Annotated in this window: 53 protein-coding genes and 1 tRNA gene (2 of these 54 running past the window's edge); 20 read left to right on the forward strand and 34 right to left on the reverse strand. The window is 71.5% G+C overall.

The window, feature by feature from the left end:
• Positions 1 to 719, forward strand: partial view of a DUF1501 domain-containing protein gene (locus ACIBD9_RS08475; protein ID WP_396715765.1) — the 3' portion only. The gene continues 523 nt to the left of window position 1, outside the view; the window shows 719 of its 1,242 coding nt (coding positions 524–1,242); its start codon lies beyond the left edge, outside the window; it ends in the stop codon at positions 717 to 719.
• Here the strand turns inward: ACIBD9_RS08475 and ACIBD9_RS08480 are convergent.
• Positions 716 to 1,339: a hypothetical protein gene (locus ACIBD9_RS08480; RefSeq protein WP_396715767.1), complete on the reverse strand. Its 624-nt coding sequence runs from the start codon at positions 1,337 to 1,339 to the stop codon at positions 716 to 718. The two genes, ACIBD9_RS08475 and ACIBD9_RS08480, sit on opposite strands and share 4 nt — an antisense overlap.
• Before the next feature lie 13 nt (positions 1,340 to 1,352).
• Positions 1,353 to 1,934 (reverse strand): DNA-3-methyladenine glycosylase I, encoded by a 582-nt coding sequence (locus tag ACIBD9_RS08485; protein ID WP_396715769.1) that lies wholly within the window; start codon positions 1,932 to 1,934, stop codon positions 1,353 to 1,355.
• A gap of 113 nt (positions 1,935 to 2,047) precedes the next feature.
• On the opposite strand from ACIBD9_RS08485, the gene ACIBD9_RS08490 reads away from it, so the two are divergent.
• Complete coding sequence (locus tag ACIBD9_RS08490) at positions 2,048 to 2,968, forward strand: sterol desaturase family protein (protein ID WP_396715771.1); 921 nt, start codon at positions 2,048 to 2,050, stop codon at positions 2,966 to 2,968.
• Here the strand turns inward: ACIBD9_RS08490 and ACIBD9_RS08495 are convergent.
• Together ACIBD9_RS08495 and ACIBD9_RS08500 are read right to left on the reverse strand one after the other, a co-directional pair.
• Positions 2,913 to 3,410 carry an SRPBCC family protein gene (locus tag ACIBD9_RS08495; RefSeq protein ID WP_396715773.1) on the reverse strand — a complete coding sequence of 166 codons (498 nt, stop codon included), beginning with the start codon at positions 3,408 to 3,410 and terminating at the stop codon, positions 2,913 to 2,915. The two genes, ACIBD9_RS08490 and ACIBD9_RS08495, sit on opposite strands and share 56 nt — an antisense overlap.
• The gene (locus tag ACIBD9_RS08500; RefSeq protein ID WP_396715775.1) at positions 3,407 to 4,036 is read right to left on the reverse strand and encodes a DivIVA domain-containing protein; all 630 of its coding nucleotides are present in this window, start codon (positions 4,034 to 4,036) and stop codon (positions 3,407 to 3,409) included. Before ACIBD9_RS08500 ends, ACIBD9_RS08495 begins: the two co-directional genes overlap by 4 nt.
• 156 nt (positions 4,037 to 4,192) lie before the next feature.
• Here ACIBD9_RS08500 and folP point away from each other — a divergent pair, with 156 nt between their 5' ends.
• Positions 4,193 to 5,062 carry a dihydropteroate synthase gene (gene folP / locus ACIBD9_RS08505; protein WP_396715777.1) on the forward strand — a complete coding sequence of 290 codons (870 nt, stop codon included), beginning with the start codon at positions 4,193 to 4,195 and terminating at the stop codon, positions 5,060 to 5,062.
• Positions 5,063 to 5,129: 67 nt separating this feature from the next.
• Here the strand turns inward: folP and ndhC are convergent, their stop codons facing one another.
• The gene (gene ndhC / locus ACIBD9_RS08510) at positions 5,130 to 5,507 is read right to left on the reverse strand and encodes an NADH-quinone oxidoreductase subunit A (RefSeq protein ID WP_396715779.1); all 378 of its coding nucleotides are present in this window, start codon (positions 5,505 to 5,507) and stop codon (positions 5,130 to 5,132) included.
• A gap of 129 nt (positions 5,508 to 5,636) precedes the next feature.
• Between ndhC and ACIBD9_RS08515 the strand changes: the two genes are divergently transcribed.
• The 3 genes from ACIBD9_RS08515 (at position 5,637) to ACIBD9_RS08525 (ending at position 10,270) form a co-directional block, all read left to right on the forward strand.
• On the forward strand, positions 5,637 to 7,115 hold the full coding sequence (locus tag ACIBD9_RS08515; RefSeq protein ID WP_396715781.1) for a hypothetical protein: 1,479 nt from the start codon (positions 5,637 to 5,639) through the stop codon (positions 7,113 to 7,115).
• A gap of 280 nt (positions 7,116 to 7,395) precedes the next feature.
• Positions 7,396 to 9,243: a 2-oxoacid:acceptor oxidoreductase subunit alpha gene (locus tag ACIBD9_RS08520; protein WP_396715783.1), complete on the forward strand. Its 1,848-nt coding sequence runs from the start codon at positions 7,396 to 7,398 to the stop codon at positions 9,241 to 9,243.
• Positions 9,236 to 10,270, forward strand: a complete 1,035-nt coding sequence (locus tag ACIBD9_RS08525; RefSeq protein WP_387172517.1) for a 2-oxoacid:ferredoxin oxidoreductase subunit beta — start codon at positions 9,236 to 9,238, stop codon at positions 10,268 to 10,270. Before ACIBD9_RS08520 ends, ACIBD9_RS08525 begins: the two co-directional genes overlap by 8 nt.
• 70 nt (positions 10,271 to 10,340) lie before the next feature.
• Here ACIBD9_RS08525 and ACIBD9_RS08530 read toward each other — a convergent pair whose 3' ends face one another.
• The gene (locus ACIBD9_RS08530; protein ID WP_396715785.1) at positions 10,341 to 10,985 is read right to left on the reverse strand and encodes an FMN-dependent NADH-azoreductase; all 645 of its coding nucleotides are present in this window, start codon (positions 10,983 to 10,985) and stop codon (positions 10,341 to 10,343) included.
• Positions 10,986 to 11,067: 82 nt separating this feature from the next.
• Here ACIBD9_RS08530 and ACIBD9_RS08535 point away from each other — a divergent pair, with 82 nt between their 5' ends.
• Complete coding sequence (locus tag ACIBD9_RS08535) at positions 11,068 to 11,547, forward strand: MarR family winged helix-turn-helix transcriptional regulator (RefSeq protein WP_396715787.1); 480 nt, start codon at positions 11,068 to 11,070, stop codon at positions 11,545 to 11,547.
• A 77-nt stretch (positions 11,548 to 11,624) separates the two neighbouring features.
• Here ACIBD9_RS08535 and ACIBD9_RS08540 read toward each other — a convergent pair whose 3' ends face one another.
• Complete coding sequence (locus ACIBD9_RS08540; RefSeq protein ID WP_396715791.1) at positions 11,625 to 12,638, reverse strand: potassium channel family protein; 1,014 nt, start codon at positions 12,636 to 12,638, stop codon at positions 11,625 to 11,627.
• 166 nt (positions 12,639 to 12,804) lie between these two features.
• Here ACIBD9_RS08540 and ACIBD9_RS08545 point away from each other — a divergent pair, with 166 nt between their 5' ends.
• The 5 genes from ACIBD9_RS08545 (at position 12,805) to ACIBD9_RS08565 (ending at position 16,615) form a co-directional block, all read left to right on the forward strand.
• Entirely contained in the window at positions 12,805 to 13,317 is a 513-nt protein-coding gene (locus tag ACIBD9_RS08545) for a SigE family RNA polymerase sigma factor (protein ID WP_396715792.1), read from the forward strand.
• Positions 13,318 to 13,328: 11 nt separating this feature from the next.
• Entirely contained in the window at positions 13,329 to 14,447 is a 1,119-nt protein-coding gene (locus ACIBD9_RS08550; RefSeq protein ID WP_396715794.1) for a hypothetical protein, read from the forward strand.
• A 113-nt stretch (positions 14,448 to 14,560) separates the two neighbouring features.
• On the forward strand, positions 14,561 to 15,058 hold the full coding sequence (locus tag ACIBD9_RS08555; RefSeq protein ID WP_396715796.1) for a helix-turn-helix domain-containing protein: 498 nt from the start codon (positions 14,561 to 14,563) through the stop codon (positions 15,056 to 15,058).
• Between the two features lie 137 nt (positions 15,059 to 15,195).
• The gene (locus tag ACIBD9_RS08560) at positions 15,196 to 15,795 is read left to right on the forward strand and encodes a ClpP family protease (protein ID WP_396715798.1); all 600 of its coding nucleotides are present in this window, start codon (positions 15,196 to 15,198) and stop codon (positions 15,793 to 15,795) included.
• Between the two features lie 61 nt (positions 15,796 to 15,856).
• Positions 15,857 to 16,615, forward strand: coding sequence for a hypothetical protein (locus ACIBD9_RS08565; protein WP_396715800.1), 759 nt, complete (start codon positions 15,857 to 15,859; stop codon positions 16,613 to 16,615).
• A gap of 354 nt (positions 16,616 to 16,969) precedes the next feature.
• Here the strand turns inward: ACIBD9_RS08565 and ACIBD9_RS08570 are convergent.
• Positions 16,970 to 17,042, reverse strand: a tRNA-Arg gene (locus ACIBD9_RS08570).
• 115 nt (positions 17,043 to 17,157) lie between these two features.
• Complete coding sequence (locus ACIBD9_RS08575) at positions 17,158 to 17,808, reverse strand: CGNR zinc finger domain-containing protein (protein ID WP_396715802.1); 651 nt, start codon at positions 17,806 to 17,808, stop codon at positions 17,158 to 17,160.
• Between the two features lie 198 nt (positions 17,809 to 18,006).
• Between ACIBD9_RS08575 and ACIBD9_RS08580 the strand changes: the two genes are divergently transcribed.
• Positions 18,007 to 19,251 (forward strand): MFS transporter, encoded by a 1,245-nt coding sequence (locus ACIBD9_RS08580; RefSeq protein WP_396715804.1) that lies wholly within the window; start codon positions 18,007 to 18,009, stop codon positions 19,249 to 19,251.
• A gap of 121 nt (positions 19,252 to 19,372) precedes the next feature.
• Here the strand turns inward: ACIBD9_RS08580 and ACIBD9_RS08585 are convergent, their stop codons facing one another.
• Positions 19,373 to 20,761: a glycoside hydrolase family 6 protein gene (locus ACIBD9_RS08585; protein ID WP_396715806.1), complete on the reverse strand. Its 1,389-nt coding sequence runs from the start codon at positions 20,759 to 20,761 to the stop codon at positions 19,373 to 19,375.
• A gap of 53 nt (positions 20,762 to 20,814) precedes the next feature.
• Between ACIBD9_RS08585 and ACIBD9_RS08590 the strand changes: the two genes are divergently transcribed.
• Entirely contained in the window at positions 20,815 to 21,102 is a 288-nt protein-coding gene (locus tag ACIBD9_RS08590; RefSeq protein ID WP_396715808.1) for a hypothetical protein, read from the forward strand.
• 537 nt (positions 21,103 to 21,639) lie between these two features.
• Positions 21,640 to 21,978, forward strand: a complete 339-nt coding sequence (locus tag ACIBD9_RS08595) for a MerR family transcriptional regulator (protein WP_387172534.1) — start codon at positions 21,640 to 21,642, stop codon at positions 21,976 to 21,978.
• Between the two features lie 49 nt (positions 21,979 to 22,027).
• Here ACIBD9_RS08595 and ACIBD9_RS08600 read toward each other — a convergent pair whose 3' ends face one another.
• From ACIBD9_RS08600 to ACIBD9_RS08660, 13 genes are all read right to left on the reverse strand, one after another.
• Complete coding sequence (locus tag ACIBD9_RS08600; RefSeq protein ID WP_396715810.1) at positions 22,028 to 23,005, reverse strand: carbohydrate kinase family protein; 978 nt, start codon at positions 23,003 to 23,005, stop codon at positions 22,028 to 22,030.
• Between the two features lie 15 nt (positions 23,006 to 23,020).
• Positions 23,021 to 24,466: an adenosylhomocysteinase gene (ahcY, locus tag ACIBD9_RS08605; protein ID WP_396715812.1), complete on the reverse strand. Its 1,446-nt coding sequence runs from the start codon at positions 24,464 to 24,466 to the stop codon at positions 23,021 to 23,023.
• Positions 24,467 to 24,661: 195 nt separating this feature from the next.
• Complete coding sequence (locus ACIBD9_RS08610; protein ID WP_396715814.1) at positions 24,662 to 26,737, reverse strand: multicopper oxidase family protein; 2,076 nt, start codon at positions 26,735 to 26,737, stop codon at positions 24,662 to 24,664.
• 109 nt (positions 26,738 to 26,846) lie between these two features.
• Positions 26,847 to 27,506 carry a response regulator gene (locus tag ACIBD9_RS08615; RefSeq protein WP_396715816.1) on the reverse strand — a complete coding sequence of 220 codons (660 nt, stop codon included), beginning with the start codon at positions 27,504 to 27,506 and terminating at the stop codon, positions 26,847 to 26,849.
• Complete coding sequence (locus ACIBD9_RS08620) at positions 27,503 to 28,621, reverse strand: sensor histidine kinase (protein ID WP_396715818.1); 1,119 nt, start codon at positions 28,619 to 28,621, stop codon at positions 27,503 to 27,505. The genes ACIBD9_RS08615 and ACIBD9_RS08620 overlap by 4 nt, the downstream gene beginning before the upstream one ends.
• Positions 28,622 to 28,732: 111 nt before the next feature.
• Entirely contained in the window at positions 28,733 to 30,007 is a 1,275-nt protein-coding gene (locus ACIBD9_RS08625) for a cellulose binding domain-containing protein (protein ID WP_396715820.1), read from the reverse strand.
• A gap of 211 nt (positions 30,008 to 30,218) precedes the next feature.
• Positions 30,219 to 31,364 carry an alanine racemase gene (locus ACIBD9_RS08630; protein ID WP_396715822.1) on the reverse strand — a complete coding sequence of 382 codons (1,146 nt, stop codon included), beginning with the start codon at positions 31,362 to 31,364 and terminating at the stop codon, positions 30,219 to 30,221.
• Positions 31,361 to 32,959, reverse strand: coding sequence for an IucA/IucC family protein (locus tag ACIBD9_RS08635; protein WP_396715824.1), 1,599 nt, complete (start codon positions 32,957 to 32,959; stop codon positions 31,361 to 31,363). Before ACIBD9_RS08635 ends, ACIBD9_RS08630 begins: the two co-directional genes overlap by 4 nt.
• Positions 32,956 to 34,584: an IucA/IucC family protein gene (locus tag ACIBD9_RS08640; protein WP_396715826.1), complete on the reverse strand. Its 1,629-nt coding sequence runs from the start codon at positions 34,582 to 34,584 to the stop codon at positions 32,956 to 32,958. Before ACIBD9_RS08640 ends, ACIBD9_RS08635 begins: the two co-directional genes overlap by 4 nt.
• Positions 34,581 to 35,750, reverse strand: coding sequence for an acetyl-CoA carboxylase biotin carboxylase subunit family protein (locus ACIBD9_RS08645; protein ID WP_396716179.1), 1,170 nt, complete (start codon positions 35,748 to 35,750; stop codon positions 34,581 to 34,583). Before ACIBD9_RS08645 ends, ACIBD9_RS08640 begins: the two co-directional genes overlap by 4 nt.
• 50 nt (positions 35,751 to 35,800) lie before the next feature.
• Positions 35,801 to 37,300, reverse strand: a complete 1,500-nt coding sequence (locus tag ACIBD9_RS08650; protein WP_396715828.1) for an MFS transporter — start codon at positions 37,298 to 37,300, stop codon at positions 35,801 to 35,803.
• On the reverse strand, positions 37,297 to 38,583 hold the full coding sequence (locus ACIBD9_RS08655) for an MFS transporter (protein WP_396715830.1): 1,287 nt from the start codon (positions 38,581 to 38,583) through the stop codon (positions 37,297 to 37,299). Before ACIBD9_RS08655 ends, ACIBD9_RS08650 begins: the two co-directional genes overlap by 4 nt.
• On the reverse strand, positions 38,580 to 39,290 hold the full coding sequence (locus ACIBD9_RS08660) for a siderophore-interacting protein (protein WP_396715832.1): 711 nt from the start codon (positions 39,288 to 39,290) through the stop codon (positions 38,580 to 38,582). Before ACIBD9_RS08660 ends, ACIBD9_RS08655 begins: the two co-directional genes overlap by 4 nt.
• 81 nt (positions 39,291 to 39,371) lie before the next feature.
• On the opposite strand from ACIBD9_RS08660, the gene ACIBD9_RS08665 reads away from it, so the two are divergent.
• Positions 39,372 to 39,932 (forward strand): GNAT family N-acetyltransferase, encoded by a 561-nt coding sequence (locus ACIBD9_RS08665; RefSeq protein ID WP_396715834.1) that lies wholly within the window; start codon positions 39,372 to 39,374, stop codon positions 39,930 to 39,932.
• 22 nt (positions 39,933 to 39,954) lie between these two features.
• On the opposite strand, the gene ACIBD9_RS08670 is transcribed toward ACIBD9_RS08665, so the two are convergent.
• Genes ACIBD9_RS08670 through ACIBD9_RS08680 form a run of 3 tightly spaced genes read right to left on the reverse strand, consistent with a single transcriptional unit; the run spans position 39,955 to position 43,244 of the window.
• Entirely contained in the window at positions 39,955 to 40,653 is a 699-nt protein-coding gene (locus ACIBD9_RS08670; RefSeq protein WP_396715836.1) for a hypothetical protein, read from the reverse strand.
• Between the two features lie 24 nt (positions 40,654 to 40,677).
• On the reverse strand, positions 40,678 to 41,361 hold the full coding sequence (locus ACIBD9_RS08675) for a DUF305 domain-containing protein (protein ID WP_396715838.1): 684 nt from the start codon (positions 41,359 to 41,361) through the stop codon (positions 40,678 to 40,680).
• The gene (locus ACIBD9_RS08680) at positions 41,358 to 43,244 is read right to left on the reverse strand and encodes a sigma-70 family RNA polymerase sigma factor (protein ID WP_396715840.1); all 1,887 of its coding nucleotides are present in this window, start codon (positions 43,242 to 43,244) and stop codon (positions 41,358 to 41,360) included. Before ACIBD9_RS08680 ends, ACIBD9_RS08675 begins: the two co-directional genes overlap by 4 nt.
• Positions 43,245 to 43,565: 321 nt before the next feature.
• Here ACIBD9_RS08680 and ACIBD9_RS08685 point away from each other — a divergent pair, with 321 nt between their 5' ends.
• On the forward strand, positions 43,566 to 43,751 hold the full coding sequence (locus tag ACIBD9_RS08685; protein WP_396715842.1) for a hypothetical protein: 186 nt from the start codon (positions 43,566 to 43,568) through the stop codon (positions 43,749 to 43,751).
• Between the two features lie 317 nt (positions 43,752 to 44,068).
• Complete coding sequence (locus ACIBD9_RS08690; protein WP_396716181.1) at positions 44,069 to 44,791, forward strand: SigB/SigF/SigG family RNA polymerase sigma factor; 723 nt, start codon at positions 44,069 to 44,071, stop codon at positions 44,789 to 44,791.
• Between the two features lie 6 nt (positions 44,792 to 44,797).
• Here the strand turns inward: ACIBD9_RS08690 and ACIBD9_RS08695 are convergent, their stop codons facing one another.
• Together ACIBD9_RS08695 and ACIBD9_RS08700 are read right to left on the reverse strand one after the other, a co-directional pair.
• The gene (locus ACIBD9_RS08695; RefSeq protein WP_396715844.1) at positions 44,798 to 45,865 is read right to left on the reverse strand and encodes a DUF2855 family protein; all 1,068 of its coding nucleotides are present in this window, start codon (positions 45,863 to 45,865) and stop codon (positions 44,798 to 44,800) included.
• A gap of 95 nt (positions 45,866 to 45,960) precedes the next feature.
• Positions 45,961 to 47,178 (reverse strand): PP2C family protein-serine/threonine phosphatase, encoded by a 1,218-nt coding sequence (locus ACIBD9_RS08700; RefSeq protein WP_396715846.1) that lies wholly within the window; start codon positions 47,176 to 47,178, stop codon positions 45,961 to 45,963.
• Positions 47,179 to 47,486: 308 nt separating this feature from the next.
• On the opposite strand from ACIBD9_RS08700, the gene ACIBD9_RS08705 reads away from it, so the two are divergent.
• Positions 47,487 to 48,479, forward strand: a complete 993-nt coding sequence (locus tag ACIBD9_RS08705; protein WP_396715848.1) for an ice-binding family protein — start codon at positions 47,487 to 47,489, stop codon at positions 48,477 to 48,479.
• A 56-nt stretch (positions 48,480 to 48,535) separates the two neighbouring features.
• On the opposite strand, the gene ACIBD9_RS08710 is transcribed toward ACIBD9_RS08705, so the two are convergent.
• The 5 genes from ACIBD9_RS08710 to ACIBD9_RS08730 form a co-directional block, all read right to left on the reverse strand.
• Positions 48,536 to 50,026 (reverse strand): glycoside hydrolase family 130 protein, encoded by a 1,491-nt coding sequence (locus tag ACIBD9_RS08710; protein ID WP_396715850.1) that lies wholly within the window; start codon positions 50,024 to 50,026, stop codon positions 48,536 to 48,538.
• Positions 50,023 to 51,075 carry a glycosyltransferase gene (locus ACIBD9_RS08715; RefSeq protein ID WP_396715852.1) on the reverse strand — a complete coding sequence of 351 codons (1,053 nt, stop codon included), beginning with the start codon at positions 51,073 to 51,075 and terminating at the stop codon, positions 50,023 to 50,025. The genes ACIBD9_RS08710 and ACIBD9_RS08715 overlap by 4 nt, the downstream gene beginning before the upstream one ends.
• Complete coding sequence (locus ACIBD9_RS08720; protein WP_396716183.1) at positions 51,072 to 52,208, reverse strand: glycosyltransferase; 1,137 nt, start codon at positions 52,206 to 52,208, stop codon at positions 51,072 to 51,074. The genes ACIBD9_RS08715 and ACIBD9_RS08720 overlap by 4 nt, the downstream gene beginning before the upstream one ends.
• A gap of 116 nt (positions 52,209 to 52,324) precedes the next feature.
• Positions 52,325 to 53,329: a glycosyltransferase family 4 protein gene (locus tag ACIBD9_RS08725; protein ID WP_396715854.1), complete on the reverse strand. Its 1,005-nt coding sequence runs from the start codon at positions 53,327 to 53,329 to the stop codon at positions 52,325 to 52,327.
• Entirely contained in the window at positions 53,326 to 53,499 is a 174-nt protein-coding gene (locus ACIBD9_RS08730) for a hypothetical protein (RefSeq protein ID WP_238661919.1), read from the reverse strand. The genes ACIBD9_RS08725 and ACIBD9_RS08730 overlap by 4 nt, the downstream gene beginning before the upstream one ends.
• Positions 53,500 to 53,919: 420 nt before the next feature.
• Here ACIBD9_RS08730 and ACIBD9_RS08735 point away from each other — a divergent pair, with 420 nt between their 5' ends.
• Complete coding sequence (locus tag ACIBD9_RS08735) at positions 53,920 to 55,101, forward strand: low temperature requirement protein A (RefSeq protein WP_396715856.1); 1,182 nt, start codon at positions 53,920 to 53,922, stop codon at positions 55,099 to 55,101.
• Between the two features lie 7 nt (positions 55,102 to 55,108).
• Here ACIBD9_RS08735 and ACIBD9_RS08740 read toward each other — a convergent pair whose 3' ends face one another.
• On the reverse strand, positions 55,109 to 55,765 hold the 3' portion of the coding sequence (locus tag ACIBD9_RS08740; protein ID WP_396715858.1) for a medium chain dehydrogenase/reductase family protein. 375 nt of this gene lie beyond the right edge of the window; 657 of the gene's 1,032 nt are visible here — the last part of the coding sequence; its start codon lies beyond the right edge, outside the window; it ends in the stop codon at positions 55,109 to 55,111.

The raw sequence follows: 55,765 nt of genomic DNA on the forward strand, positions 1-55,765 counted from the left end.
GCGCCGGCGCGGCCGTGCCGGTGGCCGACCGGAAGGCCGCCAAGGGACTGCCCGCGGAGACGCTTACCGCGTTCGCCGCCGCGGAGGCGGGCGAGTCGGCGGCCCGGGGTCGGGCCGCCGCCTGCTTCGCCGACCTACGGTCGGTGGACGAGATGATCCGCCAGGTACGCGACTCCGCCGACCCGGACACGGCGGACCCGGACGGCGAGCAGGCCCCTGCGACGGCCACCGGCGGGGCACACACACCACTGGACGCGCAGCTCGATCTGGTCGCGCAGTGCGTCGAGGCGGGAGTATCCACCCGGGCCTTCTCGGTGTCCCTGGGTGGCTTCGACACCCACGCCGACGAGAAGCAGTTGCAGGCCGTCCTGCTGGGTCAGCTGGACCGGGCGTTGACCGGGTTCGCCGACCGGATGAGTCGCACCGAGGCGGGCCGGAAGGTGGTGGTGGCGGTCTACTCCGAGTTCGGCCGTCGGGTCCGGGCCAACGCCTCGGACGGCACCGACCACGGCACCGCCTCGGACGTGCTGCTGCTCGGCGCGGGCGTCCGGGGCGGCTGGCACGGCGAACCGCCGAGCCTCACCGACCTCGACGACGGCGACCTGAAATACACCACCGATTTCCGGGACGTCTACGCCACGCTGCTGGAGCGGGTGCTGGACACCGACCCGGGCCCGGTCCTCGCCGACTGGCGGGGACGAGTGGACAAACTCTTCTAGTCGTCCTCTTCCGGGTCCTGGTTGGCCTGCTCGCCCAGCACGAACGCCTGCATGGCCAGCTCGTCACCGGCCGGCGAGACGAAGGCGGGCAGCTCACGCGGCCCCAACTCCTGCACGTAGGACCAGAACAGCCGGACCGCCTCGGCGGGCGTGCCGGCCTCGATCGGCAGGTCCAGGCTGACCAGCCAGGTGCGCCGCGCCGGGGGCGGGCCGAGCTGGTCGGCCAGCGCCCGGAAGGCCGCCGGCTCCAGTGCGGTGACCGGCCCGTCGAGCGTCAGCAGGTCGGCCGGCACCGGCTCGTCGAAGGCCCGCCGGGTGTACGCGACGACGAGCGTCCCCGGCTCGACCGGGGACTGCGGGTCGTCCGGGTCCTCACGGTGGCGTTGGCCCGGCGCGCCGACCCGGCCGAGAGCCACCAGCCGTGGCGGCCCGTCGACCAGCACGGCCACCTGGTCGCCCGGCCCCGGCCGGGAGACGTCGGTCAGCCCGGTCAGCTCCAGCGTGTCGTGGTGCACGAGCCGCTCGGCCTCGTACCGCTCGGCGGGCAGCAGCACCGCCCAGGCGCCCACCCCGTCGGCGTTGCCGGCCGCGCCGGCCCGGTGCGCGGTCTCGGTCGTCATGCCTGCCATCTCATCACGCCGCCGCTGGGAGGGTGACGTGACAGCCGACGATGTGATCGTCGACCATTCCGGTGGCCTGCATCAGCGCGTACGCGGTGGTCGGGCCGACGAACCGGAAGCCGCGCTTCTTGAGCGCCTTGGCCATCGCCGTCGACTCCGGGGTGATCGGCGCCAGCTCGGCGAACGAGGCGGGGCGAGCTGGCCGGGGCTCCGGTGCGAAGGACCAGAGCAGCGCGGACAGGCCCTCGGGCAGCTCCAGGGCGGCGCGGGCGTTGGCGATCGCCGCCTCGATCTTGGCCCGGTTGCGGACGATGCCGGCGTCGGCGAGCAGCCGCGTCACGTCGGCGTCGTCGTAGCGGGCGACGGTCGGGATGTGGAACTCGTCGAAGGCCAGCCGGAACGCCGGACGCTTGCGCAGGATGGTCAGCCAGGACAACCCGGACTGGAAGGCCTCCAGCGTCATCCGCTCGTAGAGCGCGTCGTCGCCGCGCAGCGGCCGCCCCCACTCGATGTCGTGGTAGATGGCGTAGTCGGGGGTGCTCGACCCCCAGGCGCAGCGAGCCAGCCCATCGGCGCCGATCACCAGGTCAGTCACCTCGTACACGCTAGGGCATCCGTCCGACACCCCATTGCCACCGGCCGCCCGGCTGCCTATGGTGCTTGTTACCGACCGGTAGGTCGAGGTCACCCAACGGTGCGCCCCGACCGGTGACGGCGAGCGGAGGCCGCGCGGTGAAGGAGTTCCCGGACGTCATCGCCTGGTCGATCCCGGCCTTCGTGCTGCTCATCGTGTTGGAGCGGGTCTCCTACCTGCTGCACCGCGACGACGACGAGGTCGGCTACGGCGGCGCCGACACCGCGACCAGCCTGACGATGGGGCTGGGCAGCGTCCTCGCCGACCTGCTCTGGAAGGTGCCGATCGCCGCCGCGTACGCGCTGCTCTACGCGCTCACCCCGCTGCGGGTCGCCGAGCTGTGGTGGACCTGGCCGCTGATCCTGCTCGCGCAGGACTTCTGCTACTACTGGTCGCACCGCGGTCACCACGTGATCCGCATCCTCTGGGCCTCGCACGTGGTGCACCACTCGTCGCAGCGGTTCAACCTCTCCACCGCACTGCGCCAGCCGTGGACCGGCCTGACCAGTTGGGTGTTCTACGTCCCGCTGATCGTGGCCGGCGTCCACCCGGCCGTGGTCGCGTTCTGCGGCTCGGTCAACCTGCTCTACCAGTTCTGGATCCACACCGAGCGGATCGAGAAGATGCCGCGCTGGTACGAGGCGGTGTTCAACACCCCGTCGCACCACCGGGTGCATCACGCGTCGCAGGGCAGCTACCTGGACCGCAACTTCGGCGGCATCCTGATCGTCTGGGACCGCCTCTTCGGCTCGTTCGCGCCGGAACGGGAGCGCTGCGTGTACGGCCTGACCAAGAACGTCGGCAGCTACAACCCGGTCCGGGTGGCCTTCCACGAGTACGCCTCGATCGCACGCGACCTGCGCGCTGCGGTGACCTGGCGGCACCGGGCCGGGCACCTCTTCCGCGCGCCGGGTTGGCAGCCGGCACCGGGCCGCACAGTCAGGGCAGCCGACCCTGCTCGACCAGACGGGCAAACCTCTTCAGCGCCTGGGTGAGGCCGACCTTGGAGCCGGGCCAGAGCACCGGCCAGGCCAGTCGACCGGCCCGCCCGCCCGGCAGGTGGAACCACTCGTGCCAGACGACCTGGGTGCGGTCCCGGCCCAGTTGGGTGCAGCGCAGCACCCCCGGGCCGCGTAGCAACTGGCCGTGGTGCACGACGCCGATCTCGTACGGCTCGTCGACCCGGACCACCAGCATCTCGTCGCGCAGTGTCGCCCGGCCGAGTGCGGTCACCGCCTCGATCCGGCTGCCCTCGCGCCCGTCGCCCTCGACCACGCGGACGCGGGTGAACGGGATCCAGTCGGACTGACGTTCCCAGGCGAGCAACGCGGCGAAGACCCGCTCCGCCGGGGCGTCGACGATCACCGTGGCGGTCACCTCACCGGCACCGGGTCGGGCCGCCTCCCGAAGATCGTCGGCGCCCTCCGGCTCGGTCACGCCGACTCCGACCGAACCACCGCGTCGCGCTGTTCGGTGCCGGCGGCGGGCGCGCCGGTGGTCTGCTCACCATCGGTCGACTCGTCGTCGGTGGGCTTGGCTGCAGGTGCCACACCATCGGAATCCGCCGAGGACGAGGTGGCGGCGGGCAACGGGCCGGGGGTCGTCGAGCCGACCGGGGCCGAGCCCGCCTCGCCGGCCAGCGGCACGTCTTTACCCGGCTCGGCTGCCTCGCCCGGCTCCGCCGCGGCCGCGGTCGTCACCTTGGTGGCGGACTGCTCGCGGGCCTGGCGTAGCACGTCCGCGTCGTCGGTGCGCCCCTCACGCAAGGCGATGACCTCCGACTCCAGTACGCCGATCAGCTCGGACTTGTAACCGATGTCGTAGGCGGCACGGCGCATCGCCTTATCGACCTGGTCCATCCGGTACCCGCGCAACGCGGTGTCGAAACGGACCGCCCCCACGTCCGATTCGCGCAACGGGCGGGTGCCCGGCAACGCCACAGCCTGCGAATCCGGCTCGGCCGGCGCCAGGCCGGGATCACGGCCGCTGACCAGCACCGTCACGCCGAAGATCACCGCCGCGACGGTCAACGCCACGACCAGGAGGAGCAGAAGCTGACCCATGCACTGATCGTGGCATGGCAGCCGGCCCGGAGCGACCCCGCCACCCGCCCCGATCACGATCGGCACCGACGCCCGCCCGGAATCGCGGACGGGCGACCGACTAGCGTCGGGACCGGCCGACGCGGCGGCGACGGCGCGAACTTCCAGGAGGCGGGCATGGCCGGGGCGCTTCGGCTGGGTGGGCACACGTTCGCCCCCGGCGAGCTGGTGGTGATGGCGATCATCAACCGCACGCCGGACTCGTTCTTCGACCGGGGGGCTACCTACGCCGCCGACAGCGCCCTGCGCGCGGTGGAACGGGCGGTGGACGAGGGCGCGGCCATCATCGACATCGGCGGGGTCAAGGCCGGCCCCGGTGCGGACGTGGGTGTCGCCGAGGAGATCCGCCGCACGGTGGACACCATCGCGGCCGTCCGGGCCGCGTTTCCGGAGGTGGTGATCTCCATCGACACCTGGCGTGCCGAGGTGGCGAAGGAGGCCGTGGCGGCCGGTGCCGACCTCCTCAACGACACCTGGTCGGGCGCCGACCCGACGTTGGTCCGGGTGGCCGCGCAGACCGGCGCCGGCCTGGTGTGTTCGCACGCCGGCGGCCTGACGCCGCGGACCAGGCCGCACCGGGCCGCCTTCACCGACGTGGTCGCCGACGTGGTCGCGACGGTGACCGGGCTCGCCGAGCGCGCGGTGGCGGCCGGGGTACGCCCCGACGGCATCCTGATCGACCCGGCGCACGACTTCGGCAAGAACACCCGGCACTCGCTGGAGGTCACCCGCCGCCTGGACGAGCTGACCGGGACCGGCTGGCCGGTGTTGGTGGCGCTCTCCAACAAGGACTTCATCGGTGAGACGTTGGGCCTGCCGGTGGCCGAACGGCTGGAGGGGACGCTCGCCGCGACGGCGGTGTCGGCCTGGTTGGGCGCCCGGGTCTTCCGGGCCCACCAGGTCGGCCCGACCCGCCGGGTGCTGGACATGGTGGCCTCGATCCGGGGCGACCGCCCGCCGACGGCGACCCGCCGGGGACTGGCCTGACCGGTTGTCGCCGTAACCGGCCGCGAACGGCCGGACGGACCGACACGATCGCCGGACGCCCCGGCGCTCAGGTCCAGCGGAGGATGTTCCTACGCCAGGCGTAGAGGATGCCGAGCGCGAGCACCGCCACGAACACCGCCATCTCCACCACCGTCACCAGACCGAAGCCCGGCCGGTCGAAGACCACCGCCCAGGGGAAGAGGAACACCGCCTCGACCGCGAACAGGACGTACAGGTAGGCGTACACGTAGTAGCGGATCTGCATCTGGGCCCAGTCGGTGCCGACCGGGTCGAGCCCGCACTCGTAGCTGGCCCGCTTGCCCGCCGGGTCGGCCGGACGCGCCGGGCGTAACACCCGGTTGGCCGAGAACGCCGTAACAAAGAAGAGAACGCTGGCGAGCAGCAGGAGCCCGAGCGTCGCGTACGAGCCCAGGTAACCGGTCACAGTCGGCAGCCTACCGTCCGCCCGGACGGGCCGTCCCAAACACGTTACGCATTTGTTTCCAGATGGGACTAGTGCATCGGGGCAACTGTTACCGAATATTGGACACCCACCCATGTCACCGGAGGACAGATGGCCCGCGTGAAGGCATCGCCCGGTAACCGGGCGGAGGGGCGGCGTTCCACGCCCCTGCTGGCGACCGCGCTCGCGCTCGGTCTGCTCACGGCGCTCGCCGTGGGGCCGGCCTGGGCCAGCGCGGCCGTACCGGACGCGGATCCGGTCGGGACCTCGGCCGAGCCGGTCAACGAGCCGGGAGGGGAAGGGCCCCCGACCACACCTGCCGACGAGCCCACCCCGAGCGAGGGGCCGGGCGGTGAACCGGAACCGACCGACCCGGCACCGGAGACCACCGCGCCACCACCGGAGACGACGCCACCAGCGCCGGTGACCACCGCCCCGGAGGTCCCGCCGGCGCCGACCACCGTCGCGCCCGCGCCGGGCGGCACCACCGGAGCGCCCACCCCGGGTCCCCCGGGGCCACCGACGGCGCCCCCGGGCCCGCCGACACCCCCGGTGCCGCCGGTCCGCCCGCCCGCGCCGGGTTCGGCGGCGCCGCCGCAGAGCCCGCTGGGCGTGCAGGTCACCACCGGCGACGTCACCCTCACCGAGGCGTACTGGAACACGGCGAGCACGGCCGCCACCCTGCAGGTCACGGTGCACAACACCGGCACCACCGCGGAACGGATCCGACTCTCGTACACGCTGCCCGCCGGGCTGACCGACGCCGGCACGAAGGGCTGCGCCGCCGCCGGTGGTGGGGCGTACCGCTGTGGGGCCTGGTCCGCCGGGGCGGGCGTCCGGTTCAGCACCGTGCTGCGCCTGCGGGTCGCCGGCACGGCGTGGAAGCAGATGCCGCTCAGCGGCTCCGTCCAGGTCATCGCGGACGCGCCGGGAGTGCCCGGGGAGGCGAGCGACGACCAGGGCTTCGCGGTGCTCTTCCCACCCGGCCCGCCGGTGCCCGGGATCACCCTCGCCGCCGACGAGGTGGCCTTCGACATCAGCGGCAGCCCGAGCACCCTCACGGTCCGGCTGGGCAACACCGGCAAGGTGGACGCCGCCGGCCGGGTCGAGGTCGTCCTGCCGGCCGGGGTTACCGTGCCGACCCCACCGCTCGGCTGTGTGGCGGTCGACCCGACGCGTACCCGCTGCGACGCCGGCGTGGTGCTGGCGGGGAAAACCGCCGAGGTGCAACTGCCGGTGGAGGCGACGCCGCAGGCCCAGCGGGAGGCGCCGCTCTCCGGTGCCGTGATCGGTCAACTCGATCCACGCAGCGGCCCGACCCGTCGGGTGCAGATGAGCTTCCGGATCACCGCGGCGGCCGCCCTGGCCACGCCGGTCGTCTCCCCGCCCGCGCCGACCGGCTCGCAGGGCGTACTCCCCGCCGGTGCCGCGAACGACGACGGCGGGATGACCTCGGTGCAGCGCACGGCGGTCATCCTGATCACGGTCTCCACGCTGCTGGTGGTGCTGGCTCTCACGCTGGCCATGACCTCGCTGCGCCGCCGGTTCGGCGGCCCGCCGCCGGAGCCCACGCCCACCCCCGCCGACTGATCGACGGACGACCCCGGCGCCGTGCCGCCGGGGTCGTCGGCGCGGCCCGGTGGTGATCTGAATTACGGCGGGCGGGGCGTAACACCGCAAAGGTGGGCATTTCATAACCCGTTCGGGTCCCAGTCGGCGGACCTCCAGGGATGGTTAGGGCTCCCTTAGACGTAGGCTCTCAGGTGAGGAACGACAGCGGCCGGACCAGCCTGGGGCGGTGCGGTGAAGCGTTGCGTCAAGGAGGTTCCGTGGCCGGGCAAGCCCCGCAGTCGCGAACGAAGGTGGCACAGTGACCAAGCAGATCCGTCAACTCGACCGGGTGGTCATCCGGTTCGCCGGTGACTCCGGCGACGGCATGCAGCTGACCGGCGACCGGTTCACCTCGGAGACGGCGCAGCTCGGCAACGACATCTCCACGCTGCCAAACTTCCCCGCCGAGATCCGGGCTCCCGCCGGCACCCTGCCCGGCGTGTCGAGCTTCCAGGTGCACTTCGCCGACTACGACATCCTCACCCCGGGTGACGCGCCCAACGTGCTGGTGGCGATGAACCCGGCGGCCCTCAAGGCCAACCTGGCCGATCTGCCGCGCGGCGCGGACATCATCGTCAACACCGACGAGTTCACCAAGCGCAACCTGGCCAAGGTCGGTTACCAGAGCAGCCCGCTGGACGACGACTCGCTGGCCGGCTACGTCGTGCACCCGGTGGCGCTGACCTCGATGACGGTCGGCGCGCTCGCCGCCCACCAGGTGTCCAAGAAGGACGCCGAGCGCTCGAAGAACATGTTCGCGCTCGGCCTGCTCTCCTGGATGTACTCCCGGCCCTACGAGTCGACGCTGCGCTTCCTGGAGCGCAAGTTCGCGGCCCGCCCGGAGCTGGTCGCCGCGAACGTCGCCGCCTTCAAGGCCGGCTGGAACTTCGGCGAGACCACCGAGGACTTCGGGGTCCGTTACGAGGTCAAGCCGGCGAAGATGAAGCCGGGCACGTACCGCAACATCACCGGCAACGCGGCCCTCTCGCTGGGGCTGGTCGCCGCCGGGGTCCGCTCCGGGCTGCCGGTCTTCCTGGGCGCGTACCCGATCACGCCCGCGTCGGACATCCTGCACGAGCTGAGCAAGCACAAGCGGTTCGGCGTTCTCACCGTCCAGGCCGAGGACGAGATCGCCGCCGTCGGCGCCGCCCTGGGCGCCTCCTACGGCGGGTCGCTCGGTGTCACCACCACGAGCGGCCCCGGCGTGGCGCTCAAGAGCGAGACGATCTCGCTCGCGGTGGCGCTGGAGCTGCCGCTGGTGATCGTGGACGTGCAGCGCGCCGGCCCGTCGACCGGCATGCCGACCAAGACCGAGCAGGCCGACCTCAACATGGCGCTCTACGGTCGGCACGGCGAGGCGCCGGTCGCGGTGATCGCGCCCCGGTCACCGTCGGACTGCTTCTTCGCGGCGCTGGAGGCGGCACGGATCGCGTTGACCTACCGCACCCCGGTGATCCTGCTGTCCGACAACTACGTGGCCAACGGTTCCGAGCCGTGGCTGCTGCCGGACGTGGAGTCGCTGCCCGACCTGCGGGTCGAGTTCGCCACCAAGCCCAACGGCGAGGACGGCACCACCTTCCTGCCCTACCTGCGTGACCCGGAGACCCTGGCCCGGCCGTGGGCGATCCCCGGCACGGCGGGCCTGGAGCACCGGATCGGCGGTCTGGAGAAGGCCGACAAGACCGGAGACATCTCCTACGACCCGGCCAACCACGACTTCATGGTGCGCACCCGGGCCGCCCGGATCGAGACCATCCCGGTGCCGGACATCGAGGTGGAGGACCCGGACGGCGACGCTCGGGTGCTGGTCCTCGGCTGGGGCTCGACGTACGGGCCGATCGGCGCGGCGTGCCGCGGCGTACGCCAGCGCGGCCTCTCCATCGCCCAGGCGCACCTGCGGCACCTGGCTCCGATGCCGGCCAACCTCGGTGAGGTGCTGCGCTCGTACGACAAGGTGGTCATCCCGGAGATGAACCTGGGCCAGCTCGCCCACGTCATCCGGGCCCGCTACCTGGTCGACGCGATCAGCTACAACCAGGTCCGCGGTCTTCCGTTCACGGCCGCCGAGCTGGAGACGACGCTGGAAGAGGTGCTGAAGAATGTCTGAGCCCGTCGCCGTCAAGCTCACCGCGAAGGACTTCAAGTCCGACCAGGAGGTGCGCTGGTGCCCCGGCTGCGGTGACTACGCGATCCTGGCGGCCATCCAGCAGTTCATGCCGGAGCTGAACATCCCCCGGGAACGCACCGTCTTCGTCTCCGGGATCGGCTGCTCGTCCCGCTTCCCGTACTACATGAACACGTACGGGATGCACTCGATCCACGGTCGGGCCCCGGCGATCGCGACCGGCCTGTCGGTGTCCCGGCCGGACCTGTCGGTCTGGGTGGTCACCGGCGACGGCGACGCGCTCTCCATCGGTGGCAACCACCTCATCCACGCGCTGCGGCGCAACGTCAACCTCAAGATCCTGCTGTTCAACAACCGGATCTACGGTCTGACCAAGGGCCAGTACTCGCCGACCTCCGAGGTCGGCAAGGTCACCAAGTCGACCCCGGCCGGCTCGGCGGACGCCCCGTTCAACCCGCTGTCGCTCGCCCTCGGGGCGGAGGCCAGCTTCGTCGGCCGGACCATCGACTCCGACCGCAAGCACCTCCAGTCGGTGCTGCGGGCCGCCGCCGAGCACGAGGGTTCGGCGTTCGTGGAGATCTACCAGAACTGCAACATCTTCAACGATGGGGCGTTCGAGCAGCTCAAGGACCCGTCCACGCGGGACGACTACCTGATCCGCCTGGAGCACGGGCAGCCGATCACCTTCGGCGCCGACGGGCGGTTCTGCGTGGTGCACCCGCCGGGCGGCTTCGGCCTGGAGGTCCGGGACACCAGCTCGGTCCGCCCGGAGGAGATCGTCGTACACGACGCGACGGTGACCGACCCCGCGTACGCCTTCGCGCTGTCCCGGCTGCCCGGCCTGGACCTGCGGAACACCCCGATCGGGGTGTTCCGCTCGGTGGACCGCCCGTCCTACGACAGCGTGGTGCAGGCTCAGCTCGCGGCCGCCAAGGCGAAGGTCACCGAGACCCCCGAGCAGCAGCTCGCCGGCCTGCTGGGCAGCGGCGACACCTGGACCATCCTCTGACCCGTCCGCACTGACGAGAGCGGCCGTCCCCCGGATCGGGGGCGGCCGCTCTTGTCGTACCGGCGCTGCCTCAGCGCTGGGCGGTGGCCGGGGTCCAGAGGTTGTCGATCTCCTTCTCGGCCGCCGCAAGGCTCGCCTCGTGCAGCGGGATCAGCTCGGCCATCGCCGGTACCGACGGCGCCAGGGTCAGCTCGGCGCTGATGAAACGCGGCTGCATCCCGGTCATCGACAGGCCGTGCGGGAGCCATGGCTCAGCGTGGTCCCAGCCGTAACGAGGGGTGCCCTCGCCGTAGCCGCCGCCCCGGGTGGCCAGCACCACGAACTCGCGGCCACCGAGCAGGCCCTCCTGCGTCGTCGGGTCGTACGCCAGCCCGGGAAGGATCAGGTGGTCGACCCAGGACTTGACGCTGCTGGGCGCGCCGAAGTTGTAGAGCGGCAGGCCGAGCAGCACCACGTCGGCCTGCTTCACCTCGTTGACCAGCCGCTCGCTGAGCTCCCAGGATTCGCGCTGGGCGGGCGTGTGCTGGTCCGGAGGCGTCATCCGCGCCAGCCCACCGTCCGCGTCCAGGTGCGGCAGCGGTTCGGCACCCAGGTCCCGGTAGGCCACGGTGCCGTCCGGGTGGGCCGCACGCCATGCGTCGACCGCGCGGGCGGTGAGCCGCCGGCTGACCGACCAGTCACCGCGGATGCTCGAGTCAATATGCAGAAGATGCATCATTCCCCCTTCAGGAATCGTTCGTGTGGCACCAACTATTTATAGCAGGCCGATGTTCCCTGGGGTCGGTAGACTGGGTCACATGTCCGCGCAGCCGCTCGACTCCTCGGAGCACCGCTCGGGCGCACTTCTGGACCATCTGGCCCGGCGGATGCGGCTGCGGTCGGAGTCGGTGCTGGCGCCGCTGGGGCTACGCCCCCGGCACCTGGTCGCGCTCACCGTGTTGCGCGCTGGCGGCGGCACCGGCCAACAGGCGCTCGCCACCATCCTGGAGATGGACAGCACCAACATCGTCGGGCTGCTCAACGACCTGGAAGCGAAGCAGCTGATCGAGCGTCGGCGCTCACCCGAGGACCGCCGCCGCCACGTCGTCGAACTCACCGAAGATGGGGCAAAACGCCTCAGCGAGGCCGAATGCGCCCTGGCCAGCGCCGAGGACGAGGTGCTCGGCGCACTGGATCCCACCGAGCGGGAGACGCTCTACAAGCTGCTCAGCCGGGCCTCCACCGGCACGTCGGTCAACTGCACCGAGGCGATCTGCGTCGCCGACGACACCTGCTGACACCGCCTCACCACTGCGGCGGCACAGCCGTCACCACGGCGGCCGGGCGGTCGCCCCGGCCGACCGCGGCGCGACGATCAGGCGGTCGTTGCCGACTGGGGGCGGTCGTCGCGTACGTGCACCAGCATGTCGCCGGTCTCGATCACCGCGCCGGCCCGGTCGGCCAGGGTGACCACCTTGCCCCGCCGCACCAGGGCGATCACCAACGACTCCAGCTCGCGCGGCGAGCGACCCACCTCGTCCCGCTCCGCGGAACGCATCGCCAGCGCCATGCCCTGGCCGGGAGTGAGCAGATCCTCCACCACGTCGATCAGCGGCGGCGCCGAGGTGGACAGGCCGAGCAGCCGGCCCGCCGTGGCCGAGGAGACGATCACATGGTGCGCACCACTCTGCTTGAGCAGCGGGGCGTTCTCCGCCTCCCGCGCCGCCGCGATGATGCGGACCTGCCCGGCGGTGAGCTGCCGTACGGTCAGCGCGACAAGCACCGACGCGTCGTCACTGTCTGTCGCGATGATCACGGCCTTCGCGGTCTTGACGTGCGCCTCGTTGAGCACCGACGAGCGGGTCGCCGAGCCCTCGATCGCCACCAGCCCAGCGGAGGTGGCCTGCCGCAGGGCGGCGGCGCTGCGCTCCACCACCACGATCCGCGAGCGGTCCAGACCGTTCTCCATCAGGGCGGAGACAGCGCTGCGCCCCTTGGTGCCGTAGCCGCAGATGATGACGTGGTCCTTCACGGCTCTCCTCCACCGCGACAGGCGACGGCCGGTCCGGTACTGCTCGGTCAGAACTTCCAGGGTGGTGCCGACCAGGATGATAAGGAAGATCACCCGGGCCGGGGTGATGAAGAGGACGTTGACCAGCCGGGCCGACGGTGCGGCCGGGGTGATGTCCCCGTAGCCGGTGGTCGAGAGAGACACGACCGCGTAGTAGAAGCAGTCGAGCAGGGTGAGGCCGTCCTCATTGACGTCGCGGTAGCCGGCCCGGCCCAGGTAGACCGCTGCGACCACGGCGAAGACCAGGCCCAGGGCGGCGGCGAGCCGAAGGCTCAGCGCGCTCAGTGGGCCCCGGCGTTGCGCGGGAAAATGGATCACTGTCGAACCTGCTCCCCCGCCGTCGCCTGCACGCCCACAACATAGCGGGTACACCGCCGACCGCACGTCCGGGTCGCGGCGGACAACCGGCGGCGCGCCCGCACCCGACTACCGGACGACAACGACGAACCGGTGCAGGCCGGCAGACGGAGGGGGCGCGACCCTCGTGACGACGAGCGGCAGACGGCGAGCCGAGGCCGACGACGAATACACCGAGTACGTCAGTTCCCGGATGGCGCAGTGGCGACGCGCCGCCTACCTGATGTGCGGGGACTGGGACCGGGGCGACGACATCCTGCAACGGGTGCTCACCGAGCTGTACCGCTCGTGGGCACGGGCGCGGCAGGCCGACCACCTGGACGCGCTGGTCCGCACCATGTTGGTGCGACGACTGATCGACGAGCGGCGGCTGCGGTGGGCTCGGGTCCGCCTCGGCACCGCACTGCCCGACGTGTCCCGGGCCTTTCCCGACCCGACCGACCGGATCACTCTGGTCGGCGCGCTGCGGCAGGTGCCGCCGCGGCAGCGCGCGGTGCTGGTGCTGCGCTACTTCCAGGACCTCAGCGTCGAGGAGACCGCCCGGGCCATGGGCTGCTCGACGGGGACGGTGAAGAGCCAGACCGCCAAGGGCCTGGCCACGCTGCGCACCCTGCTCACCCCCACCCTGACCGGCAACTGAGAGGAGCGACGATGCTTGACGAACGCCACATTGGCGACCTGATGCTGACCGAGGTCGAATCGGCCGAGCGACCCTCCGTCGTGCTGGACGTGGAGCGGGCCATGACCACCGGACGGCGGCAACGCCGCCTCGCCCAGGGGGCCGGCGCCGCGCTGCTGGCGGCGGCGCTGACCGTCGGCGGTCTCACCGTCCCCGACCTGCTGACCCCGGACCGACCGCCGACCCCCGCGCCGCTCGGCGCGGCGCCCGCCGATGGCCAGACCGGCCTGCCGGTCGCGCTCACCACGGTCGACCCACAGCGGGTGTACGTCCGGTTCGGCTGGCTGCCGGACGGGATGCGGGATCTCCAGTACCAGGCCGGACTGCTCCTCTCCGGGCCGGGTGTGCACCTCGGCGCGTCCAACGGCCGCACCGACGACCAGCGGCAGTTCGTGACGGTCTCGCTCCTCCCGAAGGGCGTGGAGCCGTCGGCGCCGCAGCGGGACAGCGGTGAGCCCGCCGTGGCCGGCGACTCCGACCGCGGTCCCCGGCTGAACGGCGGGGACAGCGTCTTCGCCAGCTACTCGGGCGCCGAGAAGCCGGAGGCGATTCTGCGCTGGCGGTACGCCCCGGACGGCTGGGCACAGGTCCGGGTGTTCGGGACCGGATCGGACGTACGGAGAACGGCGACGCAGGTAGCGCGGTCCCTGCGGTTCGGCACCGACACCATCGCGATGCCGGCGACCGTGGCGGGCGTACCGGCCAACCTCCGGTTGATCACGGTCGACGTGAACGAGTCACTGGACGAGCCCGACTCCTGGGACGCCGGGTGGACCTGGACCCGGGAACCGGCCACCGCCGACCCCGGTCGGCAGCGGGCCCGGACGCTGAGTGTTGTCGTCTCCCGCTACCGCAACGTCACCGATCCGACCGACAAGGCGTACGTCGACCCGAACACCACAGTCGCCGGGCACCCGGCGCGGTTCGGCGGGGAGAACGGCAACGAGTCGTTGACCGTCTACGACGTCAACGGGGCGAACGTGACGATCGACGACAGCGCTCTGCTCCCCACCGGTGGCACCCGGGCGTTGTTCCCGACGGTCACGCTGGTGGCCCAGCCGGCCGCCTGGCACACCCACCTGCACCGGTGAGAGCGCCGGGCCCGCGCCGTCGGAGCGGCGCGGGCCCGGACGGGTCGGCCCGGACGGCCGGGGACGGGCATGATGAGGGTGTTCCCGACGACGACCGCGAAAGTGAGGCCGGCATGTCGTTACTGCGACGAGTGATCGGCGGGGTGCTGCGCCGCCACCGCCAGCGTCAGGGCCGCACGCTACGCGAGGTGGCCGCGTCGGCCGACGTTTCCGTGCCCTACCTCTCCGAGGTCGAGCGGGGCCGCAAGGAGGCCTCGTCGGAGGTGCTGGCGGCGATCTGCCGGGCGCTCGGCATCAGCCTCGCCGACCTGCTCGGCGAGGCCCGCGACGACATGCGCCGGGTCGAGCCCCGCCTCCCGGCCGCGCCGCGCGCCGCGCTCACCCACCTGGAGCGGGTCGATGCGACTCGGCGCGAGATCGGCAACGCCACCCTGCTGGTGGGTCCACGTGTCAGCGGGTTCGTCCTGCACCGTGGGCCGGTGGCGAGCGAGCCGACCCTCAGCGTCGGCGGAAGAGCCTCCGCTGGTGGCTCGTGCCCCGGTCCGCGTACCGCCGCCCTGGCTGACAGCGCACCGACCCGGCTCGGCCTGCGGCGGCTGACCGCCGCGTAGGCCGCGCGGGTTCTGCCGTCGGCGGATCTGCCGGCGGCAGAATCACTGGGCCGGCCACCGCCGCCGACCGCACGCTGGAGGGGCCGGTCCACCGGGTGGTCCCCACCGCCCGCCGGCACGGTGGAAGGCGGCGGCAGATGATGAGGTACGGCGCACAGATGCTGGACGGCGGGCAGCCGTCCTTCGGTGACCATGTGTTCGAGCGGCTGCTGCGGGAGCGGATCGTCTTCCTCGGCACCGAGGTGACGGAGGAGTCGGCCAACCAGATCTGCGCGCAGATCCTGTTGCTCGCCGCCGAGGACGCCGACCGGGACATCTACCTCTACATCAACTCGCCGGGCGGTTCGGTGAGCGCGGGGATGGCGGTCTACGACACGATGCGCTATGTCCGCAACGACGTGGCGACCCTGGCGCTCGGGTTCGCCGGCTCGATGGGGCAGTTCCTGCTCTGCGCGGGCGCGGCCGGCAAGCGGTACGCGCTGCCGCACTCGCGGATCATGATGCACCAGCCGTCTGGCGGAATGGGCGGAACCGCCGCCGACATCACCATCCAGGCGGAGAACATGCTGCACGTGAAGCGCACGATGCAGGAGCTGATCGCCCAGCACAGTGGACGGACGCTCGACGAGATCCAGCGGGACTGGGACCGGGACCGTTGGTTCACCGCCGAGCAGGCCCGGGAGTACGGCCTCATCGACCACGTGGTCACCCGAGCCGAACAGCTGCCAACGCTCTGACCCGCGCCGACCCCGGGCGGCGGGCCAAATCGGGTGGCGGCGGCGAGTTAGGGTCACGCCTATGCGTCGACTGATCCCTGTCCTCTCGATCGCCCTTGCCGCCCTCGTGGCCGGCTGTGGCACCAACTCCGGCGACAACGCGGCGTCCGCACCCAACCCGTCACCGTCCAAGCTCGACCCGGTCGCCACCGTGCAGCAGGCCATGGACCGCGCCCTCTCCGGCACGCTCGCGATGGACGCCTCAGTCAAGGCCGGCCCCAACGCGATCACCATGACCGGAAAAATGGACCCGGTTGCCAAGACGCTCCTGGTCACCGGCAAGATGCCCGAGCCGATCGAGGCCCGGCTGATCGCCGACGTCGCCTACATCAAGGCGGACTCGCTCGACGGCGACAAGCCGTGGATGAAGCTCGACCTCACCAAGCTCAAGCCGGGCAGTTCCCTGCGCCAGTCGTTCGACCTGAAGTCGCAGACCGGCATCGTCGGCGGCATCGTGTCCGCGCAGGAGGTGGGCGGCGGTCGCTACACCGGCACCGCCGACCTGGGCAAGGCCGCCGCGGCCGCCAGTCGCGACGGCGGGATGCGCGAGGGCATCGAGTCGTCCGCGAAGCTCGCGAAGGACCCGAAGGCCATCCCGTTCGAGGCCACGGTCGACGCCGACGGTCGCCTCACCGCGCTCTCCTACACGATCGCCACGAAGACCCTCGGTGACCTCGTCACCGAGCTGGGGATGAGCGGCTTCGGCGAGCCGGTCACCGTCACCGCCCCGCCCGCCAAGGACACCGAGGCGGCGGCAGAGGAGATGTACAAGTACTTCTGACGTTCTGTTCCGCCACATTTTCAAGATCCGCGCAGGTTCGGGGAAAATGCCGCCTCCGGTTAGCCGCGAGGCGGCATCTTCGCTGAAGTTGCGCGGATCTTGGCTTACCCCGCTGGTCTTCAGGCGCGACCTCGCGCAGGGCGCCGGTCAGGGGGCGGCCGTTGATGCTCGCTCGCGCGCTCGGGGCCAGCGGGTTGGTCGCGGTCAGGTCGCGGGGCAGCAGGTCGAAGCCCTGCCAGTGCACGCGCATCGGGCTCTGGTCCTCGTCGCGCGGCAGGTGGTGGAAACCGATCGAACCGAGAGCACCGGGTCGGTGAGCGTCTCGCCGTTCACGTAGTCCACCACGGACCGAGGTGCCCCCGGCAGGATTCGAACCTGCGACACACGGTTTAGGAAACCGATGCTCTATCCCCTGAGCTACGGGGGCGCGAGGGCCTAGTCTAGCGACCTGGGGTTCACCTGGGGTGGCAGGGAGCGCCCACGCGCACCCCCGTCATCCGGACCCCTGTTTTCCCAGCCCAGGGCCCCACATCATCGATTGCCTACGGGCTGGACGGCCGGGCGGCGCGGCGACGCTCGGTGAGCCGTCGCGCCTTCACCACGTTGCCGCAGTCGGCCATGCGACACCAGCGGCGGGATCCGTTGCGGCTCTGGTCGAGAAACAGCCAGCCACATCCACCCTCGCGCACCGGGCAGCGACGTACGCGGGTCAGGTCGGCCGTCAGCATGACGTCGAGGGCGGCCTCGGCGATCCGGTCGGGCACCAGCATGGCCGGCACCGTGCCGTAAGCCAGCCGCACCTGCGACGAGTCGAGCACGAATCTTGCTCGGGCGGCCGCGCCGGACCAGCGCTGGTGCAGTGCGACCAGCGCGGCGCCGGCCGCGATGGGGTCGCCGGCCGTACCACCGTCCGGGTCGGTGATCGTCGCAAGCAGCACAAGATGGAGACCTTCACGGATGTCCCGCACGGCGGCCAATCCCGCCTGCGCCGCCGAAGGCTCGTCGCGCCACGCCCGGCCCACCTGGTCGGCCTCCGCGTCGCTGACCACGCCCACCAGGACCGACCAGCGCAGCAGAGCGGAGCTGTCGGACAGAAAGTCGTGCGGCGGCTCGCCCCCTCGCTCCAGCGTGTTGACCAAATCGAGTGCCGGGTGCCCGCCGACCAACGGTAGCTGGCACACGTCGAGAGGCATCCGGCAACGCTACCACCTAAACCCATCCAAGGCGGTTGTGCCTAACCCCTGTTGGCATGCGGATGCGGCTTACTGACGCGGAAAAACGAGGGATACACGTCTGCCTATGCTACCGTCGAAACCTTGTTAGCCGGAATCACGACGCTGCGTGTGTAACGGCTACTTGCTCCACCTCGTCCAAGACCTGGGAGGTAGCCGATGGCGCACCAACGACGAGCGGTCTACGCCCTCGCCGCGTTGTCCGCCGCCACTTTCTGTTACGTCACCACCGAGGTGCTTCCGATCGGGTTGCTCACGCTGATCGCGCCGGACCTGGGTCGCTCCAGGTCCGAGGCCGGTCTGCTGGTGACCGGGTACGCCGTGGTGGTCATGATTGTGGCGCTTCCGCTGACCCGGGTCACTCGGCGTGTGCCCCGGCGCCCGCTGCTCGCTGGCGCCCTCGGTGTGTTCGCCGCGGCGACGACGGTGTCGGCCTTCGCCACCTCCTACGAGGTGTTGCTCGCCGCGCGGTTGGTGTCCGCCACCACCAACGGCGTTTTCTGGGCGGTGGTGTTTCCGGTAGCGATCTCGATGTTCCCCGCGAACATCCGAGGCCGCATCGTGGCCCGGCTGTCGATCGGCAACGCTCTCGGCCCGGTCCTCGGCGTGCCGCTGAGCACCTGGTTGGGCGGGCAGGCCGGGTGGCGGGCGGCCTTCGTCGCGATGGCCATCTTCGGCTTCGTCACGTGCGTCGCGGTCGCCCTGCTCCTGCCGAACGTCACACCACAACAAACTGCGGGAGACATCGGGCCGATGCCGGATCGGCACCGCTTCGTCGTGCTCCTTCTCGCCACCATCCTCGCGGTCACCGGCGCGATGGGCGCGTTCACCTACATGACCGTCTTCCTCCTCGACGTCAGCGGGTTCGCCGCCGCATCTCTCGGCCTGCTGCTGTTCGTTCAAGGCTCGTTCGGCGTCGCCGGAACCTGGGCGGTCGGCCGGTTCCTGGACCGGTCTCCGCTCGCTGTCGTGCTGGTTCTCCTCGGGCTCCTCACCGCCGCGATGCTGGGCCTCTATGGAGTTGGCGCAAGCAAGGTGTTGACGATCCCGTTGCTCGCCGTGGCGGGGATGTCGTTCTCCTCGCTGATCGCGGGAATCCAGCACCGCGTCATGCAGGTGGCCCCGTCGACCACCGACATGGCGTCGGCCAGCCTCAGCGTCGCGTTCAACTTCGGCCTCGCGGCCGGCTCGTTCATCGGCGCGGGCCTGCTGGCGACGGCCGGGGTGCGCGTCATTCCGTTGTTTGGTGGCCTGCTGACGGCCGCGGCGATCGCGTTGCTCGCCGGCCACGAAATTTCCCGCAAGCGAGGGAGAGACCACAAGTCCGACCACAGCAGTTGGTTGGCGCGACAGACCCACAGCCGCGACGTCGAGGAGCCACGGGCCACCAGCGTGCGGACATAGCTGCTGCGGCGTCCCTGGAGCTACCGGGGGCCGAGCGCGACCTGGGCGTTCACCTGGGATGGCGGGGGCGGGCCCGGCGCGGAGAGTGGTTCTCCACGCCGGGCCGCCGTATCCGGTGGGGTCAGCTGGTCACGCAGTCGGCCAACACGCCCGGGCCGGTGCCGGTGCCCTGGAAGCCGAAGGTGGTCGACTGCCGGCCGAGGACCCGTCCGTTGTAGCTCACGTTGGTGAACCCGACGGTTCCGCTGGTGCCGCTGACCTGCGCGTTCCAGGCGCTGGTGACCGCGCCGCCGGGCAGCGGGACGGTCACGGTCCAGCCGTTGATGTCCGACTTGCCGGCGGTGACCGTCACGCTCGCGGTGAAACCGCCAGCCCACTGGTTGACCGCGATCGACGCGTAGCAGCCGTCACCGGCCGGCGGCGTGGTGTTCGGCGGAGGGGTGGTCGGCGGCGTGGTCGTCGGCGGGGTCGTGGTCGGAGGAGTGGTCGTCGGCGGCGGCGTCGTCGGCGGGGTGGTGGTGGGCGGGTTGGGCGCGCCGTTGGCCAGGCTGAAGGCCAGGTCGGGCTGGAACGAACCGGCCGTGAAGCGGCAGCCGTCCGCCTCCCCCGGCGGCTTCACCCACAGGTACGCGTCGATGTTGGCGTCGCCGGTGTTGGTCGTCGGGTACTGCCCGATGCGCCGGTCGGTGTTGTCGTCGCCGCACCAGTCCCCACTGGCGCCTCCGTTACGGCTGGTGTCGATGACCTGGCGCTTGCCCGAGATCCCCATGCCGTTGAGTGCGGAGATGACCGCCCGGCCGAAGTTCGCCTCGCTGGAGGTGGAGTTGTAGTTCGACACGTTGGTGAAGAAGCCGTCGGCGTACTGCACGCCGGCCGCCCGGAGACGGTTGGCCGTCTCACCCGCGCTGTTCCAGGTGGAGTGGCCGCCGTCGAGGTACACCTTGGCGTTGGGGTTGGCCGACTTGATGGTCCGGGTGGCCGTCGAGATCGCCTCGTTGCGCGCGTTGATCTCGGCGCTGCTCAGGCAGGTCAGCAGGGCGAGCGAGTCGGTTTCCAGGATGATGATGACGGTCTGGTTGCCCAGCCCTCTGGCGAAGTTGGACACCCACGTCTGGTACTGGTTGAGGTCCGGCGCCCCACCGGCGCTGGCCCCGCCGCAGTCCCGGTTGGGGATCTCGTAGACGGCCAGCACCGGGATCTGCTGCGCCGCGTTGGCGGCGCCGATGAACCCGGAGACCTCGGACTGCACGGTCGAGGGGTTGAAGTTGGCGAACCAGCGCGCCTGCGGCTGACTTGCGATCTTGTCGCGGATGACGGCCGTCCGCGAGTCGCCGGGGTTGGCGGCGACCCAGCGGACGACGGCCGAACTCGGGTCGCGGTAGAGCGACCCGGACAGCGTGCCGGCGGAGGCGCTGCTGACGGCGAGACAGACGCCGACGGCGGTGGCGCCCGCGACGGCCGCCACGCTGATGGCCGCCGATCTGCGGCGGAGCGAGGAGAGGATAGCCACGACGTGTTGCCTCCAGATCACATAGATGTATCTAAGTTCATGGGAGCGTTCCCATGGACGGTAGCGGAGGCGCGCGCCGCTGCCAAGGTGTCACCACCAAGTACGCCACCGGCAGCAGGACCGCCGAGATCATTGAGCTGAACAGGCCAATCGTCCGCATCCGCGACACGTCGTCGGGCAGCTCGACGCCGGCCACCGACGCCGGGGAGTACGCCAATGCCTCGGACATACCGGCGGCCACGACCAGTGCGGTGCCGGAGGCTCCTCGAGCCCTCCGCTGGCCGCTGGACCTACCGATTACCAGCCAGAAAATCTATGTTCAAACGACTAGACATTCTTGATGGCGGGGGATACTGTTCCTCAAGTCGAGATCAGAGAGTAAAGACGCAGACGGACCGCCCGGCCGTGAGGTCACGACGGGCGCGAGGGTGGGAACTTGGTTCACGGTCCCCGCTCTGGAACGGCAGTAGGGCACGTCAGCCCCGACGTGACGAACGACGGGGCACCGCAGGTGGGGCCAAGGAACCATTCAGGGCTCCAGCTGATGTTCGTCGTACGTGTGCGGGGCCATGAAGTCGCGTGGGGCTCCGACACCGGCGAACCGCACGTCAGCACGGTAAGAAGAGATGCAGAGGAAAGGGAGGGCCGTACACCGTTGGATCGCCCGCCGCTGGCCGTCATTCAGGCCGGGCGGACACCGCAGTTTCCATCGAACGAGAGGTGGTCTCCGGTCACGCATACGCGATCCTCGCACCCGAGGCCGTCGATGACGGCTGGTGCGGATACGACAAACCGACGTTCCTGTCGGCAGATGGTGTTCTGACCCGTAACCCTGGGCCCCGGCGCGAGAGCGCCGGGGCCCTCGACGTGGAGGTGACATGGGGCGAAACCCCGAAGACATGTTCGGCGACGAGGACTACCCCGCCTACACCATCGGCCAGGCCGCGGAGATGCTCGGCACCACGCAGGACTTCCTGCGCCGCCTGGACGAGGCGAAACTGATCGACCCGCACCGCTCCAGCGGCGGGCACCGCCGCTACTCGCGCTACCAGTTGCGCCTGGCCGCCCGGGCCCGCGAGATGGTCGATGACGGCACCGCCCTGGAGGCGGCCTGCCGGATCATCATCCTGGAAGACCAACTCGAGGAAGCGCTCCGGCAGAACCAAGAACAGCAGCGCGGACCGCGCCGGCAGGATGAGCGGCCCGCCGTCGAGTGACTGCCGCCCGTGTGCGCGGGCGCCGCGTTCGTCTTGGCCGGCTGGCCCGTCAGACCCGGGCCAGCCCCAGCGCGCGCACATCGACCGCGACGTCGGGGCCGTAGGAGTCGGCGATGCGGCCCTCGAAAGCGTCGGCGTCGACCGTGTATTCCTGCGGGCCCTCGACCTCCAGCACGTGCGCCGCCAGGACGCAGCCCACCTGTGCCGCACGCTCGATGGGCAGGTCGGCGGCGAGCGCGGCGAAGAAGCCGGCCCGGAAACCGTCGCCGACGCCGGTCGGATCGACGATGCCGCCCACCCGCGCCGCCGGCACCAGGAAGTCGCCGTCCCGCCCGGTGATCCGTACCCCGTTGGCGCCCAGGGTCACGACCCGCACGCCAACGCGGCGCAAAATGTCGTCTTCGCTCAGCCCGGTCTTCGACTCCAGCAGCGCCGCCTCGTACTCGTTCGTCAACAGGTAGCTTGCGCCGTTGATCATCGCCTCGATGTCGGCCGACGGCATTCGGGCCAGCTGCTGTGACGGGTCGGCGGCGAAGGGCAGGCCCAGTCGGCGGCAGGCGGCGGCACGGGCGAGCATCGTGTCCGGGTTCTCTGCGGCGACGATGACGAGCCCGAGCCCACCGGCGCGCGCCGCGACACCGTCGAGGCTGATCCGGTCGGGCTCGCCCATGGCACCGGGGTAGAACGACGCGATCTGGCAGAGGTCGGTGTCGGTGGTGCAGATGAACCGGGCGGTGTGCGCGACGGAGCTGACCTGCACCTCCGAGCAGTCGACCCCGTGGCCCTCCAGCCAGCTGCGGTAGTCGCCGAAGTCACCACCGACCGCGCCGAGCAGCACCGGCCGGTGCCCGAGTTGGGCGAGCCCGAAGGCGATGTTGGCCGCGACCCCGCCGCGCCGGACGACGAGGTCGTCGACGAGGAACGAGAGCGAGACGGTGTCGAGGCTGCCGGCGATGAGTTGCTCGGCGAACCGCCCCGGGAAGCGCATCAGATGGTCGGTCGCGATCGAGCCGGATACGGCGATCATGCGGGGCGAGCCCTCTCAGTAGCGGTAGTGGTCGGGCTTGTAGGGCCCTTCGACCGGGACACCGAGGTAGTTGGCTTGTTCCTTGGTCAGTTCGGTGAGGCGGACACCAAGCGCGTCGAGGTGGAGACGGGCGACCTTCTCGTCCAGGTGCTTGGGCAGGGTGTGGACACCGACCGGGTACTGATCGGTGCTGGTGAAGAGCTCGATCTGCGCGATGGTCTGGTTGGCGAAGCTGTTCGACATCACGAAGCTCGGATGCCCGGTGGCGTTGCCCAGGTTCAACAGCCGCCCCTCGGACAGCACGATGATCGAGTGGCCGTCCGCGAACCGCCACTCGTCCACCTGCGGCTTCACCGTGATCCGCTCGACGTCGCCGCGTTTCGCGAGACCGGCCATGTCGATCTCGTTGTCGAAGTGGCCGATGTTTCCCACGATCGCCTGGTGCTTCATCCGCGCCATGTGCTCGTTGGTGATCACGCTGAAGCAGCCCGTCGCGGTCACGAAGATGTCCGCGGTCTCGACCACGTCATCGATGGTCGCGACCTGATAGCCGTCCATCGCCGCCTGCAGTGCGCAGATCGGGTCCACCTCGGTCACGATGACCCGCGCACCCTGACCACGCAGACTCTCGGCGCAGCCCTTGCCGACGTCGCCGTAGCCGAACACGACCGCGACCTTCCCGCCGATCAGCACATCGGTGGCCCGGTTGATCCCGTCGATCAACGAGTGGCGGCAGCCGTACTTGTTGTCGAACTTGCTCTTGGTCACCGAGTCGTTCACGTTGATCGCCGGGAACAGCAGGTTCCCCGCCTGCTGCATCTCGTACAGCCGGTGCACACCGGTCGTGGTCTCCTCGGTCACTCCCTTGATCCCGGCGGCGACCCGCGTCCAGCGGCGGTTGTCCTCCCGCAGCGACCGCGTCAACACGCCGAGGATGACCTCGTACTCCTCCGAGTCGGCGCTCTCCGGCGACGGGACCGCCCCGATCGCTTCGAACTCGGCACCTTTGTGCACCAGCAGCGTGGCGTCACCACCATCGTCGAGGATCATGTTGGGCCCCTGCCCGTCCGGCCAGAGCAGCACCTGCTGGGTGCACCACCAGTACTCGTCGAGGGACTCGCCCTTCCAGGCGTAGACCGGCACACCCGCCGGGGCGTCCGGGGTGCCGGTCGGGCCCACCGCGACCGCTGCCGCCGCGTGGTCCTGGGTGGAGAAGATGTTGCAGGACGCCCACCGGACCTGCGCGCCGAGCGCCACCAGCGTCTCGATCAACACGGCCGTCTGGATCGTCATGTGCAGCGAGCCGGTGATCCGCGCGCCCTTCAACGGCTGCCGCGAGGCGTTCTCCCTCCGGATCGACATCAGACCCGGCATCTCATGCTCGGCCAGCTCGATCTCCTTACGCCCGAAGGCCGCCAACGATAGATCCGCCACCTTGAAATCGCTGAAGTCGCCAGTCATGTCCGCACCCTCCCGCACCAGTGTCGAGGACCGTTGGAGTCCCGTTCAACCGCGCCCGTGCTCCACACACCGGGCCCGCCAGGGGCCCGGGTGTGTGGAGCAAGCGCCGTCAGGAGTTGCGGCTGGCCGTGTCGACCCGGGCGTACGAGCAGGTCGGCCATCGAGGCCCGGTGGAGGAAGGCTCGACAGGCCCGCCTACTCCGGCTGGTTGGGAGTGCGGCGCCCCAACTCGTAGGGGGATGTCACGCCCTCGTAGGCGAGGTGCATCACCATGCCGTTGGCTGCGTGGTCGAGGTTGTGGCAGTGGTCCATCCAGAGCCCCGGGTTGTCCGCCGTGAAGGCGATCTCGTAGATCTGGCCGGGGATCACGTCGAGGCTGTCGATCCACCAGGGCGACCCGGTTGCCCGGACCCCGTTTCGGGACAGCACCAACGCGTGGTGGCCGTGCAGGTGCATCGGGTGGTTCTGGTGGCTGCGGTTGACGATCCGCACTTTGACCTGGTCGCCCATCCGGACCATCAGCGTCGGAGTGTCGGGGAAGCTGTGCCCGTTGATGATCGGCACCAGGTGCAGTCCGCCGTTGTAGAAGGACAGCCGGTCGTCGAGGAGATGGGTGAACGAGCGGTCGTACGACGAGCCCGCGTCGAAGGGCCGGGATCCTCCGGAGCCGTACGAGAGCGGGTCGAACTGGTCCCCGTCGTCGACGACCTTCGGCGTCGAGGTGTCACCCGGTGGCGCCAACACCAGCCCGCCGTCGCGGTTGGCGAGGTCGGTCAGGCGTACCGGGCCCGCCGGCATCGTGAACGTCACGTCGTAGCGTCCACCTGTCGCCAGCCCGAACCGCGGGTCGGTCAGCGGGGTCGGGCCGTTGACGTCGATCCCGTCGATCGCCGCGACCCGCACCGGCGTGCCAGTGACCGTAAGAGACCGCGGACGGCTGTCGGTGGACGGGTTGTTGTCGGTGTTGATCAGGCGCAGCCGCACCGGCGTGCCCGGGGCGACGTCCTGGCGCTGCAAGGTGTCGCTGGTGCCGAACGAGACGATGTTGTCGTCCGGCGTACGCCACTCGTGGGCCTGCACGACGAAGTCCCGCTCGCCGGGTGGTGGGCCGTCACGCGGCTCGACGATCAGCGCGCCGAACAGGCCCCGTCGGATTGCCTCCAGCGGGTTCTGGTGGGTGTGGTACCAGAAGGTGCCGACCTGCTCGGCGACGAACCGGTAGGTGAAGGTGCCGCCCGGCTCCACCGCGTTCTGCGTCGCGCCCGCCACGCCGTCCTCACCGTTGGGCACGTCGAGGCCGTGCCAGTGGATCGTCACGTTCTCGTCGGGGATCTCGTTGTGCAGCGCCACCTCGACGAGGTCGCCCTCACGGACCCGCAGCTCCGGCCCGGGCGACTCCCCGTTGTACGTGAGCGCGTCGACCTCGGTGCCCGACGACAGCCGTACCGTGGCCTTCTTCGCGGTCAGGGTGAAGGCCTTGTTGGGCTTGCCGGTCCGTGGCCCGCGCAGGTCGTCGACGGAGGTGCCGCCATGACCGCCGTGACCGATCGAGGGGCCGCCGCCGTAGTCGACGTTGTCGTGGGACGTCATGGACATCCGGTCGGGCAGCCGGCTGCTCTGGGCCGCGTAGGTGACGCCGGCGGCGACGACGAGGACCGCGACGGCGGCCTGCGAGGTGGCGCGCAGGACGCTGGCACGTCGGCCACGGCGCGCGAAGTCGGTCGCGGTGACAATCCGCAGGCGACGCCCCTGCCAGAGCCACAGCACCAACACCGACAGCAGGATCGGCGCCGCGTGGGTCGCGATGTCGTCGAGGTAGGACGGGACCGGACGGGACACGTACGCGAAGTAGACGCCGACGACCGTCGCCACGGCCGTCACCTGGACCGGCACGACAAAACGGGGATTGGCGGCGGCGGAGCGCGTCTCGGCGTCGACCGGCGCGTCGTCGCGGTTGGCCAGGGCGCGCAGGCCCGGCACGGTCCAGACGGCGACCGCCAGCATCGGCAGCAGCAGGAGCGGCATCTGCACGATCACGCGATTGTCGGCGAAGATCCAGTCGACGGCGAGCATCAGCCCGATCGCGACGCCCTTGACGACCAGCACCACAAGCGCGGCGACGAGCAGACGCCGCAGCCGACGGGCGCTCTTGCGCAGCGCCTCGGGCGTCGGCCGCCAGGCCAGCCGCGTGGCGAGGATCGCCGCGGACAGCCAGATCAGGATCAGGACCCCGGCCAGGATCCCATCGGCGTTCTCTCCGACCTCAAACATGGCGCAAACATACGAACGACGCGTACCCCACCACATCCGTTGCTGAGCGGCAGGGTCGTACGGCGATCGCCGTAGCCGGCACCGCCCGCGAAACAAGGGCCGTAGTTAGCTAGCCGCCGGGCGCGACGAGCCCGGTCTGGTAGGCGAGGACGACGAGTTGCGCGCGGTCGCGGACGCGGAGCTTGACCATGGCCCGGTGGACGTGGGTACGGGCCGTGGCGGGGCTCATCGACAGTCGGCGCCCGATCTCCTCGTTCGTCAGCCCGCTGGCCACCAGGCTCATCACCTCGCGCTCGCGGTCGGTCAACACCGCCAGCCGGCCGCCGTCGACAGGCGTCGGCGCGACCTTGCTGACGAACGCGCTCACCAGCCGACTCGTTACCCGCGGTGAGATCAGCATGTCGCCGCCGGCCACCACCCGCACCGCCTGGCGCAGCTCGTCGGGCTCGATGTCCTTGAGCAGGAACCCGCTCGCGCCGGCGCGCAGCGCCTCGAAGACGTACTCGTCGAGCTCGAAGGTGGTCAGGACGATGACCCGCACGGCCGGGAACCGCTCGACGATCGCGGCCGTGGCCCGCACGCCGTCGAGTACGGGCATCCGCACGTCCATCAGCACGATGTCCGGCCGGGTCGCGGCGACCATCTCGACAGCCTGGGCGCCGTTGGACGCCTCACCGACCACCTCCAGGTCGTCGCTGTGGTCGAGCAGGCCCCGGAAGCCGGCCCGCACGAGCGTCTGGTCGTCCGCCAGCACCATCCGGATCGTCACGCTGTCTCCTCCACCTCGACCGGCAGCCGCGCGGCCACTCGGAACCCCCCGCCCTCCGGCCGGGGCCCGGCCTCGAGGGATCCGCCGGCCGCCGTGGCTCGTTCCCGCATGCCGGCCATCCCGTGCCCTCGCCGGCTCGCCCCGGCGCCGACCCCGTCGTCGACGATCTCCACCGTGACGGCGCCACCCGCGTAGGTGATGGTGACGTCGACGGTCGTCGCTTCGGCGTGTTTGACCGTGTTGGTGATCGACTCCTGCACGATCCGGTAGACCGAGAGCGCCACCTCCGGCGGGATCGGGCGCGGGGTGCCGGCGATCCCCGACCGCACCTTCAAGCCGGTCTGCTCGGCGACCGCGAAGACACGGGCCAGGTCGGGCACCTCCCCGGCGTCGCGGAGCATGCCGATCGCCGAGCGGACCTCGTGCATCGCGTCGCGCGCCGCGCCCCGGATGCTCCGCAGCGCGGCCCGCGCCTCGGCCGGCTTGCTGTCGAAGATGTCGTCGGCGAGGCTCGCCTGCACACTGATCGCGGCGATCGTGTGGCCGAGTACGTCGTGGACCTCGCGGGCGATGCGCAGCCGCTCCTGGGCGACCTCGTGTTGACGCTCCTGGCGCATGACGGCGAGACGCTGTTGTGCCTCGGCCAGACGGATCCGGCGGGTGCGGATCGTCTCGGCGAGCAGCACCACGGCCGCGAGCAGCGAGCCCTCTTCGAGGGTGGCCGAGAGGGCGGGGAAGAACCCCTCGCCGAGCAGCGCGTACCGCATGATCAGCTCAAGGACGACGAAGAACCCGGCGACGACGAGCGCCCAGGTGAACCGGCCGGCGGCCGCGACGGAGAAGAGAGCGGCGGCCAGCGGAAGGGCTGGCGGGATGCCCGGGTACTCGAGCGCGTAGTAGATCATCAGCGCGGTGACCGAGCCGATGAGCACCAGCAGCGGCCAGCGACGCCGGACGACCAGCAGGAGCCCGATCACCGCGCCGATCGCGTAGGCGCGCGCGTCCGGCGGCCGGGCACCGGGCTCGTCGGCGACCCGGATCGCCACCGCCACCACGGCCGCGACGACGATCGCGATGAGGGCATCGATCGCGATCCGTCGGATGGCCGGGTTCATGTCCGCAACGGTACGACGCGCGCACGGTCCGTTAGCGAGGCCCCTTCCCAACCGGAAACCGTCAGCAAGGGGCCCGGAGCCACTCGGCTCCGGGCCCTCATCCTGCCCCGGTCAGGGGCTGGTGCAGGTGACGTTGCCGGGTGCGGTGGCACCGTTGCCCGTGGCGGTGAAACCGAAGTTGGTCGAGGCGTTCGGGCCGACCGTGCCGTTGTAGGCGGCATTCCTGACGGTGACACTGCCGGTGGTGCCCGTGTTGGTGCCGCTCCAGAGGCTGCTGATGGCCTGACCACTGGCCAGGGTCAGACCGACGGTCCAGCCGTTCAGGGGCGCGGTGGAGTTGTTGGCCACTGTCACCTCGGCCTGGAAGCCGCCGGGCCAGGTGTTGAGCGTCCGGTAGGTGGCGGTGCAGGTGCCCGGTTCGCCGGTCGGCGGCGGGGTGGTCGGCGGCGGATCGGTGGGCGGCGGGGTCGTCGGAGGCGTGGTCGACTCGAACTGGCTGAAGAACCTCCAGATCTCACCCGAGGTCCAGGTCCGCGAGTCGTTGGGGCTGCCCGACCCGTCGACCGGGCTGGGGGTGTGGTCCCCGTCGAACGCCGCCCACTGCACCGGGTAGCCGGCCCGGCATCCCGCGTACGCGGTGGTGATGTGGGTGAGGCTGCCCCGGCTCGGTTCGCGCGGGCTCTGCGCGGTGCAGCCGTTGTTGCGCACGAACGTGTCGCGCAGCTGCCGACCCTGGGAGATGTTCAGCACGCTGTCGTAGATGCCGTGGATGCCGAAGTAGGCGACGGGCTGGGTGCCGCCGTTGCATCCGCTGAGGTTGGCGCCGGATATGACGGTGACGGCGCGGATGATCGTGGGCCGGGCGCAGGCCACCGCGTAACTCATAGCCCCGCCGTAGCTCCAGCCCAGGGCGAACCGCTGGGTGGTGTCCACGCAGAGGTCGTTCTCGATCTGCCGGGAGATGTCGTCGAACAGGGTCAGGTCCCGCCCGTTGGTGTTGGCCCAGCCGGCGTCGAGACCCTGGGGCGCGACGAAGATCGTGCTGTTGTTCGACAGCGGCTGGAGCCCGTAGTAGCCGGCCGAGGTGACGTTGTTGGCCGAGCCGTTCAACCAGTGGAAGCCGAAGATCAGTCGGTAGGGGTGGTTCCGGTCGTACCCGTCCGGGATCCGCAGGTTGTACGTACGACTCTGGCCGCTGCTCTGAATCGTGCGCGTCCCGCTGGCGAGTGTCGGGGCCTTGCCGCAGCCGGCGGTCGCCGCGAGGGTGCCGTTGGTCGCGGCGACCGCCGTCGCACCGAAGCCGCCGCTCAACGCACCGCCGGTGGTGGCCGCGAGCAGAAGCGCCGCGGCCGCGATGGATGGGAGGAAAAGTTTGCGTTTCAGCATGGATTGGGCTCCTTGCCGTTGGGCGACCGTCAACGGTCGCCTGGCATCGACGGGGGCCCGGACTGGTCACCGACCGGGAAGGCGGCGGGAGGGGTGCAGCCCTCGGCACGTCTTCGCCGACCGGCTCAGGTGACCGGGAGCGTGCCCTTCACTCCCGGCTGAAAGATAGCATGTTATCGATAACACAACGGGCCGATCGCGCCTCTCGCGCTCACGCCCCGAGCGGCCGGGCCGCCCACTCGGCGGCCACTTCTTGCAGGTCACCGGTCCGGAAAAGCGGAGGATCGTGCAGCAGGAAGTCACGGTGGCTGATGTTCCAGGCGTACGCGCCAGCCATGGCGAAGGCCAACACGTCACCCACCCCGATCGGCCCGGCGGTGGCCGACCGGGACAGCACGTCCTTCGGGGTGCAGAGTTGCCCGACCACGGTGACCGGCCCGCCGTCGGTGCGGGGGCCGCCGGCACCGCGTCGCGGGTGCACGGTGAATGGCTGCGCGTGCCCCTTCGCCGCCGGGGTCCGCAGGTGGTGCGTCCCGCCGGCCACCACCACGAACCACTCGCCGTAGGAGCGCTTCACGTCGATGACCTCGGTGAGGTACGCCCCACAGTGGGCGGTGACCGACCGGCCCGGCTCGATGCGCAACCGCACTGCCGGGTAGCTGTCCAGGACGTCCGTCAGGGCCCGGCCGTAGCCCTCCCAGTCGAACCGCGCGGCCGGGTCGGTGTAGTCGACGGTCATGCCGCCGCCGACGTCGACCTCGGCGGCGTCGACCTCGGCCACCGCCCAGCGCACCACGGCGGCGGCCACCGTCGCGGCGAGCGGCGCGTCCAACCCACTGGCCAGGTGGGCGTGGATTCCGCGTACGTCGATGCCGGCGGGCGGGCGGCGGGCGCACGCGACCGCGTCGGCCGGGTCCATGCCGAACGGGCTGGGTCCACCGCCCATGACCAGGCTCGCACCCGGTGCGTCGACCGGCAGGTTCACCCGCAGCAACACCTGGGCCGACCGGCCCGCGGCGGTGGCCAGCGCGCCGAGTCGCGCCAGCTCGGCGGGCGACTCGACGTGGATGCGGTGCACCCCGGCGGCGAGAGCGGCGGCGAGGTCCGCGTCGGTCTTGCCCGGCCCGGCGTACGCGGCCGGCGCCCGCCCCGGCAGCACCTCGGCCAGCCTCCGCAGCTCGCCCCGGCTCGCGGCCTCGAACCCGTCGACGATCGGGGCGAGGGTTCGCAGCACGCCGGGATCCGGGTTGGCCTTCACCGCGTAGAGCAGCTCGACCGGCCGGGGCAGCGCCGCCCGGATGGCCCGGGCCTGCACGGCCAGCGCGTCGAGGTCGTGGACGTAGACGGGTCGGGTCACCGTGGCCCACCCATCGGGTTCGGCACCGGCACGAACGGTGCGGCCCGGTCGGCGTCGCGCCGCCACCGGACCAGCAGGTTCGCCTTGGCCAGCAGCGGCTCCCCGGACAGCAGCGCGCGCAGCTCGGCCGGCTCACCGAGGTCGGCGGACACCGTCTCGACGACGCCGCGCAGCTCCTGCCACAGGCGTCGTTCGATGCCCGGTCGCGCGTCGGCGAGGGCCCCGCTGATCCCGCCGAGGTGGTTGACGAACAGGCAGTAGACGATCCGGCGGTGGGCGGCCCGGGGACCGTAGCGGACCTGCGCCGGGACGCCGTCCGGCCAGGTGCCCCACCGCTCGGCGTCCAACTTCACCCCCTCCAGGTCGCGTAGCAGCATGCGTACCGGGCGGCGGTCCCGGTCGAGCACGACGACCACGTTCTGCAGGTGCGCCTCGTGCACGACGCCGTGGCTGAGCCAGCCGCGCAGCACCGCCGGCACCAGCAGGCCGACGTACGCGCGCCACCAGGCCACCGGATCCGGTGTCACCATCGGCGTCGCGGCCAGCGCCGCCGCCAGCACCGGGGTGTCGCCGGGACGCAGGTGCGGGCGCAGACCGCCGCGCAGGATCGTCCCGTACGCCTCGTCCGGGCCGGGGACGTCGACCGTGCGGTAGGCGGGCTCGGCGAGCAGCCCCACCCCGTCCGGCAACGGCACCCCGGCCAGCAGGTCGGTAAGCGCCACCGCGCCGGTGAGTTCGTAGCGGGCGTTCTTACGCAGGCAGTTGGTGATCCGCACGTGCAGGCTGGTCTTCACGAACAGGTCGGCGTCGGGTGCGTAGAGGGTGCGGACGCTGGCCGTCGGCCGTACCGGCACACCGGCCGCCCCCAGGTCGCGCAGCCGTGGGTGGGTGGGCGGGGCCAGCGACAGCTGCCAGGGGTGCACCGGCAGGACGCGGTGCCCACGCGGGGGCCGTGGCGGGTCGAGGGCGGCCACCAGCGGGTCGAAGGGCCCGGCGTCGGCGACCAGGTCGTCCGGTACGGCGAGCCAGTGCAGCCGGAACGCGGTGCGCAGCTCTGGCGCGTACGCCCGCCAGCTGTCCGGGTCACCGCTGCGCCATTTCGGGGTGGGGTGGTGCGGGTGGCCGAAGACAAGCGACTGCTCGGAGTCGACGTACGCGTCGATGGCGGGCTCACCGGTGGGGGTCGGGTCCTCGGCCGGTCGGTCGGCCAGCAACCGGGCCACGGTGTCCCGGCTGGCCCGGACCTGCTCGACGAACTCGTCGTTGGTCAGGCCGGTACGTGTGGTGAGCTCCGCCGCGACCAGGGCGGCCAACCCGTCCGCGTCCAGGTCTGCCCACCGTTCGCCGCCGGTGCTGCGTTGGACCGGGCCGGTGTAGCGGTGCGCGCCGAGCGGCGAGACTCGCGCGACCTGGCAGCGCACGGTGACGTCGAGGTGCCGCAGCAGCAGTCGTACCGCACCGTCGACCACTGTCTGGGTGCCGTCCGGCGGGGTCAGCTCGCGCAGCAGGCAGCCGAAGACGGCGTGGGCGGCGGCCAGGTCGGCGCGCTGACCGGTGTCGGTGGCCGGCCGGGAGCGCAACTGCGCGCTCGTCATCGTGTCTCCCGGAGGTAGTTCGGGCCGGTACGCAGGTAGTACTTGTTGATGTCGGCGCAGCCCAGCCGTTGTTTGGGCAGCAGGGTGCCGGCGGTGAGCATCGCCTTGATGGGCAGCTGGGTGGCGTGCAGGACCCGTTCGGTGAAGGTCCGCGCCGCCGGTCCGTCGCCCCACCGGTCGCGGGCGGCGGCGAGCCGGGGCACCAGCGCCTCGGCGGGTGTCGGCACGGGCAGACCTCGGGCGGCCAGGGCGACCAGGGGCGCGGCGGCGGCCAGGTGCAGGGTGATGGTGATGAACACGTCGGCCAACTCCTGCGGGTCACGCACCCACATCCGGTCGTCGTGCAGCTCGATGCCGCTCGGGCCGTCGTGCCGCGCGTCGAGCCGGGCGCCGTCGTTGTCCTTGTAGAGCAGGCCGACCGTGCCGTCCGGGTGCACCAGCAGGTGGATGTTCTGCGGGTGCGCCTCCAGGGCGATCCCGTGGCGTAGCCAGAGGAAGACGTGCCAGTCGAGCAGCAGGTCCAGGTAGGACTCCAGCAACGCGACGGGCCGCTGCGGGCTGACCCGTTCCAGGACCGTGCCCGCCACCGGGTCGGCAGCCGCGAGGGCCGCGACCGGCACCACCTGGACGCCGGCCAGGTCGCGCGGAAACCGGCGCAGCAGGAAACCGCGCCGCTCGTCTCCGTCGACGTGCGCCCAGGTGCTCTCGTCGGCGTGCCGGATCCGACCGGCGAAGCGGGGTTCGGCGGTGGCGATCCGGTCGAGCAGTGCGGCGACGGCCGCGCCGTCGGCGAGCGAGCCCGGTTGCAGCGTGCGTCGGTTGCGCGCGCCGAGGCTCGCGGTCGGCAGTGGCAGTTTGACGTGCAGGTACGGGTCGTCCTCGAACGCCACCGTCCGCATGGAGAGGGTGGGTCGCACCGGGGTCACCGGCAGGTCGGCCACCGGGAGCGCGTCGCGCGACACGGTGATTGGATGCGCCGGCAGCAGCAGTTGGTCCGGTCGCGGCGCGCGCGGCCACCACGAGGGGAGGTCACCCGCGAGCCGGACGTCCTCGGCGGGTACGGCGTACCAGCGCAGCGCGAAGCGTGGGGCGTGCTCCGGGGCGTACCGGAGCAGTTCCTCGTCGCGGAGACCGTGCCGGCACCTGTCGGTGGGGTAGACGGGGTGACCCTGGTGGGCGGCGAGCACGTCGTCCAGCAGTGCCGCCGGCAGGCCGGCCGGGGTGTGCGCGCGTTCGGCGGTCACCTCGGTGAGCACCCGCGCCCGGTTCCGGGCGGCGAGCCGGCGGGCCCGCAGGTCGGCGCGGCACTCGACGCCGAAGTCCCGCCAGCCGGCCTCGGCCTCGGCGTTGCCGTGCGGGGCGAGCAGTGTCAACAGCCCTTCCAGCGTCTCCGTACGCTGCGGGTCGCCGTCGCCGACCACCAGCAGCACCACCGGCGCGGCGCTGCGCAGGGCCTGCTGGAACCCGTCCGCCCGGACCGGAATGCGCAGCAGGCCGGCGGGGTGCGGCACCTGCCACCAGTCGGGCCCGTCCGGTCGGCCGGCGCTGCGCAGGCCGAGGTGGTCCTCGCGGAGCAGGGCGTCGAGCACCCGGGCGAAGACCTCCCGCTCGCAGTCGTCGCTCACTCGACGATGGTCCACTTGAGGCCGCCGCGGAGGTCGGCCAGCGACTGCCGGACGGTGCGCTCGTCGGGGCCGATCCCGTGCAGCACGGCGAGGTAGTCGCGGTTCGTGCCGGTGTGCTCGGCGGTGCGGCCCACCTCGCGCAGCGGATGGCAGCCCAGCCGGACGTCGCCGTGGACGGTGTCGAGCGGGCCCGGTGCGGCGACGAGGCGGCCGGACCGGTCCGCGCAGACGTACTCGACCTGGGCGTAGCGGTCGACGGTGTGGGGCAGGCCGAGGGCGGCCAGCGGCTCGCCGAGGTGCAGCCGGATGACGTACTCGAACAACGGCACACCGAGCAGGTCGGCGAGGATCAGGTCCATCCGGTCGCCAATGAGGCGGTAGTTCACCTCGATGAGCCGGACCCGGCCGTCGGAGATGACGTACTCGGTGTGGCAGGCGCCGAAGCCGACCCCGAGCGCGTCGAGCCGCGCCCGCAGCTGGGTGCGCGCCTGCTCCGTCGGGGGCGACCAGGCGAGGCTCTCCTCGGTGAAGGTCGGTGGCGGGCCGAGGCCGGTGCGCCACCCGCCCAGGGAGGCCAGCTCGGTGCCGTCCCCGAGGGTCTCGAAGGTCCGCAGCTCGCCGTCGAGGTACTCCTCGACCACCAGGGCAACGTCCGGCCGCCGTCCACGGATCTCGGCCACCCGAGCGACCAGCTCGGCGTGGTCGGCCACCAGGTAAGCGTCCTCACTGGCCACTCCCTCGCGGGGTTTGACCACCGCCGGGAACATCCCGCTCGGCACCTCTGGCGCGGCGCCGGGGTCGACGGTGACGGTGCGTACCAGATCGAGGCCCGCAGCGGCGACCGCCCGGCGGGCCGCGGCCTTGTCCTTGCAGACACGGGCGGCGTCCGGGTCCTTGCCGGGCAGGCCGAGCTTTCGGGCGGCGATCGCGGTGGCCTCCTGGAGATGGTCGCTGTTGGACAGTAGCGCCAGCGGTCGGGTCGGTGCCGCCGCCGCGACCACAGCGGCCGCATCGCGGACCGCGCACCGCGCCACACGCACGTCCGCCGGCCATTCGCCCGGCCGGTCGGTCAGCACGGTGGCCGACAGCCCGAGCGACGCCGCCGCCGGGAGGAACCCGTCCAGGACGGCGTTGGTGGGGTTGAGCGCGGTCAGGTAGAGCCGCATACCGCCTCCGTCGACTACCACGATGTCACTATTAGGGTAGCCTACCCTTATTAGGCGGATTTGGTGCGGTCTGCCCGGTGTAGCAACCCGGCGGCCACCAGGCCACCGACCAGCACCCCGACCGCGCCCACCAGCTGCCCCGTCTCCAGCGCCGAGGCGAAGGCGACCGTCACGGCCTCCCGTTCGGCCCCTTCGCGGGCGGCGGCGAGAGCCGCCGGAAACGATCCGGCGCCGGCCAGGGCCGCCGGCAGCAGCGCCGCGAACCGGGCGTTCAGCACGGCACCCAGCACCGCGATGCCGAGGCTGCTACCTACCTCCGTCATGGTGCCGTCGACCCCCGCGCCCGCACCGGCCTTGGTCGCCGGAATCGCGCTCATCACGGCCTCGACGATGGCCGGGTTGGCCACCGCGCAACCGACACCCATGACGAGCAGCCCGACCAGCAGCACCACGTACCCGTCGGACGGAAAGAGGGTGACCAGCGCGAGACCAGCCGCGAGCAGCGTCATGCCAACGGCGATGGCAACCGCCAGGCCGAGCCGACGGATCACGCTCGCGACGACACCACTGACGTTGAGCAGCACGATGGACAGCGCGAACGGCGCCATCCGGAGCCCGGCCTCCCAGGCGGGATAACCCCTGACGAACTGGAGGTGCTGGGTGAGCAGGAACAGCGCTCCGGTGGCGCCGAACGTGATCAGCACGACCCCGGAGATCGCACCGACGAAGCGCCGGTCCCGGAAGAAACCCATGTCCAGCATCGGGTGCGCGGTCCGTCGCTCCCACCGCACGAAGATCCCGAGCAGGAGTACGCCGACAACCGCGGCGCCGAGCACCTCGGTCGACGCCCACCCGCGCTCCGGGCCGGAGATGATCGCCCAGACCACCGCGGTCAGGCCGGCGGTGGAGAGTACGGCGCCGAGCACGTCGAGTCGGCCGCCGGCCGGTCCACGGGACTCGGGCACCAGCGCGCGACCGACGAGCTGGCAGACCAGCACGATCGGCACGTTCATCAGGAAGATCGCACCCCACGGCAGGTGCGCGAGGATCGTGCCGCCGATCGGTGGCCCGATGGCGAAGCCCAACGCGCTGGTGGCGGCCCAGATGCCGATCGCCCGGGACCGCTCGGCGGTGTCGAAGACCTGCATGGCCACCGCGAGCGTCGCGGTGACCAGCAGCGCGCCACCGACACCCATCCCGGCCCGCGCGGCGATCAACTGCCCGCTGGTGCTGGCGAGACCGGCGGCCAGCGAACCGACCCCGAACAGGACGAGCCCGGCGAGCAGCATCCGGCGGCGGCCGTACCGGTCGGCGGCGCTACCAGCCGTCAGCAGCAACCCGGACAACACCAACGCGTACGCGTTGATCATCCATTGCACCTCGGCGGTGCTGGCACCCAACTCGGTGGTGAGCACCGGCACCGCCACGGTCAGCACGGTGTTGTCCAACACCACGACCAGTTGCGCGACGCACAGCACGGCAAGAATGAGCCATCGCTGTGGCAGTCGTGCCGGTGTCGCGGTGTCGGTGGCCGGCTGGACGGTGGTCACGCCACCGCCTTGGCGCCGTCCACTGCGGGCTGCTCGGCCGCCGGGCCGACGGTCGGCTGCTCGGCCGCCGGGCCGGTGGTGGGGCCGGGCCGGTGCGGGAACCGCCGCTGGTGCGCGAGGCCGAGAGCGACGCCGCCGGCCACCAGCACGATGGCCGCGACCGCGACCGACGGGTAACCGACCCGGTCGGCCGCCGCGAGACCGATGGACGCCGCCACGAACGAGCAGACCAGGCCGAACGACGACAGGACGGTGAAGTCGGTGCCACCGGTGTCGGGCCGCGAGTAGTCCATGTTGACCGTGTAGAGCACGACGTTGGCGATGGTGTACGCCACCATGAAGCAGCAGAGCGCGGCGACCGTCCCGCCCAGCGGCGCGCGGCCGTTCATCAACGGCAACAGCAGCAACGTCGACACGGTGAGCGCCACGCCGCCGGCCACGAGCACGCCCCCGCGCCCGAACCGCCCGATCCCGAGCCCCGCGACCAGACCCGCCACGATGGCCGGCGCGCTGGTCACCACGCCGGTGACGACGCCGATCCGGCCCAACGACCAACCGGCGTCGACCAGAGCCGGGGTGACCAGGGCGTACGCCATGCCCGCGCCGACGTAGACCAGCGGCACCACACCGAACGTCCACCACCGGCAGCCCGGCTGGCCGAACACCGACAGCAGCGCCCGGTAGGCCGCGCCGACCCGCTCCACCCGATCGGTACGGGGAGGCTCCCGGAACCGCCACACCACCAGCAGGCCGACCGCCGTCATCGCGGCCAGCAGGCCGATCGCCGGCGCCCAGCCGAACTGGTCGTAGACCAGGACGCAGGCTCCGCCACCGAGCAGGTTGCCGAGGTAGCTCGCGGCGACCTGGATGCCGTTGCCGGTCCCCCGGGCCGACTCGGCGAGCATCCGGACCGCGACGGCGTCCACGGCGATGTCCTGGGTGGCCGAGAAGAACACGTACGCGGCGCAGATCGCGATGATCGGGCCGAGCGCGTCGGCCGGACTGGAGAACGGCAGCAGCGCCAGCAGGGCGAGCACCAGGGCGGTCTGGAGCACGAGCAGCCAGGAGCGGTAGTGGCCGCGGTGGCGTGAGCCGTACCGGTCGAGGATGGGCGCCCAGAGGAACTTGATGGGCCAGATCAGGCCGACGATCTGCAACAGCGCCAGCGTGTCCAGCGAGGTGCCACCGTCCCGCAGGATGGCGGTGAGCCCGACGGTGATGAAGCCGACGCCGAGGTACTGGGTGACGTACAGCGCGGTCAGGGTGCCGAGCCGGCCCTTCATGCCGCTTTCCAGTAGCCGAGGGAGGTCAACCGGTCCTTGTCGACGCCAAGCGTCTTGCGGAGGTGTCGGGTGATGCCCCGGGTGGTGGCCGCCTCGCAGGCCACCCAGTAGTGGCCCGTGCCGCTGGTCGGCAGGGCTGCGCAGACCGTGTCGACGAGATGTTGACCCTCGTCGCGCCGCGGCACCCAGGTGACGTCGTGGTGCGCCCGGGCCCGCAGTGCGAGCGCCTTCTCGCCCTCGTGGGCGTACTCCAGCCAGACCGTCGCCGGGATGTCGGCACCGGCGTCGAGCAGGCTGTTCACCGCGGGCAGGGAGGCCGCGTCGCCGATCAGGTAGAGGTGCTCGGGCGCGGGGTCGGGGAGTTCGAACGCGCTGCCCTGAACGGTCGCGCTGATGGTGTCGCCGACCTTGGCCGTGGTGGCCCAGCGGGCCGCACAGCCGTCATGGATGGCGAATTCCAGGGTGAAGCGGCCGGTGGTCGGGTCGGGGTCCACCAGCGTGTACGCGCGCTGGTGGGCCCGGCCGTCGTTGTCGAACCACAGCCGGATCCACATGGTGGGGTGCACCCCGCACGTCTCCAGCAGCCCACCCCCGTCCAGGAGGAGCCGCTGGTAGTGCCCGTCGATTGACTCGGTGCTCAGGACGGTCAACCGAAAGTCCCGACCTCCCATGGCCTTGAGGACCAGGGCCTCCCAGTTCCGTTTCACGCACCCCTCCAGGTAAGGTCATCCTTGGTTAGGGGAGGTTAACCTAAGTTGCGCCCCGGATGGAACAGAGGACAGCGCCCGATGACGTACCAGGAGAAGATCGACGGTCTCGGCGAGCTGTCGTTGGTGACCGTGGACCCGGAACGGGACGCCGCCCTCCTGCACGGTTGGGTGACCCTCCCCCGCAACTCCTTCTGGGGCATGGGTTCGCACACCCTCGAAGAGGTACGCGAGATCTACGCCTTTGTGGACAGTCTGCCGACGCACCACGCGTACCTGATCATGGTCGACGGGGAGCCGGTAGGCCTCTTCCAGAGCTATCAGCCCGAGGCGGACCCGGTCGGCGAGCGCTACCCCGTCCAGCCCGGCGACGTGGGGATGCACCTGCTGCTCAGCCCCGACCGACGCCTCCCCCGGAGCCTCACCAACGCGGTCGCCCCGGCCGTCGCCCGCTTCCTGTTCCGCGACCCGGCCGCGCAGCGGATCGTGGTCGAGCCGGACGTCCGCAACCACCTCGCCCTACGCCGACTGGAGATCGAGGGCTTCACCTTCGACTCGGAGATCGACATGCCGGACAAGCGGGCCCAACTCGCGTTCCTGACGCGCGCCCGGTTCACGGCGCGACACCCGACGCCGGCCTGACCACCGGCGCGGCCGGCGACCCTCAGCTGTTGGCGTTCCAGAAGCCGACGAGGGTGGCGGTCCACCAGGCGAGTTGCGAGATCGTGGCGGCGGCGACGCCGGGCAGCAGGATGGACCAGGACGGCCTGCCTCGCACGGCCACGAGTCGATCCCGGACCCGGCCGAGGAACAGCCCGTTGACACCGACCACCAGCACGGCGAGCAACTTGACCCAGACCAGCCCGGACGACGTGTCCGGCCCGAGGGCGGCCCCACTGGCGAGCAGGCCCACCAGGCCCAGCCAGATGAGCAGGTGCGCGCCGCGTGCGGCGGTCAGCACCGTGCCGAGCGGTTCCCGGCGCAGTAGCCAGCGGAGGCTGAACCAGTCCACCGTCAGCACCGCGCCGAAGCCCACCACGAGGCAGGTCAGGTGGCAGAAGAGGGCAACCATCCGCGCGCCCGGCGAGAGGGTGACGTGCGGCGCGACGAGGATCGCGAGCAGCCACCCGAGACCGACAGTCAGAACCGAGGCGACGACCGCGGGGCGGCCGGCGGCGCGACGGTGGCCACCGCGCCAGCCCGCCGCCGACGCCGGGGCGACCGCGTCCGGCGGCGATGCGCTCGGGGGCCGGTGCGTCGCACGCCGGGCCGGACGGACGGCGTCCGACGTGACGGCACGGTGGGCGGGGCGGGACGCCCGGGACGGGGTACGGAGGTCGGCGTGCAGGTCAGACGTCCGCATCGGCCGATTTCCTGGGCCGCACGGTCAGCCGCCCGGTGCGGCGGTGGACGCCCCGGGCCGGTTGTCCAGCGCGCTCAGCTCGGCAGCCCGCGCCTGCTGGATCCGGCCGGCGAGCGCCTTCAGCTCCGGGCTTCCCCCGGCATCCTGCTCACCCCGGCACAGCACCACGGTCTGGGCGAGGTGCGCCCGGATCAGGGCAGCCGCCCGGGACGGCACCTCGGCGTCGGCCGCGGCACGCAGCTCGGCGAGGCGGGCATCGGTGACCATGCCGGGCATCTGATGCCCCTCGTGGATGTTCAGCTCCGGCACGTTGCCCGCCGCCAACAGCCCACGCAGGTCCCGCAACTCTGCCTCATGAGTCTTCCGGAGCTCGCCGAGGAGGGCCCGCAGCGACGGATCCGCGTCCGCCGGGCGGGTGTCGAGCTGATCGATCAGCGCGAGGGCGCCCTCGTTCATCGGGATCAACAGTTGGATGAAGGCGTCGTCGGTGCCGTTGAGTACCACCGGCGCGGTCGGCGCCGCAGCGGCCGACGAGGCTGCGGCCGACGACGGCGCGGGTGCCTGCTCGGTGCGGCCCCACCCCTGGCTGAGACCGACGGCCAGCGCCGTGGCGACCAGGGTCGCGACCACACCGACCAGCCGCCCGGCCCGGACGCGAGGCCCCGGGCGCTCCGCGATCTGCTCGTCCACCCGTTCGCCAGTGCTCAACGGGCGGCCTGGAACGCGCGGCCGACCACTGTCGCCTGGGTTCCGTCGCTGAACAACCCGGACCGGTCCTTGTCCGTGGCGGGTAGCCCGAACCAGGCGTAGCGCTGCAGGTAGGGAAGCTGGCCGAGCATGGCGGTGGCCGCCGTGAGGAAGGCCGCCTGCTGCTCCTGACTGGGAAACTGCGCACCGCCCGCGCCGAAGCGCATCAGCGCGAACTCGGTCAGCCAGATCGGCTTGCGGTACCGCTGGTAGACGGCCTGTAGGTACTGCCGGAGCTGGGCCACCGCCGTGGCGGTGGTGAAGTCGGCGCCGAACCAGTGCAGCGTGATGAAGTCCACCCGGTGGCCACGGGCCTGGGCGCCGGTCATGAACCGGTCCAGCCAACCCTGCGGGTCCGGCCCGCCCCAGGCGACCGCGGGGCTGCCCAGTTTGCTGCCCGTCGCCATCAGCTGCGGCCACAGGTCCAGCGCCTGCTCGACGGTCATGTTCGCCTGCTCGGGCAGGTCCGGCTCGTTGAAGGTGAGCAGGTACGGCCCGGCGGCCTTGGCCCGGGACAGCTCCGCGGCGGTGACGTTCTCCGCGCTGCGGATCATCGGCACGAACGTCGCACCGCGCGGCGTGCTGATCCCCGGGTGCTGGGTGCCCCAGGTGTAGTACCAGCTGGCCTTGGAGTTCGCCAACGCCTGACTGGCCCCGGCGAAGTTCCACACCCCGACGCCCTTGCGGGTGGAGCTGACCGCCGGCGCGACCGGAGCCTTCGACGAGGGTCGTGCGCTCGGCGAGGGCGCGACGCTCGGGGCGGCGACGGCGGTGGGCGCAGCAGACGGCGGCGGCGCCGCCCACGAGGGGGCGGACGGCTCGTCCGGCAGGATCACCACAGCCATGGTGATGGCCAGGACGGCGGCGGCCACCCCGGCGGCGAGGGACGGCACGAGGCCGCGGGGCCGGTTCACCGCGAGGTCGACGACGCGTTGGCCGCCGCCCGCATCGCTGGACACTCCACCGGGTGGGGTCGGGCCGGCGGAGTGTCCGACCGTCGGGCTCGGCGGCGCGACGGCCTGCGCGGCGGCGGCGGGGGCGGCCGCGTTCGGCAGGTGGGCGCCGAGACCCGCCGGCAGCGGCAGCAGCGGCAGGCCGGCGAGCAGCCGGTCGATCGGCAGCAGCGTCGTTCCCAGCCGTCCACAGAACGCGCAGTCGCGGACGTGTCGAGCCAGTCGCTTGCGCCACAGTGAGCTGGGCGTGCCGTCCCACTCGGCGGTCACGGCGCCCAGGTCCGGGCAGCCGGGGCGGGCGCGGAGCGCGCGTACGACGCCGCGGGCGCTCTGGATCTGCTCCTTCATCCGGTGGATCCGCACCGCGACGTGCCCGGGTGACAACCCGAGCGCGTCGGCGACCTCGTTCCGGGTGATCTCGCCGGTCTCCTCCAACCACCACAGCGAGAGCAGTTCCTGGTCGTCCGGGTCGAGCCAGCGGGTGGCCTCGGCGACCTCGCGTCGTTGGTCGGTGAGGCCGAGCCGGAGGATTGTCATCCCCGCGAAGTCGGAGGCGGGGTCGGGCACGTTGTGGATCACGTCGAGCCCGGCGTCACGGTTGAGGGCGACGCGGCGGCGCGTCTCCCAGTCACGTACCTGGCGGATGGTGATCGCCACCAGCCAGGAACGGTATGCCGCCGGGTCGTTGAGCGCGGGCAGGTACCGGATCACCCGTACCAACGTCTCCTGGACCACGTCGTCGACGTCGGCGTGCCCGCGCAACGCGCGCCCGACGATGTTGTAGACCAGCGGGAGTGAGGCCGCGACGACGTCGTCGAGAGCGCGCTGGTCGCCCTGCCTGGCCGCGACGACCAACCCGACATCGGGCAGTGCTCGACCGGCTGACGACATGGGTCTCACTCCTCGTGTGCTCATCCGCGCGGCGCCCACGCTGGGTGCGCTGACCGCCCTCAAGATCGGAGACTCGCGGCAGCGGGTGGGATTACAGAATTCCCGGGCGGCCGGTTCGCCACAAGCGACGCGGGTCCGTCGGCGGCGCATAAGAGGTGGCGGCGCCGGGTATGGTGCGGGGTGTCGGTGTCGCCGGGTGCTCGCCCGTGCACAGGACACCAGCATTCGGGCGCGAGCGTGTGCGCCGAAGCGTCACCAGGTCGCACGGCCGACGTTGCCGAGGCCCCAGACGCACCCCTCTCGTAGAGACAGGATCCCTGCATGACATCGAACGACAACGGTCGACCTGCCCTGTTCCTCGCCACGTCGAACGGCGACGGGCTCGACGGACCCGCGGTGACCTTCGACAGCAGCGAGGAAGCCATGCGGCAACTGCGCCACCCGTTCGCGGTGCAGCCGACCCAGCCGACCCCGACCGCTGTCGACGCCTCGGAGCAGCGCGGCTGATCCCAGCGCGCTGTCCCCACCCCGAACGCCTGCTCTCATACTTTCGGCTAGGAAATAGTCAGTCTTTCGGGTAGTGTCCGGGTCATCAAGTGAACGACATGACGCGGTGGCGAGGCCCGTGCTCGTGGCCTTGCGACAGCGCACCTTCGCCCGTACGTGCGCCCCGGCGGTAGCCGGTTCGGAGACCCTTCCGGTCGACTCGATCGACGGGCACGTGCGGGAGGGACCATCCCATGGCCATCATCGTCGAGAACGCGACCAGCAGCCGCGTCGACCAGCGGAGCAGCGACCAGAGCCCGGAAGAGCTTCTCGCCGCGATGAAGGCGACCCAGGCCGACGACCCCCGCCGCCCAGCCCTGCGGGACCGCGCCATCGAGGCGTGGCTGCCGCTCGCCCGGCACCTGGCGCGCCGCTACGGCGGACGCGGCGCACCCGATGACGACCTGGCCCAGACCGCCTTCGTCGGGCTCATCAAGGCCGTGGACAACTTCGACCACGACCGAGGTGTCGACTTCAGCGGGTACGCCATTCCCACCATTATCGGCGAGATCAAGCGCTACTTCCGGGACCGCACCTGGGCGGTTCGCGTACCCCGCCGCCTCCAGGAGCTGCGCCTGTCGATCAGCGCGGCGAACAGCGCCCTGACCCAGAACCTCGGCCGCTCGCCGACCGTCGCCGACATCGCGTCCTACCTCGACGTGACCGAGGAGACCGTCCTGGAGGGGCTGGAGGGTGCGCGCGCCTACCGGGCCACGTCGCTGTCCACCCCGACCGGAGCTGACGGCAGCCGCGAACTCGGGGACACCCTCGGCGACGACGACTGCGCGTTCGATCTCGTCGAGATCCGCGTCGCCCTCGGTCCAGCCCTCGCCACGCTGCCGGCACGCGAACGCGAGATCCTGAGCCTGCGCTTCCACGGCAACCTGACCCAGGCCCAGATCGCCGACCGGATCGGCGTCTCGCAGATGCACGTGTCCCGGCTGATCACCCGCTCGCTGGCCGCGTTGCGCCTCCAGCTCAGCGAGGACATCGCCGCCTGAGCCCGGTCAGAGTTGGATGACGTGGCCCACCCGTGGCGGTGTACGACCGGCGAGAACGTCGAGCCACGCGTGTTGCAGGGCCGCCGGCCCGGCGCCCACCCGGACGTCCAGCCACCCGCTCACCACGGCGGCGAAGCGTTTCCAGGCCTCGGTGAACCGCTGGTCGAGCCCGTCGCGGCCCCAGTCGTGGCTGCGCTTGCGCATCTGCACCGGCGCGAAGAACACCTCCTCGGCGGCGTCGGCGTTCGGCGTCTGGTTGGTGAGCCCGACCGCGATGTCCCGGACGAGCCGGTCCCCGAGGCGCCGACGCAGGGCGGCACGGGTCGAGGGCGCGCCGGACAGGTCGAGGTAGACGGTCGGGACCACGTCGAGGGCGTCGAGGGCGTCGTACGACACGACCTCGTCGTAGCAGCCGAGCGACCGGGTGAACGCCAGGTTGCCGGGTGAGGTGAGACCGACCAGGCGCGGCCCGCGCCCGTGCAGCTCGAACGCGGCGGCGTACGCGGTCTTGCTCGACGCCGAGGACACCAGCAGCGCCTCGGCACCGTAGAAGTCATTGTCGACAACCTGGTCGGCAAGCATGAACGAGGTGAAGAACAGCGGCCGGAACAGGATCAGCAGATCCTCCTGGTCGCGCTGGTACGCCGGGTCGCCGCTGGTCGACCGGTACGCGTTGTACGGCGACGGCAGCTCGGCCCGGTGTGGGCTCGCCTCGCGGAACCCGGACGCGTCCACCCGGTCCGGCCGCACCACGAGGTGACCGGCGGGCGGGAGGTAACCGTAGATCCGTTGCCCCACCTCGACCCCGGCCACCGCCGAGGCGACCACCTCGGCGAAGCCCCAGAGCGGCGGGAGGCCCCACTGCGGCCCGAGCCCCTGGGCCGCCGGCGGAAAGAACTGCCAGTAGCGCATCGAGTCGCCGAGCACCGCGTACGTCACGTTGTTGGCGGTGAGACCAACGCGGTCCACGCGCAGCAGCGCCTCGCCCTTGGCCACGGCGGGGGTGGAGCCATCGACGAGCGTGGTCTGCCCGAGGTCGTCACGCGCCACGGCGAAGGTCCATGAGTCAGCCATGAGGTGACGCTAGACAGCCTCGCAATCGGAGACAAGTGCACTGCGAGTGCAAAATCCCACTGCGGGGTTCGCGGGTCGGCGACGCGCCGGCGCGGTCAGGGGCCGGTGCCGGCGGCGAGGTCGCGGAGGTGCGCGAGCGGCAGGTGCGGTGGCCGCCACTCCACGAAGAGGGCCGTCGCGTCGTCCTCGAGCTGGTCGTCCTGGTAGCCGACGACCGCGCGGACCAGACGACGCATCGTCTCCGGGCTGGGCAACCGGTCGTTGAGGGCGCGGTTGACGAAGTCGACGAGCCGGTCCAGCCCGAACTGCTCCCCCTCCGCGCTCCGGGCGTCGGTGATGCCGTCGGTGTAGGCGAGGATGCGGTCACCGGGGTGCAGATTCTCCATGTGCACCCGCGGTCGGTGCGGGGACAGGTGACCCAGGCCGAGCGGCAACATGGTCGGCCCCGGCAGCTCCCGAACGGCCTTGCCGTCGCGCAGCAACATCGCACCGGGATGCCCCGCGTTGATGATGCTGAGGTGGCCGGTCCGACGGTCCAACTCGATCAGCAAGCCGGTCGCGAAGAAGTTCGGGTGCTCGGACCGCACCCACCGGTCGATGCTGATCGCCGTGTCGACCAGATCGAGGCCGCACCGACGGGCGTTGCGGTACGCGCTGACCACCAGCGAGGCCAGGGTGCTCGCCTTGATGCCGTGCCCACAGGTGTCGAAGAGCCCGACGCTGAGCACGTCGTCGTTCAACGCGTAGTCGAAGATGTCGCCGCCGACGTCGTAGCACGGTTCGAGGATGGCGGTGACCACCAGGTCGTCGGTGGCGAAGGTCAGCGGCGGGAGCAGGCCCCACACGATCTCGGCCGCGACCTGCATCGGCATCCGCCGCCGCATCCGCTCGACCACGTCACCGTAGAGCCGGCGGTTGACCAGGATCTGGGCGATGTTGACCGCCACCTCCCAGGCCGGACCGTCCATCGTCTGGTCGGCGGCGGCCGGCGAGACGATCTCCAGTACGCCCATCCGCTCACAGCCGAGCAGCAGGGGCACCCAGACCCGGTCCGGGTTGTCGGGCGCGCGCTGGATGTCGAGGGTGGTGAAGGCCCGACCGGCGAGTGTCGTCTCGATCGGCAACTGGTCCCGGTCGAGACCCGCGCCGAGCAACGGCACGAGGAGGGTCTGCGTGTAGTCGGCCAGATAGATCACGATCTCGCTGGCGTCGATTGCGGGCGCCGCACGGGCGACCAGCTGCGACACCTCGTCCGGGCCACCCCGGGGCGCGTTGAGCTGCAACCAACGCACCACTTCGCCGACGTCGCCCACGCTCCACCTCCCCGAGTCCTCCCCGACCCTCGGGAGCACGTAGTGCGAGCGGTGAGGCTACCTTGCCCCGCCGCGTTCCTCGCGCGCTGATCGCCCAGGTCGGGTAGACCGACTGCTCTTTCACCCCAAGTGCCTCAGGCATCTCACAGATTTGGCAGCTTTTGCGAAATAGGTGTGCAAAAGTCCGATTGAGCAAACCGTGGCTCGCTGCGGCCTCCAGCCGCCGCACAACCGGCCTCTGGTGAGATGCCTTCGCGAAAGGGCACGTCGTGACAACCAAACTATTCAGCCATCCTCGGCGCGGGGCCATGTCCGCACTGGCGGCCGTCGCCGCCAGCGGCACAGCCGTTGCCGTACTCATCTTCAGTGGCACCGGCGCGAGCGCCGCCGAAGCACCGGTCGACCTCGGCACAGCGGCGAACTTCTCCGTGCTGGCCGGCACCACGGTCACCAACACCGGGCCGACATTCCTCGCCCAGAGCCTCGGCGTCAGCCCCGGTAACACCGCGCCCGGCTTCCCGCCCGGCATCGTCGGCGGCGAAATCCACCTCGGCGACGCCGTCGCACTACAGGCCAAGAACGACCTGACCACCGCCTACAACGACGCCGCCGGCCGGACTCCGTTCACCAACCTTCCGGCCGAGTTGGGCGGCACCACGCTGCTCCCCGGGGTCTATCGGATCGGCGCCGCGCAGCTGACCGGCACCCTGACGCTCGACAGTCAGGGCGACCCTGCGGCGGTGTTCATCTTCCAGATCGCCTCGACCCTCATCACCGCGCCCAACAGCAGCGTCGTGTTCATCAACGGGTCCTCGCCCTGCAACGTCTACTGGCAGGTGGGCAGCTCCGCCACGCTCGACACGGGCACCCGGTTCATGGGCAACATCCTGGCCCAGACCTCGATCACCATGAACACCGGCGCGACCCTCCAGGGCCGCGCCCTGGCGCAGACCGGCGCCGTCACCCTCGACACCAACACCATCAACGCCCCCGTCTGCCTCCAGCCGACGGGAACGCCCACCCAGACCCCGACCGGCACGCCCACGGGCACGCCGACCAGCACCCCGACCGGCACGCCCACAGGCACCCCGACCGGCCAGCCCACAGGTACGCCGACCGGGCAGCCCACGGTCACGCCGACGGGGCAGCCCACGGCACGGCCCACCCGCAGCGAGTTGCCCGTGACCGGCAGCAGCGGCGATGCCGCTCTGCTGCCCGTCCTGACCGGAATCGGCAGCGTCGCCGTCGCCACCGGCGCGGCCCTGCTGGTCCTCTATCGACGACGCAGGTCTGAGTCCTGACCGATGCGCCCCGGCGGCCGGTGACCAACCGGCCGCCGGGGCGGCACCACCGGCGCTCACTCGTCCCGATTGCCCGACGGTGGGGCCTCGACCATCGCGCTCAGGAGCGCGGACAGCGGCACGGTGGCGAATCCCACCCGCGCGTCGCTCGCCCCGTACGGCATCCACAGCTCACCGTCGTGCACGAGCGCGCCGCAGGAGTAGACGACGTTCGGTACGTACCCGTCCCGGTCGTTCTCGTCGGGTGCGAGAAGCGCACCAGGCAGGTGGGCGACGACCCGCTCCGGTGTGTGCAGGTCGAGCAGGAGCGCACCGATCGCGTACGAACGCATCGGCCCGACACCGTGGGTGAGCACGAGCCAGCCGACGTCGGTCTCGATCGGTGATCCGCAGTTGCCGACCTGGATCAACTCCCAGCTCTCGCCCGGTGCGTGCAACGGCGTCGGAGCCTGCCAGCGGTTCTCGCCGTCCAGGGCGGTCAGGCCGATGGTCTCGCCGTCGGCACGGCAGAGCGCCAGGTGCCGGCCGCCGACGGTACGCGGAAACAGCGCGAGCCCCTTGTTCCGGGCACCCGGCCCGCGCATCGGGGTCATCTCGAACCGGCGCAGGTCCTCGCTGGTCAGTGCGCGGGTGGCGATGTTCCGGCCGTCGTAGGCGGTGTAGGTGGCCCGGTACACCGGCCCGGACTCATCGACGAAGCGGACGAACCGCGCGTCCTCCATGCCGTTGCTCTCCGCCGGGGTGGCTGGCCACAGCACCCGTTGGTGCAGGACCGTGTCGGCCGGGAAGGCCGTGGCGTAGCTACCGGCGTTGGTACGACGCAGTTGTTCGACGGTCCCCAACCCGGTGCTGCGGGAGAGCAGATCGGGTGGCAGGTTGCCGAGCACCCGCTCGAAGGCGGCCTCGTCGTACCACTCGGGCAACGCGTCCAGCACCGTGGCCGTGACCTCGTTGTCGCAGTCCTCCTCGGCCAGGCCGGCAACGAGCAGGTCCCGGCGGTGCCGTACGCCCGTCCGCTGCCCGACGGCCAACGGCCCGGTCCGATCGGCGATCGTGAGCTGTTTCCCCGGTCCGACGATCGCGGTGGCGAAACCGATCGAGGACACGTGGCCCTCCCCGACCTGGCGCAGGCTGACGGCGACGCGCAGCTGCCCGGGGCCGAGACCGGTCTGGTCCGGGTAGGCCACCATCGACGGGTTGCACAGGGCGGCGGCCTCGACGGCGTACTCGTGGCTGAAGTAGGCGCCGACCAGCAGCCGGCTGTTCGGCGAGAGGTCCCGGGCCCGCGCGGCGCGGTGCCGGACCAGGTCGTAGTGGTGGTGGAAGGTGCCGGCCAGGTCGCGGTGCCGGGCGCCGAACCGGTCCAGGGTGTCCCGCAGCAGCCGGGCGGTCTCCTCGTCGTCGAGGTGCGCGACCCGGTCGATGAGCGCCTGCGCGCGGTTCCGTACCACTGCGGCGTCCTCACCCGGAACGAAGAGCTTGACGATGACGCGACGTGGATCCGGGGTGAGGGTGACGTCCTGCCGGACGGCCAGACTCCCGGTCACGACCACCGCCGGGCGTGCTGCAGGGTGGAGATGAGCGCGAGGGTGGACTCGGCTCCCTGGTTGAGGTTGGGCCCGTGCGCGGTCAGCCCGTCGTAGCCGCCGCCGGTCGCCGGATCCCACATCGGCGTGCCGAGGTCGTTGTCGCCGAGGAACCACCCGACCGCCTGCCGCACCTCGTTGTCCCACTCCGGGTCCCCGGTGACCGCGGCCGCCGTGGCGCAGGCGTCGGCGAAGGCGGCGACCTCGATCGGCTGCTGGTCGTGCCGCAGTCGTACGGCGCCGCGCCGCCAACCCCCGGCGGGTACGACCGACAGCCGCCCGTCGCGGAGCTGGACATCGCGCAGCCAGGTCAACATGCGCAGGCCGTCGTCGAGAGGTGGGCCACCCTCGCGAAGCTGACTCGCGGCGATGACCACTTCGGCGAGGGCGGCGTTGGCGTACGTCAGCTCCTGCCGTGGCCACGGCCAGCCCGGATCGGAGGCCGGGGGGCCGATCGTGCTGGCCGCGTCCGCCAGCAGGGACGCGGCGACGACATGGCCCGGGTGGCGACGGAGCACCTCGACCGCACCCAGACCGGCGAAGGCCATCGTGTGCGGGGCCTTGGCCCGCCGGACGGCACCCCGGCTGAAGGCGACCAACGCCTCCTCGCGTACCCATGGGGCGGGGCTGCGGGCGACGGCCGTGCCCAGGCCCCACAGAGCTCGACCCCACCAGTCGCCGAGTCCTGGTTCGTCGACCCAGCGGCGATCGTGCCCGAGCCGGTTGCGGAACGCGCCGCCGTCGTCCTGCGCGTGGGTCAGGAACGCCAGGTATCGCTCCGCCAGCTGGAGCAGTTCCTCGCTCGGCTCCGGCTCGCGGCCGACGACCACCAGGCCACGGGCCACGTCGTCGGTGCAGTAGCCATGCTCACGCCGGACGATGGCGTGCCGTGCGTGCTCGAACAGACCGGTGTCGTCGCTGAGCCGAGCCAGGTGCGCGAAGCTCGGCGCGGGTGCCGTCCCCCAGCGCCCACCCGTCGCTATCCGGGGGCGTCCGGTGGTCGCCGTCACGCCGGCACGGCGCTGGCGGCGGGCGAGCGGGCGTCGACGAGCTCTTCGGCGAGGGCGCCGTAGCGGGCCGCCACCGCGGGCCAACGCAGGTGCGCGGCCAGTGGACGAACCCGCCCGGCCAACCGGGCGGTCAGGCCCGGTTCGATCAGGACCCGCCGGATCGCCTTGGCCAGTGCCGTCGGGTTCTGGTGGGGTACGACCAGACCGGGCCCACCGGTCAGCAGCTCGACGGCGTGCGGGAACGCCGTCGCCACGACGGGCACCCCGGCGGCCACCGCTTCGATGAGTACGCCGGAGGTGACCTGTTCGCGGGAGTCGTAGGGCAGGACGACCACGTCCGCGGAGCGGATCAGGCGGCCCAGCGCCTCCTGGTCGTGGTAGACGTCCTGGTAGTCGACGGCGTGCGCGACGCCCAGCTGGGCACCGAGCTGGTGCAGCCCCGCCCGGTACGCCTCACCGTGGTGCTCGATCACCTTCGGGTGGGTCCGCCCCGCCACCGTGTAGGTCGGAGTCGGTTCCAGATCCTGCAACCGCGCGAGGGCCCGCAACGACCACTCGATGCCCTTGCCCGGCCCGAGCAGCCCCCAGGTCAGCAGGTGCGGACGGGTACGCCTGTCGACGGGTACACCGGCAAGCTCGGCCGCGCCGTGCGGGATCACCGTCACCTTGCCCGCCGGCACGGCGTACCCGACGAGCAGCCGGTCGCGGGCGGTGTCGGTCATCGTGACGACCGCTCCAGCGGTCGCCACGATCTGCTCCAACAGGGATTTCTGCCGGGCCGAGGGCTGGCTGAGCACGGTGTGCAGGACCACGATGCTCGGCACGCTGAGCCGCCGCAGCAACGGCAGGACCTCCTCGCCGTCTGTGCCGGGGTAGATGCCGTACTCGTGCTGGACGATCGCCACGTCGTACGCGTTCAGAGCGGCCGCCGCCTCCCGCCAACCGGCCGGGTTCCGCGACGACCAGGTGTGCACCACCCCGGGCACGGGCCGCTGGTCGTCGCCGTGATCGGTGACCCGGACGATGCCGCCGCGGGTGCCGTCGGCGGTCAACTGGGCGGCGAGGGCCGCGTTGAAGGTGGCCAGTCCACACCGGGTCGGTGGGTGGGTGCTGAGGAATCCGTAGCTGAGCATGAACGTCGGGCCTTCCGGTTGTCGGCCACCGCAGGAGTACGGGGTGAGCCTCACGCGGGAACGGCGTACGCCGGTCAGCGTGTGTGACCGGCGGAACGGAGAGCGGTGCGGTTCAGTCAGGTGCGGACGAGCTTGTCGTAGACGGCCAGATAGTCGGTGACCATCCGGTCCGCGCCGAAGCGCTCCAGAGCCCGCGCCCGACACTTCACCCGATCGAGGCCGGCGACCCGGGTGACCGCTTCGACGGCCTGGTCGACGGTGGAGACGAGAAGACCCGTCACCCCTTCGTCGACGACCTCGGGCATGGACCCCCGCTTGTAGGCGACCACCGGAGTGCCACAGACCATCGATTCCACGACCGACAGCCCGAACGGCTCGTCGAAGGCGATCGGGTGCAGCAGTGCGGTGCTGTCACCCAGCACCTCGGCACGCCGTCGCGGACCCACCGACCCGAGGAAGACGACCTGATCGCCGTCGATGTGCGGGGCGACCTCTTCGGTGAAGTACCGCTCGTCCTGCACGATCCCGCAGATGGTCAGGGGCCGGCCGGCGCGGCGGGCGATCTCGATCGCGGTGTGGGTGCCCTTGTCCGGGTGGATCCGGCCGAAGGCGGCCAGCCCAGGACCGGCCTCGTCGGTGAATGGCAGTCCGCCGACGTCGACGCCGTGGTACACCGTGGCCACGTAGTCGAGCTCCGGCGCCCGGTCGGCGTCGGAGATCGACACGTACGACGAGCGGGCTCGGCCGTAGGCGGGCAAAATCCCCGCGCCGGAGAAGCCGTGCACTGTGGTCAGCAGCGGCGCGCGGCAGTGTTCTGCGAACGCCAGGGGCAGCCAGTCCAGGTGACTGTGCACCAGGTCGAACTGCGCCGAGCGGGCCATCGCGTGCGAGACGTGCATCGCCTCCCACACCCGACCGTCCAGGTCGGGGTCGTCCGCGTACCCCCGTGGGCAGACTCCGTCGAGCTGGGCGGATGTGACGGAGTCCAGTGTCGCGAACAGCGTCACGTCGACCCCGCGGCTGACCAGCCCCTCGGCGAGCAGCCCGGTCACCTGCTCCCACGGGCCGTAGTGGTGTGGGGGCGTACGCCAGGCGACCGGTCCGAGCAGCGCAACCCTCAAGGGGAGGACGCGTCGACGAGATCAGCTGGGTTGAGGTTCAGGGTGGCGAGCAGCCCGGAGTGCTTGGCCGGGTCCACGCGCTCCGGCAGCTCGCGCTCGACCCAGTCGGCCCGGGCCTGCTGGCCCCGGTCGCGAAGTGCGGTGACGATCCGGTCTCTGGCGATTCTCATCTGGTGCTCCCCTGGTTGAGGTGTTCAAAACGATCATTCGCACGGACAGCGGTGCGCACGCGCGGTTGGATTCGGACCACCAACCGTTCGGACCGCGATGACGGGCGAACCCGGCGGCCGGGGACGTGGTCGGCGATCGGCCAGCACGACCAGCGAGTCGCGGCGACGGGGATGACGTTCGGTAACGCCCCTGATGGGCTGATGGCGACGGCGTCTGGCGGCCACCGGGTTCCCGGGCGACATGTTCACCGTACGCCTCGTGACGTGCGGCTGCACACGCACGGGCAGCCGGGCCGGTTCGAAGGCGCTGCCCAGCAGCCTGGATCCGGCACCTCGACGAGGACCGGCCACCAACTTTGCCCGAGTCGCCGCCTATGTCGCACTAGGCTCGAAGGTCCGGAGCACGTAGGCGGGCACCTGATGACGACCGACCAAGCGGTAGGGCTGACCCGCGAGGATGAGGGGCCCCAACGGGCGACCCTGCTGGAACTCTTCCTCGATCTGGTGTTCGTCGCCGCGCTCGCCCTGACGTCGCGGACCCTGGCACAGCGTCTCGACTGGGTCGGGCTCTTCGAGACCATGGTGCTGTTGACGGCCATCTGGTGGGTCTGGGCAGCGAGCGCCCTGGCAACCGAGCTCCAACACCTCGGCCACCCACCGATCTTCGCCGTGACGCTCTGGGTCATGTTCGGGACGATCCTGATGGCGGGGGCGTTGCCCGAAGCCTTCGCCGGGCACGGGCTGGTCTTCGCGGGCGCGTACGTGGCGATCCAGGTGGGACGTGGCACCTTCCTCGTGGCCGCGCTGGGCGGTCGAATGGAGCAGCAGCGTTCCGGTCGGTTGATGTTCTGGTTCGCCGTGTCCGCCGTACCGTGGCTCGCCGGTGCCTTCGTCAGCGGTCCGGCCCGGGGCCTGCTGTGGACCGCCGCGCTCGCTGTCGACTACGCGGCCGCCTGGCTTCGTTACCCCACACCGCGGATCGGTCGTCTACCCACACGCCACTACGCGGTCGCGGCCGACCACCTGGCGGAGCGCTACCAGCAGATCTTCACGCTCACTCTCGGCGACCTCATCCTCGTCATCACCCTGACCTACGCCGCCCACGACCTGACCATCGAGCGGACGGCGGCACTCCTGATCGGGTTCGCCACGACCGTGCTGCTGTGGCAGATCTACGTCCACCGGGCCGGGGCCCTGCTGAAAGCCGCCATCGAGGCTTCCCGGGACCCGGGCGGGTTCGTACGGTCCGCGCCCAACACCCATCTCCTCATGGTGGCCGGTGTCGTGGCCGCCTCCGCCAGCTTCGAGGTCATCATCAGCGAGCCCGCCGAGGAGACGTCGCCGTGGTTGGCCGGCCTACTCCTCGGCGGGCTCGCACTGTTCCTGCTCGGACGCGCCCGGTTCGAGTACGAGGTGTTCAGCCGTGTGTCGCCGTCTCGACTGCTCGCGCTGCTCGCGTTGGCGGTCGCGGGACCCGTCCTGGTGCTCACCCCGGCACTGGTGGCCGGCCTCGCCGCGACCCTGGTGCTCGCCGGAGTTGCCGTCACCGACAGCATCCGGGCCCGCGGAAGGCCGCCCGAACCACCGATGCCCTCGACGTAGTGGCTGATCAGGGCTCCAGCACCACCTTGCCGGCCCGGCTGCGTGCCTCGGCGAACACCAGTGCCGCGGAGACCTCGCTGAGGGGGTAGCGGGCGGCGATCTGCGGCACGATCACTCCCTGCCGCAGCAGGTCGAGCACGGTGCCGAGGTCGGTACGCAGACGACGCCGGAACGCGGCGCGGCGGGTGAGCCGACCGGCCCAGAAGTTGTAGAAACCGGCCCGGTGGCCGTCGGGCAGCGCGTTCCAGGTGTAGAGGCGGGTCAGCAGCTTCACGAAGACCCACACGACCGGCTGCCCGGTGCCCACGGCGGCGGCGTTGCCGTAGACGACCAGCTTGCCGCCGGGGGCGAGCAGGGCGTACGAGGTGCGTACGCCCGGGCCGGCGACCGGGTCGAAGACGGCGTCGACGCCGCCCGGCGACAGTTCGCGGACCCGCGCGGCCATCTCCGGGTCGCGGTAGTCGAGCGGTTCGACGCCGAGTTCGCGCAGCCCGGCGTGGTGCCGGGCGGCGGCGGTGCCGATGACCCGCAGGCCGAGGTGTCGGCCGAGTTGGACGAGCACGCTTCCCACGCCGCCGTTCGCGCCGTGCACGAGGATGGTCTGCCCGGCCGTCAGGTCGGCGTCCCGCAGCATCTGCCAAGCGGTCACCCCGTTCACGACGAC

The organism is Micromonospora sp. NPDC050784 (genome assembly GCF_044456765.1).
Lineage (GTDB): Bacteria > Actinomycetota > Actinomycetes > Mycobacteriales > Micromonosporaceae > Micromonospora > Micromonospora foliorum.

Bases quoted from the DNA above. Each gene is read 5' to 3' on its own strand.
- ACIBD9_RS08655 (WP_396715830.1), bottom strand. From the start codon at position 38,583: ATGAAGGGCCGGCTCGGCACCCTGACCGCGCTGTACGTCACCCAGTAC.
- ACIBD9_RS08610 (WP_396715814.1), bottom strand. From the start codon at position 26,737: ATGTTTGAGGTCGGAGAGAACGCCGATGGGATCCTGGCCGGGGTCCTG.
- ACIBD9_RS08535 (WP_396715787.1), top strand. From the start codon at position 11,068: ATGTCCGCGCAGCCGCTCGACTCCTCGGAGCACCGCTCGGGCGCACTT.
- ACIBD9_RS08665 (WP_396715834.1), top strand. From the start codon at position 39,372: ATGACGTACCAGGAGAAGATCGACGGTCTCGGCGAGCTGTCGTTGGTG.
- ACIBD9_RS08555 (WP_396715796.1), top strand. From the start codon at position 14,561: ATGTCGTTACTGCGACGAGTGATCGGCGGGGTGCTGCGCCGCCACCGC.
- ACIBD9_RS08595 (WP_387172534.1), top strand. From the start codon at position 21,640: ATGGGGCGAAACCCCGAAGACATGTTCGGCGACGAGGACTACCCCGCC.
- ACIBD9_RS08635 (WP_396715824.1), bottom strand. From the start codon at position 32,959: ATGACGAGCGCGCAGTTGCGCTCCCGGCCGGCCACCGACACCGGTCAG.
- ACIBD9_RS08680 (WP_396715840.1), bottom strand. From the start codon at position 43,244: ATGTCGTCAGCCGGTCGAGCACTGCCCGATGTCGGGTTGGTCGTCGCG.
- ACIBD9_RS08670 (WP_396715836.1), bottom strand. From the start codon at position 40,653: ATGCGGACGTCTGACCTGCACGCCGACCTCCGTACCCCGTCCCGGGCG.
- ahcY (WP_396715812.1), bottom strand. From the start codon at position 24,466: ATGACTGGCGACTTCAGCGATTTCAAGGTGGCGGATCTATCGTTGGCG.
- ACIBD9_RS08590 (WP_396715808.1), top strand. From the start codon at position 20,815: ATGGACGGTAGCGGAGGCGCGCGCCGCTGCCAAGGTGTCACCACCAAG.
- ACIBD9_RS08685 (WP_396715842.1), top strand. From the start codon at position 43,566: ATGACATCGAACGACAACGGTCGACCTGCCCTGTTCCTCGCCACGTCG.
- ACIBD9_RS08515 (WP_396715781.1), top strand. From the start codon at position 5,637: ATGGCCCGCGTGAAGGCATCGCCCGGTAACCGGGCGGAGGGGCGGCGT.
- ACIBD9_RS08530 (WP_396715785.1), bottom strand. From the start codon at position 10,985: ATGCATCTTCTGCATATTGACTCGAGCATCCGCGGTGACTGGTCGGTC.
- ACIBD9_RS08705 (WP_396715848.1), top strand. From the start codon at position 47,487: ATGTCCGCACTGGCGGCCGTCGCCGCCAGCGGCACAGCCGTTGCCGTA.
- ACIBD9_RS08480 (WP_396715767.1), bottom strand. From the start codon at position 1,339: ATGACGACCGAGACCGCGCACCGGGCCGGCGCGGCCGGCAACGCCGAC.
- ACIBD9_RS08565 (WP_396715800.1), top strand. From the start codon at position 15,857: ATGCGTCGACTGATCCCTGTCCTCTCGATCGCCCTTGCCGCCCTCGTG.
- ACIBD9_RS08500 (WP_396715775.1), bottom strand. From the start codon at position 4,036: ATGGGTCAGCTTCTGCTCCTCCTGGTCGTGGCGTTGACCGTCGCGGCG.
- ACIBD9_RS08550 (WP_396715794.1), top strand. From the start codon at position 13,329: ATGCTTGACGAACGCCACATTGGCGACCTGATGCTGACCGAGGTCGAA.
- ACIBD9_RS08625 (WP_396715820.1), bottom strand. From the start codon at position 30,007: ATGCTGAAACGCAAACTTTTCCTCCCATCCATCGCGGCCGCGGCGCTT.
- folP (WP_396715777.1), top strand. From the start codon at position 4,193: ATGGCCGGGGCGCTTCGGCTGGGTGGGCACACGTTCGCCCCCGGCGAG.
- ACIBD9_RS08575 (WP_396715802.1), bottom strand. From the start codon at position 17,808: ATGCCTCTCGACGTGTGCCAGCTACCGTTGGTCGGCGGGCACCCGGCA.
- ACIBD9_RS08720 (WP_396716183.1), bottom strand. From the start codon at position 52,208: ATGCTCAGCTACGGATTCCTCAGCACCCACCCACCGACCCGGTGTGGA.
- ACIBD9_RS08645 (WP_396716179.1), bottom strand. From the start codon at position 35,750: ATGCGGCTCTACCTGACCGCGCTCAACCCCACCAACGCCGTCCTGGAC.
- ACIBD9_RS08730 (WP_238661919.1), bottom strand. From the start codon at position 53,499: ATGAGAATCGCCAGAGACCGGATCGTCACCGCACTTCGCGACCGGGGC.
- ACIBD9_RS08690 (WP_396716181.1), top strand. From the start codon at position 44,069: ATGAAGGCGACCCAGGCCGACGACCCCCGCCGCCCAGCCCTGCGGGAC.
- ACIBD9_RS08580 (WP_396715804.1), top strand. From the start codon at position 18,007: ATGGCGCACCAACGACGAGCGGTCTACGCCCTCGCCGCGTTGTCCGCC.
- ACIBD9_RS08600 (WP_396715810.1), bottom strand. From the start codon at position 23,005: ATGATCGCCGTATCCGGCTCGATCGCGACCGACCATCTGATGCGCTTC.
- ACIBD9_RS08525 (WP_387172517.1), top strand. From the start codon at position 9,236: ATGTCTGAGCCCGTCGCCGTCAAGCTCACCGCGAAGGACTTCAAGTCC.
- ACIBD9_RS08695 (WP_396715844.1), bottom strand. From the start codon at position 45,865: ATGGCTGACTCATGGACCTTCGCCGTGGCGCGTGACGACCTCGGGCAG.
- ACIBD9_RS08735 (WP_396715856.1), top strand. From the start codon at position 53,920: ATGACGACCGACCAAGCGGTAGGGCTGACCCGCGAGGATGAGGGGCCC.
- ACIBD9_RS08560 (WP_396715798.1), top strand. From the start codon at position 15,196: ATGATGAGGTACGGCGCACAGATGCTGGACGGCGGGCAGCCGTCCTTC.
- ACIBD9_RS08620 (WP_396715818.1), bottom strand. From the start codon at position 28,621: ATGAACCCGGCCATCCGACGGATCGCGATCGATGCCCTCATCGCGATC.